The organism is Gemella haemolysans (assembly GCF_001553035.1).
Lineage (GTDB): Bacteria > Bacillota > Bacilli > Staphylococcales > Gemellaceae > Gemella > Gemella haemolysans_B.
In genome coordinates, this window is record NZ_KQ959944.1 from 7,447 (window position 1) to 52,376 (window position 44,930).

The 44,930-nt window shown below is 29.5% G+C and carries 55 protein-coding genes and 1 tRNA gene; 43 read left to right on the top strand and 13 right to left on the bottom strand.

Annotated features, from left to right (window positions below):
- Nucleotides 1–65: 65 nt before the first annotated feature.
- The 16 genes from HMPREF3186_RS03120 (at nt 66) to rpsI (ending at nt 16,747) form a co-directional block, all read left to right on the top strand.
- Nucleotides 66–141, top strand: a tRNA-His gene (locus HMPREF3186_RS03120).
- Nucleotides 142–300: 159 nt separating this feature from the next.
- Complete coding sequence (locus HMPREF3186_RS03125; RefSeq protein WP_060913884.1) at nt 301–648, top strand: DUF6568 family protein; 348 nt, start codon at nt 301–303, stop codon at nt 646–648.
- A 215-nt stretch (nt 649–863) separates the two neighbouring features.
- Nucleotides 864–1,601 (top strand): phosphonate ABC transporter ATP-binding protein, encoded by a 738-nt coding sequence (phnC, locus tag HMPREF3186_RS03130; protein WP_060913885.1) that lies wholly within the window; start codon nt 864–866, stop codon nt 1,599–1,601.
- On the top strand, nt 1,576–3,135 hold the full coding sequence (locus tag HMPREF3186_RS03135) for a PhnE/PtxC family ABC transporter permease (protein ID WP_060913886.1): 1,560 nt from the start codon (nt 1,576–1,578) through the stop codon (nt 3,133–3,135). The genes phnC and HMPREF3186_RS03135 overlap by 26 nt, the downstream gene beginning before the upstream one ends.
- A gap of 31 nt (nt 3,136–3,166) precedes the next feature.
- Nucleotides 3,167–3,676, top strand: coding sequence for a ribosome maturation factor RimM (gene rimM, locus HMPREF3186_RS03140; protein ID WP_060913887.1), 510 nt, complete (start codon nt 3,167–3,169; stop codon nt 3,674–3,676).
- Nucleotides 3,676–4,407, top strand: a complete 732-nt coding sequence (gene trmD, locus HMPREF3186_RS03145) for a tRNA (guanosine(37)-N1)-methyltransferase TrmD (RefSeq protein WP_060913888.1) — start codon at nt 3,676–3,678, stop codon at nt 4,405–4,407. Before rimM ends, trmD begins: the two co-directional genes overlap by 1 nt.
- An 81-nt stretch (nt 4,408–4,488) precedes the next feature.
- Nucleotides 4,489–5,697, top strand: a complete 1,209-nt coding sequence (gene rpsA / locus HMPREF3186_RS03150) for a 30S ribosomal protein S1 (RefSeq protein WP_060913889.1) — start codon at nt 4,489–4,491, stop codon at nt 5,695–5,697.
- A 156-nt stretch (nt 5,698–5,853) separates the two neighbouring features.
- Nucleotides 5,854–7,161 carry a ribosome biogenesis GTPase Der gene (gene der, locus HMPREF3186_RS03155; RefSeq protein ID WP_003144767.1) on the top strand — a complete coding sequence of 436 codons (1,308 nt, stop codon included), beginning with the start codon at nt 5,854–5,856 and terminating at the stop codon, nt 7,159–7,161.
- A gap of 242 nt (nt 7,162–7,403) precedes the next feature.
- Nucleotides 7,404–8,129, top strand: coding sequence for a zinc metallopeptidase (locus HMPREF3186_RS03160; RefSeq protein ID WP_003144833.1), 726 nt, complete (start codon nt 7,404–7,406; stop codon nt 8,127–8,129).
- A 222-nt stretch (nt 8,130–8,351) separates the two neighbouring features.
- Nucleotides 8,352–8,720, top strand: coding sequence for a holo-ACP synthase (gene acpS / locus HMPREF3186_RS03165; RefSeq protein WP_060913890.1), 369 nt, complete (start codon nt 8,352–8,354; stop codon nt 8,718–8,720).
- The gene (alr, locus tag HMPREF3186_RS03170) at nt 8,710–9,825 is read left to right on the top strand and encodes an alanine racemase (protein WP_060913891.1); all 1,116 of its coding nucleotides are present in this window, start codon (nt 8,710–8,712) and stop codon (nt 9,823–9,825) included. Before acpS ends, alr begins: the two co-directional genes overlap by 11 nt.
- A gap of 14 nt (nt 9,826–9,839) precedes the next feature.
- A complete protein-coding gene (locus HMPREF3186_RS03175) occupies nt 9,840–12,008 on the top strand; it encodes a Tex family protein (RefSeq protein ID WP_060913892.1) in 2,169 nt (722 codons plus the stop codon).
- A gap of 11 nt (nt 12,009–12,019) precedes the next feature.
- A complete protein-coding gene (locus HMPREF3186_RS03180; RefSeq protein ID WP_060913893.1) occupies nt 12,020–13,906 on the top strand; it encodes an acyltransferase family protein in 1,887 nt (628 codons plus the stop codon).
- 268 nt (nt 13,907–14,174) lie between these two features.
- Nucleotides 14,175–15,638: a glutamate--tRNA ligase gene (gene gltX / locus HMPREF3186_RS03185; RefSeq protein ID WP_060913894.1), complete on the top strand. Its 1,464-nt coding sequence runs from the start codon at nt 14,175–14,177 to the stop codon at nt 15,636–15,638.
- Nucleotides 15,639–15,897: 259 nt separating this feature from the next.
- Nucleotides 15,898–16,335 carry a 50S ribosomal protein L13 gene (rplM, locus tag HMPREF3186_RS03190; RefSeq protein WP_003144827.1) on the top strand — a complete coding sequence of 146 codons (438 nt, stop codon included), beginning with the start codon at nt 15,898–15,900 and terminating at the stop codon, nt 16,333–16,335.
- A gap of 19 nt (nt 16,336–16,354) precedes the next feature.
- Nucleotides 16,355–16,747 carry a 30S ribosomal protein S9 gene (rpsI, locus tag HMPREF3186_RS03195; RefSeq protein WP_003145894.1) on the top strand — a complete coding sequence of 131 codons (393 nt, stop codon included), beginning with the start codon at nt 16,355–16,357 and terminating at the stop codon, nt 16,745–16,747.
- 170 nt (nt 16,748–16,917) lie between these two features.
- On the opposite strand, the gene HMPREF3186_RS03200 is transcribed toward rpsI, so the two are convergent.
- On the bottom strand, nt 16,918–17,538 hold the full coding sequence (locus tag HMPREF3186_RS03200; RefSeq protein ID WP_060913895.1) for a hypothetical protein: 621 nt from the start codon (nt 17,536–17,538) through the stop codon (nt 16,918–16,920).
- A gap of 230 nt (nt 17,539–17,768) precedes the next feature.
- Here HMPREF3186_RS03200 and HMPREF3186_RS03205 point away from each other — a divergent pair, with 230 nt between their 5' ends.
- A complete protein-coding gene (locus HMPREF3186_RS03205; RefSeq protein WP_060913896.1) occupies nt 17,769–18,431 on the top strand; it encodes a gamma-glutamyl-gamma-aminobutyrate hydrolase family protein in 663 nt (220 codons plus the stop codon).
- 266 nt (nt 18,432–18,697) lie between these two features.
- A complete protein-coding gene (gene rpsD / locus HMPREF3186_RS03210; protein WP_003145898.1) occupies nt 18,698–19,300 on the top strand; it encodes a 30S ribosomal protein S4 in 603 nt (200 codons plus the stop codon).
- 236 nt (nt 19,301–19,536) lie between these two features.
- Here rpsD and HMPREF3186_RS03215 read toward each other — a convergent pair whose 3' ends face one another.
- Nucleotides 19,537–20,454 (bottom strand): Abi family protein, encoded by a 918-nt coding sequence (locus HMPREF3186_RS03215; protein WP_060913897.1) that lies wholly within the window; start codon nt 20,452–20,454, stop codon nt 19,537–19,539.
- 110 nt (nt 20,455–20,564) lie between these two features.
- Nucleotides 20,565–20,942, bottom strand: a complete 378-nt coding sequence (locus HMPREF3186_RS03220) for a hypothetical protein (RefSeq protein WP_060913898.1) — start codon at nt 20,940–20,942, stop codon at nt 20,565–20,567.
- Nucleotides 20,943–21,104: 162 nt separating this feature from the next.
- On the opposite strand from HMPREF3186_RS03220, the gene HMPREF3186_RS03225 reads away from it, so the two are divergent.
- Nucleotides 21,105–21,299, top strand: a complete 195-nt coding sequence (locus HMPREF3186_RS03225; RefSeq protein ID WP_060913899.1) for a hypothetical protein — start codon at nt 21,105–21,107, stop codon at nt 21,297–21,299.
- Here HMPREF3186_RS03225 and HMPREF3186_RS03230 read toward each other — a convergent pair.
- The 3 genes from HMPREF3186_RS03230 to HMPREF3186_RS03240 are packed head-to-tail and all read right to left on the bottom strand — an operon-like array spanning nt 21,296 to nt 22,806.
- A complete protein-coding gene (locus HMPREF3186_RS03230) occupies nt 21,296–21,691 on the bottom strand; it encodes a TIR domain-containing protein (RefSeq protein WP_060913900.1) in 396 nt (131 codons plus the stop codon). The genes HMPREF3186_RS03225 and HMPREF3186_RS03230 overlap by 4 nt on opposite strands.
- Nucleotides 21,692–22,129, bottom strand: a complete 438-nt coding sequence (locus tag HMPREF3186_RS03235) for a DUF4231 domain-containing protein (RefSeq protein ID WP_060913901.1) — start codon at nt 22,127–22,129, stop codon at nt 21,692–21,694.
- Between the two features lie 2 nt (nt 22,130–22,131).
- Nucleotides 22,132–22,806, bottom strand: a complete 675-nt coding sequence (locus HMPREF3186_RS03240) for a LexA family protein (RefSeq protein WP_060913902.1) — start codon at nt 22,804–22,806, stop codon at nt 22,132–22,134.
- Between the two features lie 160 nt (nt 22,807–22,966).
- On the opposite strand from HMPREF3186_RS03240, the gene HMPREF3186_RS09605 reads away from it, so the two are divergent.
- Both HMPREF3186_RS09605 and HMPREF3186_RS03245 read left to right on the top strand, forming a co-directional pair.
- Entirely contained in the window at nt 22,967–23,056 is a 90-nt protein-coding gene (locus HMPREF3186_RS09605; protein WP_156438956.1) for a DUF739 family protein, read from the top strand.
- A 182-nt stretch (nt 23,057–23,238) separates the two neighbouring features.
- Entirely contained in the window at nt 23,239–23,466 is a 228-nt protein-coding gene (locus HMPREF3186_RS03245) for a hypothetical protein (protein ID WP_060913903.1), read from the top strand.
- A 148-nt stretch (nt 23,467–23,614) separates the two neighbouring features.
- On the opposite strand, the gene HMPREF3186_RS03250 is transcribed toward HMPREF3186_RS03245, so the two are convergent.
- The gene (locus HMPREF3186_RS03250) at nt 23,615–23,980 is read right to left on the bottom strand and encodes a hypothetical protein (RefSeq protein ID WP_060913904.1); all 366 of its coding nucleotides are present in this window, start codon (nt 23,978–23,980) and stop codon (nt 23,615–23,617) included.
- A gap of 827 nt (nt 23,981–24,807) precedes the next feature.
- Between HMPREF3186_RS03250 and HMPREF3186_RS03255 the strand changes: the two genes are divergently transcribed.
- The 3 genes from HMPREF3186_RS03255 to HMPREF3186_RS03265 all read left to right on the top strand — a co-directional run bounded on the left by HMPREF3186_RS03255 (nt 24,808) and on the right by HMPREF3186_RS03265 (nt 29,636).
- Complete coding sequence (locus tag HMPREF3186_RS03255) at nt 24,808–26,181, top strand: amino acid permease (protein ID WP_060913905.1); 1,374 nt, start codon at nt 24,808–24,810, stop codon at nt 26,179–26,181.
- Nucleotides 26,182–26,877: 696 nt separating this feature from the next.
- Complete coding sequence (gene ald, locus HMPREF3186_RS03260) at nt 26,878–27,993, top strand: alanine dehydrogenase (protein ID WP_060913906.1); 1,116 nt, start codon at nt 26,878–26,880, stop codon at nt 27,991–27,993.
- A gap of 269 nt (nt 27,994–28,262) precedes the next feature.
- Entirely contained in the window at nt 28,263–29,636 is a 1,374-nt protein-coding gene (locus HMPREF3186_RS03265) for an amino acid permease (RefSeq protein ID WP_060913907.1), read from the top strand.
- Nucleotides 29,637–29,729: 93 nt separating this feature from the next.
- Here the strand turns inward: HMPREF3186_RS03265 and HMPREF3186_RS03270 are convergent, their stop codons facing one another.
- Nucleotides 29,730–30,275, bottom strand: coding sequence for a thermonuclease family protein (locus HMPREF3186_RS03270; protein WP_060913908.1), 546 nt, complete (start codon nt 30,273–30,275; stop codon nt 29,730–29,732).
- 215 nt (nt 30,276–30,490) lie between these two features.
- Between HMPREF3186_RS03270 and cas9 the strand changes: the two genes are divergently transcribed.
- The gene (cas9, locus tag HMPREF3186_RS03275; protein ID WP_231724150.1) at nt 30,491–33,580 is read left to right on the top strand and encodes a type II CRISPR RNA-guided endonuclease Cas9; all 3,090 of its coding nucleotides are present in this window, start codon (nt 30,491–30,493) and stop codon (nt 33,578–33,580) included.
- A gap of 45 nt (nt 33,581–33,625) precedes the next feature.
- Here cas9 and HMPREF3186_RS03280 read toward each other — a convergent pair whose 3' ends face one another.
- The 4 genes from HMPREF3186_RS03280 to HMPREF3186_RS03295 all read right to left on the bottom strand — a co-directional run bounded on the left by HMPREF3186_RS03280 (nt 33,626) and on the right by HMPREF3186_RS03295 (nt 37,344).
- Nucleotides 33,626–34,702 (bottom strand): tyrosine-type recombinase/integrase, encoded by a 1,077-nt coding sequence (locus HMPREF3186_RS03280; protein WP_060913909.1) that lies wholly within the window; start codon nt 34,700–34,702, stop codon nt 33,626–33,628.
- Nucleotides 34,703–35,012: 310 nt separating this feature from the next.
- Nucleotides 35,013–35,792 (bottom strand): type II toxin-antitoxin system PemK/MazF family toxin, encoded by a 780-nt coding sequence (locus HMPREF3186_RS03285; protein WP_060913910.1) that lies wholly within the window; start codon nt 35,790–35,792, stop codon nt 35,013–35,015.
- A 153-nt stretch (nt 35,793–35,945) separates the two neighbouring features.
- A complete protein-coding gene (locus HMPREF3186_RS03290) occupies nt 35,946–36,566 on the bottom strand; it encodes a hypothetical protein (protein WP_060913911.1) in 621 nt (206 codons plus the stop codon).
- A gap of 22 nt (nt 36,567–36,588) precedes the next feature.
- A complete protein-coding gene (locus HMPREF3186_RS03295; protein WP_060913912.1) occupies nt 36,589–37,344 on the bottom strand; it encodes an XRE family transcriptional regulator in 756 nt (251 codons plus the stop codon).
- Between the two features lie 153 nt (nt 37,345–37,497).
- Here HMPREF3186_RS03295 and HMPREF3186_RS03300 point away from each other — a divergent pair, with 153 nt between their 5' ends.
- The 3 genes from HMPREF3186_RS03300 to HMPREF3186_RS09510 are packed head-to-tail and all read left to right on the top strand — an operon-like array spanning nt 37,498 to nt 38,117.
- Nucleotides 37,498–37,716 carry a helix-turn-helix domain-containing protein gene (locus tag HMPREF3186_RS03300; RefSeq protein ID WP_060913913.1) on the top strand — a complete coding sequence of 73 codons (219 nt, stop codon included), beginning with the start codon at nt 37,498–37,500 and terminating at the stop codon, nt 37,714–37,716.
- 26 nt (nt 37,717–37,742) lie between these two features.
- A complete protein-coding gene (locus tag HMPREF3186_RS03305) occupies nt 37,743–37,970 on the top strand; it encodes a hypothetical protein (protein WP_060913914.1) in 228 nt (75 codons plus the stop codon).
- Between the two features lie 12 nt (nt 37,971–37,982).
- On the top strand, nt 37,983–38,117 hold the full coding sequence (locus HMPREF3186_RS09510; RefSeq protein WP_269446629.1) for a hypothetical protein: 135 nt from the start codon (nt 37,983–37,985) through the stop codon (nt 38,115–38,117).
- Here HMPREF3186_RS09510 and HMPREF3186_RS03310 read toward each other — a convergent pair.
- Nucleotides 38,104–38,376: a hypothetical protein gene (locus tag HMPREF3186_RS03310; RefSeq protein ID WP_060913915.1), complete on the bottom strand. Its 273-nt coding sequence runs from the start codon at nt 38,374–38,376 to the stop codon at nt 38,104–38,106. The two genes, HMPREF3186_RS09510 and HMPREF3186_RS03310, sit on opposite strands and share 14 nt — an antisense overlap.
- A gap of 119 nt (nt 38,377–38,495) precedes the next feature.
- Between HMPREF3186_RS03310 and HMPREF3186_RS03315 the strand changes: the two genes are divergently transcribed.
- The 15 genes from HMPREF3186_RS03315 (at nt 38,496) to HMPREF3186_RS03385 (ending at nt 44,828) form a co-directional block, all read left to right on the top strand.
- The gene (locus tag HMPREF3186_RS03315) at nt 38,496–38,720 is read left to right on the top strand and encodes a helix-turn-helix domain-containing protein (RefSeq protein WP_060913916.1); all 225 of its coding nucleotides are present in this window, start codon (nt 38,496–38,498) and stop codon (nt 38,718–38,720) included.
- Complete coding sequence (locus HMPREF3186_RS03320; protein ID WP_060913917.1) at nt 38,701–39,027, top strand: hypothetical protein; 327 nt, start codon at nt 38,701–38,703, stop codon at nt 39,025–39,027. The genes HMPREF3186_RS03315 and HMPREF3186_RS03320 overlap by 20 nt, the downstream gene beginning before the upstream one ends.
- Nucleotides 39,028–39,029: 2 nt before the next feature.
- On the top strand, nt 39,030–39,224 hold the full coding sequence (locus HMPREF3186_RS03325; RefSeq protein ID WP_060913918.1) for a hypothetical protein: 195 nt from the start codon (nt 39,030–39,032) through the stop codon (nt 39,222–39,224).
- Nucleotides 39,217–39,699, top strand: a complete 483-nt coding sequence (locus tag HMPREF3186_RS03330) for a dCTP deaminase/dUTPase family protein (protein WP_060913919.1) — start codon at nt 39,217–39,219, stop codon at nt 39,697–39,699. The genes HMPREF3186_RS03325 and HMPREF3186_RS03330 overlap by 8 nt, the downstream gene beginning before the upstream one ends.
- Nucleotides 39,674–39,886 carry a hypothetical protein gene (locus tag HMPREF3186_RS03335; RefSeq protein ID WP_060913920.1) on the top strand — a complete coding sequence of 71 codons (213 nt, stop codon included), beginning with the start codon at nt 39,674–39,676 and terminating at the stop codon, nt 39,884–39,886. Before HMPREF3186_RS03330 ends, HMPREF3186_RS03335 begins: the two co-directional genes overlap by 26 nt.
- Before the next feature lie 6 nt (nt 39,887–39,892).
- A complete protein-coding gene (locus tag HMPREF3186_RS03340; RefSeq protein ID WP_060913921.1) occupies nt 39,893–40,345 on the top strand; it encodes a YopX family protein in 453 nt (150 codons plus the stop codon).
- A gap of 68 nt (nt 40,346–40,413) precedes the next feature.
- Nucleotides 40,414–41,520, top strand: coding sequence for a hypothetical protein (locus HMPREF3186_RS03345; RefSeq protein ID WP_060913922.1), 1,107 nt, complete (start codon nt 40,414–40,416; stop codon nt 41,518–41,520).
- 27 nt (nt 41,521–41,547) lie between these two features.
- Nucleotides 41,548–42,102 carry a site-specific integrase gene (locus HMPREF3186_RS03350; RefSeq protein WP_060913923.1) on the top strand — a complete coding sequence of 185 codons (555 nt, stop codon included), beginning with the start codon at nt 41,548–41,550 and terminating at the stop codon, nt 42,100–42,102.
- A 203-nt stretch (nt 42,103–42,305) separates the two neighbouring features.
- On the top strand, nt 42,306–42,758 hold the full coding sequence (locus HMPREF3186_RS03355; protein WP_060913924.1) for a single-stranded DNA-binding protein: 453 nt from the start codon (nt 42,306–42,308) through the stop codon (nt 42,756–42,758).
- A 16-nt stretch (nt 42,759–42,774) separates the two neighbouring features.
- Nucleotides 42,775–43,062: a hypothetical protein gene (locus tag HMPREF3186_RS03360; RefSeq protein WP_060913925.1), complete on the top strand. Its 288-nt coding sequence runs from the start codon at nt 42,775–42,777 to the stop codon at nt 43,060–43,062.
- The gene (locus HMPREF3186_RS03365; RefSeq protein WP_060913926.1) at nt 43,043–43,486 is read left to right on the top strand and encodes a hypothetical protein; all 444 of its coding nucleotides are present in this window, start codon (nt 43,043–43,045) and stop codon (nt 43,484–43,486) included. The genes HMPREF3186_RS03360 and HMPREF3186_RS03365 overlap by 20 nt, the downstream gene beginning before the upstream one ends.
- A 3-nt stretch (nt 43,487–43,489) precedes the next feature.
- Nucleotides 43,490–43,894, top strand: a complete 405-nt coding sequence (locus tag HMPREF3186_RS03370; protein ID WP_060913927.1) for a hypothetical protein — start codon at nt 43,490–43,492, stop codon at nt 43,892–43,894.
- A gap of 1 nt (nt 43,895) precedes the next feature.
- Nucleotides 43,896–44,267: a hypothetical protein gene (locus tag HMPREF3186_RS03375; protein ID WP_060913928.1), complete on the top strand. Its 372-nt coding sequence runs from the start codon at nt 43,896–43,898 to the stop codon at nt 44,265–44,267.
- Between the two features lie 40 nt (nt 44,268–44,307).
- Entirely contained in the window at nt 44,308–44,520 is a 213-nt protein-coding gene (locus tag HMPREF3186_RS03380) for a hypothetical protein (protein WP_060913929.1), read from the top strand.
- A gap of 11 nt (nt 44,521–44,531) precedes the next feature.
- Complete coding sequence (locus HMPREF3186_RS03385; protein WP_197415014.1) at nt 44,532–44,828, top strand: class I SAM-dependent methyltransferase; 297 nt, start codon at nt 44,532–44,534, stop codon at nt 44,826–44,828.
- Nucleotides 44,829–44,930: the final 102 nt, after the last annotated feature.

A 44,930-nucleotide genomic window follows, 5' to 3' on the forward strand; every position in this document is an offset into this window, starting at 1 on the left:
AGCTCCATGTGTCGGCAGTTCGACTCTGTCTCAAGGCATTTTTTTTATTTGAATTTAATATTTTGGCGGTTGTGGCGAAGTGGTTAACGCATCGGATTGTGGTTCCGACATTCGGGGGTTCGATTCCCCTCAGCCGCCCCATTTTTTTGAATTAAAGTAGAGAAGTAGTGTAAGTTTACATTACTTCTTTTTTGTTTTTAAAACTATAATTTGTACATGTTTACTTTTGTAAGCAAAATATTAGCATATTTATAAAAAGAGGAGTAAAATAGTATTTATAAAATATTAGGAGATTAAAAGATGGAAAAATCATTCGAACAACACTTAGAAAACTTTAAAGTTATTGATTCAAAAACTGCATTAGAAAAAATTGAATCAAAAGAAAAATTTGTATTATTTATTGGGAGATCTTCATGCCCATTTTGTAGAAAATTCATGCCGAAATTAAGTGAAGTAGTTGTTTCTAATAAAGTAGAAGCATTCTTCCTTAATTCTGAAGATTTCTCAGATGCATCAGGTATTGAATCATTACGTTCAAAATACTCTGTAAGAACTGTACCAGGTTTATTAGTAGCTGAAGCTGGAGAAGTTAAAGTTGTATGTGATTCTAGTTTATCTGTAGAAGAAATTACTACTTTTATTAAATAATAATCAAACTCGTCTATTTTGTGTAGGCGAGTTTATTATTGTCTTATATAGATTAATTATAAGATGTAAAAGAAAATAAACTAAATATTAAACAAGATGTAATATTAAAATACTGAAAAAAACTATTTTAAATGATATAATAGTAGTTATAAAATTTTACTAACCATATAGATTAGTTTATTTTATAGTTCATTGTAAAATAATGAGGTGATAGTGTGAATAGTGAAAGGTTAGAAGTAAAGAATCTAATTTTTAATTATGGTGTAAAAAACATATTAAATGATATATCATTTGAAGTACCCAATGGGGATTTTGTTGCGATTGTAGGAAAAAGTGGAGCGGGGAAATCGACCTTACTACGTTGTTTGAACTTGTTAAACAAGCCTCAATCTGGAGAGATAATTATAACAGGTGAGAATATAGTACAGTCTAATAGAACAAGGTTAAAACGTATCAGAAGAGATATTGCTTTTATATTTCAAGATTATAATGTACTAGATAATTTATATACTGTTGAAAATGTTTTGACACCTTATTTAGTAAAAAAATCTGTCTTGGGTCTTTTATTAGGATATACAAAAAAAGAATATAATGAAGGTGTTGATTTCTTAAAGCAAGTTGGCTTAGAGGATGAAGCTTTTAAAAAATCTAAGTATTTATCAGGGGGACAAAAACAAAGGGTCGCTATAGCTAAAGCATTAGCCCAAAACCCAAAAATTTTACTAGCCGATGAGCCTGTTAGTAGCTTGGATGAAAAAAATACGACACTCATAATGGATACATTTAAAAAATTAAATGAAGAAAACGGAATAACAGTGCTTATAAATCTTCATGATGTTAATCTAGCGAAAAAATATAGTACAAAGATTTTAGGATTAAAGGACGGAAAAGTTTTATTTTATAAAGATTCTGAGAAGGTGACTAAAGATGAATTTGAAGAACTTTATAATTAAAAAATCTATAACGAAGTTAGCTTCGTTGTCTTTTATTGTTTTGATTATTTTTATTGCATATAGCCAATATGATACAAAAACTTTTTCATTAGGATTTAAAAGGATACAGAATCTTCTTGGACGCATGTATCCTGTAGATTTTTCTATTTTACCTGAATTGAAACAACCGATTATAGAAACAATTAACATTGCTCTATTTTCATCTGTATTAGCTTTATGCACAACATTAATATTATTACCAATACTAACTAATGTACTATTTAAACTTAAGATAATTCCAAAAATATTTAGTGCGGTTTTCTCTATTTTTAGAACAATGCCATTTCTAATAATTGCTGCTATCTTAGTAAGTTTATTCAGTACAGGAGTATTTAGTGGTTTTGTGAGTATTTATTTAATAAATATTCTAACATCAGCTAAGTTATTGAAAGAATACGCTGAAGAAGTCGAGATTAAACAGTTAGAAGCTATGGAGTCGTTAGGAGCTTCAAAATTTATTATTTATAAGAATGCTATTTTATCTAATCTTAAGCCCCAAGTTATCTCTGTATACTTTTTAACTTTAGAATCAAGTATCCGTGGAGCAAGTGTGCTAGGATTAGTTGGAGCAGGAGGAATAGGGCAAAGATTATGGCAAGAGCTAAATCACTTAAGATATGATAGAGTTTCTATAATAATTATTACTCTTGTTATTTTAATCTTCGTAATTGATCTAGTGAGTTATTATTTTAGAAATTTACAGAATACCTCTCAGTTAAATTTTGAAAAGTTTTTACTAAGAAGAAATGTAGTAAAATTTGGTATTCCTCTTATTATTGTAGGGAGTATTTTATACGTTACTAATTTCATTAATATTTCACATGAGAGATTTATCATAGGATTAAAACAGTTAAATGTATTGGCTAAAGGAATTATAAATCCTGATTTAGCGTATGTTCCAAAAATGCTTAGCGAGCTTTTTGTAAGTATAGAAATCGCGCTTAGTGCCACGATTTTTGCTGCGGTGACAGCTATATTTACATCGTATTTATCATCGGTGAATCTATTTGGTAAGTATAAAGCATTAGGTGTAAAAGTCTTTATCAATATATTAAGAACATTTCCACCAATTATAGTGGCATTAATATTCTTTAGAGGATTTGGTCCTGGAGCAATTAGTAGTTTCTTTGCATTGTATATTTATACAGTTGGTGTTATGACGAAAATGTATAATGAGGTCTTAGAAGGAATAAATAATAATGTATTACTAATGACAAAAAGTCTAGGACTTGGAAGTTTTATTAGTTATGTTAAAATTATATTTAATGGATACTTCCCTGAATTCGTTACTATAGTTTTATATAGATTTGAATCAAATATCAAAAATTCAACTATTTTAGGTATGGTTGGTGCAGGTGGTATTGGACATTTGCTGGTAAATAATATAGAATATAGAAATTGGAATAGAATTTCAACATTATTAATTGGTTTATCGTTATCGATAATTATTATAGAAAATATCTCATACTTTATTAGAATGAGAGTAAAAAAATAATTAAAGAAAATATTGAAACAAGGAGAAATAGATGCGTCTAAAAGTAGGAAAAATTGTTAATACTCATTCTTTAAAAGGAGAGGTGAAAGTAATTTCATCAACTGACTTTGAAGAACAACGTTTTAAAAAGGGTAGTGAATTATTAATAACTAGAGGAAATCAAGTTGTTAAAGAAGTAGTTGTAGAAAGCTACAGAACACATAAAAATAATCTTCTAGTGAAATTTGTAGGGATTGATACAATAGAAGAAGCAGAAAAACTTAAAAATCTACAAATCAAAATCGATTCAGATAATATAGGAGAACTTGAGGAAAATGAGTTTTATTTCCATGAGATTATCGGTTGCGAGGTTTTTGATGAAAATAACAAAATACTAGGTGAGATAGTTGAGATCCTTACTCCTGGTGCAAATGATGTGTGGGTAATAAAAGCAGAAAATGGTAAAGAAATTTTAATACCTTATATTGAAGATGTGGTGAAAAAAATAGATGTTACTAATAAAAGAATTGATATCGAAGTTATGGAAGGATTAATTGACTAATGAAGATTGATATTTTAACGCTCTTCCCAGATATGTTTGATTCATTAAATCATTCAATCTTAGGAAAAGCAAAAGATAATAAGTTATTAGATATAAATATAGTCGATTACCGTAAATTTTCTGGTAATAAACATAACCAAGTAGACGATTATCCATTCGGTGGAGGTCAGGGGATGGTATTAAAACCAGAACCGATATTTAATGCTGTTGAGAGTTTAGATAAAACGGATAAAACACGAATAATTTTACTTTGTCCACAAGGTGAGAGATTTAGTCAGAAAAAAGCAGAGGAACTTTCTGAAGAAGAGCACTTGATTTTCATCTGTGGTCACTATGAAGGTTATGATGAAAGAATTAGAGAGTATTTAGTAACCGATGAATTATCGATTGGTGATTTCATCTTAACAGGTGGAGAATTTGCAGCGATGACAATGGTTGATAGTATAGCACGTCTTGTTCCTGATGTTTTAGGTAAAGAAGAATCTCACAAAGATGATTCATTCTCTACTGGATTACTAGAATATCCTCAATATACACGACCAAAGGACTATAAAGGAATGGTGGTTCCTGATGTGTTGACAAGTGGACACCACAAAAATATAGAAACTTACAGAAAAAAAGAAAGTTTACGAAGAACGCTAACTAGACGACCAGATCTGTTGGAAAACTATGAATTAAGTAAAGAAGAAGCCAAATTACTTGATGAAATAAAAAAAGAATTAAAAAATTAACATAAAATAAATGACATAACTGTATTTTTGATGTATAATATTAATATAGTATGTATTGTAAGCACAGGAGGATTAGAAGTAATGACAACTTCATTTGAGGAATTATTAAATAGCTCAGAAATGCTGAAAAAAGGAGATAAAGTAACTGGTACAGTATCTAAAATCGATAACGATAAAGTATACGTTGATGTAGCAGGAGCTCAATATGATTGCGTAATTTTACGTAACCAAATTACTAGAAAACCATTTGAAAACATTGAAGACGTATTATCAGTTGGTGATGAAGTAGAAGCTCAAGTAACTGGAATTAGAGCAGATCGTGAAAAAAGATCAGAAGATGTACCAGGTGTAATCTACTTGTCACACAAAATTTTAGAAAATGCTGAATATAAAAAATTAATGGAATTATCATGGGCTGGAATTATTGAAAAATTCGAAAACGGAGAATTAATTCAAGCAACAGTTTCTGGACAAACTAAAGGCGGATTATTAGCTGACGTAGAAGGATTACGTGCATTTATCCCAGGTTCATATATTGACACTAAATTCAGAAAAGACTTATCTAAATTTGTAGGAAATGAATATACATTCAAAATTGAAGAAGTAGATAAATCTAAAAACAAAATTATTTTAAACAGACGTGTAATTTTAGAAGAAGAAAAAGCTAAAAAACTAGCTGAAGTATACGGAAACATTAATGAAGGTGATGTAATTGAAGGTAAAGTTAGTCGTATTACTGACTTTGGAGCATTCGTTAACATCGGTGAAGTTGATGGATTATTACACATCTCAGAAATCTCTCACGCTCGTGTAGAGAAAGTTGCTGATGTATTATCAGTAGGAGATACTGTTAAAGTTGCAGTTATCGCTGTAGATAAAGAAAATGAAAAAGTTTCACTTTCAGCTAAAACTTTATTACCAACACAATGGGAAGTAGCTCGTGCTACAATTAAAGCTGGAGATGTATTAGAAGGTGTTGTTCGTAACACAACTGCATTTGGAGCATTTGTTGAAGTATTACCAGATGTTGAAGGATTAGTTCACATTTCTCAAATTTCTCACGAAAGAGTTACAAACGTAGAAGACGTTCTTAAAAAAGGTGATAAAGTAAATGTAAAAGTTTTAGAATTTGATTTCGAAAACGAAAGATTATCTTTATCAATCAAAGAACTTTTAGAAAAACCAGTTAAAGAAGAAGTTAAGGAAGAAGCTGAATATGATACTTCTTACTTAAAAGATGAAGATACTTCATTCAATCTAGGGGACAAATTTAAAGATATCGAACTTTAATTTGAAAAAATAAAGAAATAAAGGCAGTAGATAAGCTTGTCTATTGCTTTTATTTTTTAGGTAGAAATGAATAGTAAAGTTTAGTTGAAATATAGATTTTAACCAACGAACTTTGCTATTTTAGTTTAAAATATTTAAAGATATGGAGGTAAAAACATGGCAAAACCAACAGTTGCGATAATAGGTAGACCAAACGTCGGGAAATCTACAATTTTCAATAAAATTATTGGTGATAGATTATCTATTGTAGAAGACGTAGCAGGTGTTACTCGTGATAGAATATACTCAAAAGCAGAATGGTTAAATTACTCATTCTTTATGATAGATACTGGAGGAATTGAATTAGAAGATACTCCTTTCCAAAAACAAATCAGAGCACAAGCTGAACTAGCAATCGACGAAGCAGATGTTATTATTTTCTTAACAAATGGTCGTGATGGAGTAACTAGTGATGATGAAGAAGTTGCTAGATTACTTTATAAAACAGATAAACCAGTTGTACTAGCAGTAAATAAAATTGATAACTTTGATATGAATCATATGATTTATGATTTCTATTCATTAGGCTTCGGTGATCCATTCCCAATTTCTGGATCTCATGGACTAGGTATCGGTGATTTACTTGATGAAGTTTGTAAAAACTTTAAAGTATTAGAAGAAGAGGAAGAAGATGACAAAATTAGATTCTCTCTTATCGGTCGTCCTAATGTAGGTAAATCTAGTTTAATTAATACGATTTTAGGTGAAGAACGTGTTATTGCATCTGATATCGCTGGTACTACACGTGATGCAATCGATACTGATTTCAAACACAATGGAGATGAATATGTAGTAATCGATACAGCAGGTATTAGAAAACGTGGTAAAGTTTATGAGAGTTGTGAGAAGTATTCAGTACTTCGATCTCTAAAAGCTATCGAACGTTCAGATGTCGTCTTAGTTGTACTTAATGCTGAGGAAGGTATTATTGAACAAGATAAGAAAGTTGCAGGATATGCACACGAATCTGGAAAAGGTGTAATAATCGTCGTTAACAAGTGGGATGCAATTGCAAAAGATGATAAGACTATGAAAGAATTTGATGAAAAAATTCGTGATAGTTTTGCTTACTTAGATTATGCTAAAATTATCTATGTTTCAGCCAAAACAAAACAACGTGTATTTAACATCTTCCCATTAATTAAAGAATCATATGAAAATAGACAACGTCGTGTTCAAAGTTCAACACTTAATGAAATCGTTGTTGATGCTGTTTCTATGAATCCAACACCTCAAGATAAAGGTAAGAGACTTAACATTTTCTATGCATCACAAGTTGCTATTAATCCACCGACATTCGTGTTTTTCGTGAATTATCCAGAACTTATGCACTTCTCTTATGAGAGATTTTTAGAAAATAGAATCCGTGATTCTTTCAATTTTGAAGGAACACCAATAAAACTAATAGCAAGACAAAGAAACTAATAGTAAGAATTTAAATTTATAGTACGATCTAGAAGTGATTTAGCTTTTAGGTCGTATTTTTATGTTGAAAATTAAAGTATAAATTAGGCAATGTATTGAAAAAACAGTGAAAACCTAATAAAAATTAATGAAAAATAATAATATGAATTAACAATGGTAAAATTTAGTCAAAATACTAGAAAATAACTTTAGAACGTGGTATAATTCTTTCTATATACTTTACTAATTAGGAGGTAATCTATATGCCATTAGGATATTATGGAATGTCAGGAAGTTATATACTTTACTTTTTACTAATTATGCTGATTCCTTTATGGGCTCAATTCAAAGTAAAAAGAACATACGAAAGATATAAAAAAGTAAGAACAAAATCAGGATTAACTGGAAAAGAAGTTGCAGAAATTATAATGCAAGCAAATGGAATAACAGGTGTTAGAGTAGTAAGAGGTGAAGTTGAGTTATCAGACCACTATGATCCAACTAATAACATTGTAGTACTTTCACCTATTGTTCATGATCAACCAACAGTTGCTTCTGTAGCGATCGCAGCTCACGAAATCGGTCACGTAATTCAAGATAAAGTAGCAGACTATAAACCAATGAGATGGAGACACTCATTAGTACCGTTAGCTAATCTTGGAGGAAACCTATCAACTATTCTTATTATGGTAGGATTCTTATTAACAGGATTAATTGGTCAATTCGGGTATACTGTTGCTTGGGTTGGAGTAGGATTCATGCTATTTGCAGTACTATTCCAAGTAGTAACATTACCAGTTGAGTTCGATGCTTCAAAACGAGCATTAGAACAAGTGGTTGACTTAAACATTGTAGACGATCAAGAACACAGACATTGTCGTAAAGTTCTAACAGCAGCGGCTTTAACTTATGTTGCAGCAGCAGTTGTAGCTTTAATGGAGATGTTAAGATTCGTCTTCATATTACTAAATAGTAATAATAGAAATTAATAATTATAAGATTGTCAATAAAAATTGGCAATCTTTTTTGTTAAATTGGTGCAATATTTTACAAAATATGCATTAAACGATTAATTTAATTACACGGAAGAGTGTTTTAACAGAGTGCTAAACTTATGTAAATAATAAAGCTGAATAACAAGCTAATATTTCTTTCATAATATCTATATTAGTGATATAATATTGTAAGACTATATAATGAAGAGGTAAAAAATGATTTACGGAATCGGTTGTGATATCGTCGATATTCATCGCTTTGAAAAATATGTAGATGATAAAAAACGACTTGAAAAATTATATACAGAAAATGAATTAAATGAATTTTACAAAATAACAAATCACAGAAGAAAAATGGAGTTTTTAGCTGGACGCTTCGCTGTAAAGGAGGCTACTTCAAAAGCTTTAGGGGTTGGGATTTCCAAAGATTTTTCTTTTCATGATGTAGAAGTAAAAAAAGATTATAGAGGGAAGCCTTATATTGAATACAAAGACTTTATAACACATTTAACGATAAGCCATACTGATACAACGGTTGTGGCATTTGTTATTCTAGAGAAGGGGGATACGAATAATGATTATTGATAGGCCAACAGAATTAAGAGTAGACTTAGATGAATTACTTAATAATTATAATAAGCTAACATCACTTAATAATAAAAAAACTGGTATAGCAATAGTAAAAGCTGATTCTTATGGATTAGGCGCAAGAATAATAGCAGATCATTTATATAAAAATGGTGTCAGACATTTTGCTACTGCTACATTAGAGGAAGCATTGGAATTAAAAGATGTAATTTTTGATAGTATGGTTCTTGTATTAGGAGTAACAAATCCCCAAAATGTAAAATATGCTGTAGAAAATAATGTATCATTAACATGTCCATCTAAAGAATGGTTAGAAAAATGTCTAGAAGAGATGGAGAGTATTGAAGGTAAATTAAAAATTCATGTTAAGATTGATACGGGAATGGGACGAATTGGTACTTCTGATAAAGCTGAATTAGTTAAAATTGATAAGCTACTTTTATCTGAAAAAATCGATTTTGAAGGTATCTTCTCGCATTATTCTAATGCTGATGGTAGTGATAATAATTATGATGATTATCAAACTAAAAACTTCGATGAAAGAATAAAGCTATTTACGCATAAACCAAAATACATTCATATTGGAAATTCAGCTAGTACAGTAAAATATAGTGATAGACAAGATCAGTATAATATGACTAGACTAGGGATTTCACTTTATGGATGTTATCCTAGTGAAAACATTGAAAAATTAGATAAAATTAATTTAGATCCAGTAGTTTCGTTAGTAAGTAAGGTAACGCATGTTAAGAAATTTTTAAAAGGTGAAAAATTAGGATATGGTGTTAGTTATGAAGCTAAAGAGGATGAATATATCGCAACAGTTCCTATCGGTTATGCTGACGGTATTTTAAGGCGTGCTCAAGGGTTCAAGATTAAAGTGGGATCAGAAGACTGTGAGATAGTAGGACGTGTTTGTATGGATCAACTTATGGTACGTTGTAGTGAAAATATAAAAGTAGGAGATGATGTTCTAATATTTGGAGAGAATAATGGACAAAAAATATCGGTTGATGATTTCGCTACATATCAAGATACAATAAGTTATGAAATATTCTGTTGTATAAATAAACGTGTTCCAAGAGTTTATTATAAAAAATAAAATGGAGTTATAGTATGTACGAGAAAATTACAAAAAACTTAGCAACTAAGTTAAAAATACAAGATAAGTATGTAGTCAATGTATTAAACCTATTAGAAGAGGGTAATACAATTGCTTTTATCGCAAGGTATAGAAAAGAATTAACAAATTCTCTAGATGAAGTTGCTATTAAACAAATTCAAGATGAATTTAATTATTTAAAATCACTTGAAGAAAGAAAAGAAGAAGTAATTAGATTAATTTCAGAAAAAGGTCTACTTACTGATGAACTAAAAAAAGATATTTTAGCTCAAGAAAAATTACAAAGGGTAGAAGATTTATATCGTCCTTTTAAAGAGAAAAAACGCACTAAGGCCACGATAGCTAAAGAAAAAGGATTAGAGAAACTAGCCAATTATATTCTGAAACTTCCAAAATCTTTGGAAGATTTGAATAAAGAAGCTGCTAAGTATATAAATGCTGAAAAAGAGGTTAATACGGCTGAAGAAGCAATTAACTATGCATTAGATATTATTGCAGAAAATATTTCTGATAGTGCAAAATATCGTGAATACGTACTAGAAAATACTAGAAAATTCGGACAAATTACTTCAGTACTTAAAAAAGGTGGAGAAGAAAAAGACGAAAATGCTACCTATAAAAACTACTATGAGTTTGGGGAACAAATTTCGAAAATTGCTTCGCACAGAATTCTTGCATTAAATAGAGCGGAAAAAGAAGGAATAATTCGTGTAAGTATCGAAAATGATAAAGATAGACTACACAATTATATACTACGTGGTTTAACAAAGAATCGTCAAACAGCGATTAGCAACTTACTACTAGAATGTATCGCTGATAGTATGAAGAGATTAATTTATCCATCAATTGAAAGAGAAATTCGTAGTGATTTAACGAAAAAAGCTGAGGAAGATTCTGTTGTTATCTTCTCAGAAAACTTAAAACAACTATTAATGCAAAGTCCTCTTAAAAACAAAAAAGTTTTAGGTATTGACCCTGCATTTAGAACAGGTTGTAAGATGGCGATTGTTGATGAATATGGTAATTTTATAGATAAAATGGTCATCTATCCGCATAAACCAGCTTCAGCAGATAAGCAAGAAAAATCCAAAAAAGATTTAGTTAAATTTATTAATAAACACAATATTAATTTAATAGCTATCGGTAATGGTACTGCATCTCGTGAAACTGAGAAATTTGTTGTAGATAATTTAAAAGAAGCGGGATTAAAAATTGACTATGTTATCGTAAATGAAGCGGGAGCGAGTGTGTACTCGGCTAGTGAGGTAGCACGTGAAGAATTCCCAGATTTTAATGTAGAAGAAAGAAGTGCTGTATCTATAGCACGTCGTATTCAAGATCCATTAAGTGAACTTGTAAAAATTGATCCTAAATCAATCGGTGTAGGACAATACCAACACGATATTACTCCTAAGTTTTTAGAAAAAGAGCTTACTTTCGTAGTAGAAACTGCGGTTAACAAAGTAGGGGTAAATGTTAATACCGCATCTGTTTCACTACTATCATATGTTTCAGGTGTTAATAAACAAATCGCTAAAAATATCGTAGCGTACCGTCAAGAAAATGGAAAAATAGAAACTATTAAAGAAATAGCCAAAGTACCAAGACTTGGTAAAAAAACATTCGAGCAATGTGTAGGATTCTTTAGAATACCCGATAGTAAAAATATTTTCGATGCTACAGGTATTCACCCAGAAAGTTATAAAGCAGCAGAGAATTTATTAAAAGAGCTGAAACTATCAACTAAAGAAGTAGGAACAGAAGAGTTTGCTACTATAATAGATGGTGTAGATAAAAAAGCTCTAGCAGAAAAAATTGGTGTCGGTCTTGAAACGTTAGAAGATATAATTAAAGATTTAAAACAACCTCTGCGAGATGCACGTGAATCATTCGCTAAGCCATTGTTAAAATCTGATATTCTAACTATAGATGATCTTCAGATTGGTGTTAAATTAGCAGGTACTGTTAGAAATATTACACAGTTTGGAGCATTTATTGACATTGGTTTAAAACAAGATGCGATGGTACACATTTCAAAAATTAGTAAAAATTATATTAAAAATCCATTAGACGTGCTGAGTGTAGGACAAATTGTTGATGTTTATGTAATAGACATAGACAAAGAACGAGGACGTGTTGCACTAGCGATGTTTAAAGATTAAAGGAGGTAAAAATGAGTAATAACAAATCAAAATACCTTCCAAGTATAGATAGCTTGAGGGCATTGGCTGTATTAGCAGTTATTATTTATCACGTTGATGTAAATTACCTACCGGGTGGATTTTTAGGAGTAGATCTATTTTTTGTTTTATCGGGATATTTAATTAGTTCATTAATTATTAAAGAATATAGAAAGACTGGTAGCTTAAATTTATATAATTTCTATATAAGAAGGGCTAGACGTCTGTTACCAGCTGTTTACTTTATGATAACAGTTGGATTAGTAGTAATGGTAATTTTCAATGAAGTACTTCTTCGTAAGAGTCACCTTGATGCTATATTTGGTTATATATATTCTAGTAACTGGTGGTATATTTTCCATAAACTAGATTATTTTGATAGCTTCGGTGCGCAAAGCCCGTTCAAACATCTTTGGTCTTTAGCAATAGAAGAGCAATTTTATATGATTTTCCCATTGCTATTCTTATTGGTTAATAGAAAGAAAAAATCAAAAGATGGAACATATAAATTAAATAAGAACTTTTTATATGTTATTCTAGGATTAATATTAGTATCATTAATAGCTCATATTCTTTTATTTGATATAAACAATATTAGTAGAATTTATTTCGGTACTGACACTCGAGCGTTTTCTCTACTTGTAGGAGTAGTAGGAGCAATCTTATATCCTATGGAGAGATTGCATGCTAAGGTAACTCTACAACAGAATATGGTATACAGCGTGGTTTCACTAGTGTCTATCGCTACTTTAATAACAGTAATGATTTATACATCTGAGTATAACACATTACTGTATAGAGGTGGATTCCTATTAGTAGCTATATTAGGGTTGATAGTTATAATAAGTAGTGGGAAACAACATACATTAATGTCAAGATTATTATCATTCAAACCTGTAGTGTTTATTGGTAAGATATCATACAGTTTATACTTATGGCATTTCCCAGTATTAGTATTAACGACACCGGTATCAGAGATTGGTAATCCGAATATATTCTTTGTAATTTTAAGAATAGTATTAACATTTGCTGTAGCAATAGTGAGCTATGTATTTGTTGAAACTCCAATTAGAAAATTAGGATTTAAAAACTATATAAATGTTATATTCAAAAAATTGAAAAAACGTCCTGGAAAATCTAGAAAAGTCTATGCAGGTATTGTTGGATTAGTTTCAGTATTATTCTTAATGGGTATTTTTGGAAAAAGTGTTCCATTTATTTCTACAGCTTTTGTAAAAGAAATGGAAAGTAATAAAGAAACTCAGTTTGTAAATAACGGAAACAATAAAGATAGTAACCAAGAAAAATCTAGTGATTCTAACAAAGATAACAAAGATAACAAAGACAACAAAGACAACAAAGACAATAAAGAAGATAAAAAAAATTCTGATAAAAAATATAGTTCAGTACTAGTTATGGGTGATTCATTAACAGTAGACATTGGAGAAAAATTCCAAGGACTATACCCGGGAGCCGTAATTGATGGTAAAATTGGTCGTCAATTATATGTAGCAGTAGAAGAGGCGAAAAGCTATTCTAAATACAATAATGAAAATTCAGCGATAATCTTCCAATTAGGAACTAATGGTCCATTTACAGAAAGTCAAATTGAAGAATTAGTAAAAGAGTTTGATAAAGCTGATATTTACTTTGTTAACATAAAAGTACCAAGAGCTTGGGAAAAAACAGTAAATGCAGCACTAAAAGAAACACAAGAAAAACATTCAAATGTAAAAATTATTGACTGGTATTCAGTGGCAAATAGTAGTAAAGATTTATTTGAGCCTGATAGAGTTCACTTAAATCAAACTGGTATAGCTGAAATGGTAACATTAATAGAGAAAAACTTAAAACGCCCAGTGGAAATTAAGACAAATTAAAAATGATATAGAGAACTAAGTAGTAGGAAAATACTATTTAGTTCTTTTTGTTGTATACTAAATCTGGGGCATAGAAAAATTCCATCCTCGCATTTATTATATAACCATTTTTCTAAAATATAGTGTTAATCAATAGGTTTATCATAGAAATAGTAAAATTAAAGTGTCAATTCTATTTGAAATGTTTAACTTTCGTTGAAATATCAATATAGTTTGTGATATAATATTTTAGTATTAGAATTTAATGAACAATAAAAAGGAGATTACTATGACAAAAGTAAGAGTAAGATATGCACCATCTCCAACAGGAAATTTACATATCGGAAATGCAAGAACTGCATTATTTAATTACCTTTTTGCTAAACACAACGGTGGAGATTTCGTATTAAGAATTGAAGATACGGACTTCAAACGTAACAAAGAAGAAGGTGAACGTAGCCAACTTAAATACATGAATTGGTTAGGTTTAGATTATGATGAAGGTATTGGAAAAGAAAAAGAATTCGGTCCATACCGTCAATCTGAGAGAATCGATATTTATCAAAAATATGCTGATCAACTTATCGCAGAAGATAAAGCTTATAAATGCTACATGACAGCTGAAGAATTAGAAGCTGAAAGAGAAGAGCAAATTGCTAATGGATTACCACCACGTTATAGTGGGAAACACGCTAACTTAACAAAAGAAGAGCAAGAAGCTTTTGAAAAAGAAGGTAGAAAACCTGCTATCCGTATCCGTGTTCCTCAAGACAGAACATACAAATTTGATGATATGGTTAAAGGTGAACTATCATTCGAAGGGCATGATTTCGGAGATTTCGTAATCATTAAAAATGATGGAGTAGCAACATACAACTTCGCAGTTGTTATCGACGACTACTTAATGAAAATTTCTCATGTATTACGTGGAGATGACCATGTTTCAAATACACCAAAACAATTAGTAGTATATGAAGCATTAGGATTTGAACCACCAAGATTTGGTCACATGACTCTAATCGTAAATGAAAACAAGAAAAAATTATCTAAACGTGATGAAAGTATCATCCAATTCATCGAACAATATGATGAATTAGGATACCTTCCAGAAGCATTATTTAACTTCATCGCTTTATTAGGATGGTCTCCAGAAGGTGAACAAGAAATCTTCTCTAAAGAAGAGTTCGTAAAAATCTTCGATGAAAAACGTCTAAGTAAATCACCAGCGTTCTTCGATAACAATAAACTTACTTGGATTAACAACCAGTACATCAAAGCTCAACCTTTAGAAAGAATCGTAGACTTATCATTACCATTCTTCATTAAAGAAGGTGTAGCGACAGCTGAAGAAGTAGAAGCTAACAAAGCATGGTTTGAAAAATTAATTTCATTATACCAACCACAAATGAGTTACGGAGCTGAAATCGTTGAGTTAACAAAACAATTCTTCGTTGAAGATGTTAAATTCGATGAAGAAGAATTGGAAATCTTAAAACAAGAAACTACAGCAACAGTATTCGAAGATTTCTTAACAAAAGTTACTGAAGTAGAAGAATTTACAGCTGATAATATAAAAGCTTTAATTAAAGCAATTCAAAAAGATACAGGAGTAAAAGGTAAAAACTTATTTATGCCAATCCGTATTGCATCAACAGGATCAATGCATGGTCCAGAATTAAACACAAGCTTAGAGCTACTTGGTAAAGAACGTGTAGCTGCTAGAGTAAAAGCCGCATTAGAAACAATTAAATAGTATAAATTAAGAAAAGAAATAACGAAAGATTAAGGGTGAAATGAATCAGAACTACTAAATTTTAGAGTAGCCCTTAATTTTAATTTTTCGAGGTGAAAAAAGATAGAGAAATATATATAAAAGTAAAGAAAATATCTTGACATTTATCTTCAAATAAGGTATTATTACTTATGATATTGTTTATATATCTTCACGAGTAAGCCCCGGAAAACTTAGTCGTTATGACAGATTAAAAACAACATCTAGGAGGAAAAAAGACATGCGTCAAACATATATGGCAAAGCCATCAACTGTAGAAAAAAAATGGTATGTAATCGATGCTGAAGGACAAACTTTAGGTCGCTTATCATCAGAGGTAGCTTCAATTTTAAGAGGGAAACACAAACCTACTTATACACCACACATCGATACTGGGGATAATGTTATCATTATCAACGCTGAGAAAATTGTGTTAACTGGTAAAAAATTAACTGATAAAATTTACCGTCGTCACACAATGCACCCAGGTGGGTTAAAAGAAAGAACTGCTGGATTAATGGTAGAAAAATATCCAGAAGAACTTTTAGAACTATCTATCAAAGGTATGTTACCAAAAAATACTTTAGGTAGAGCTCAAGGAATGAAACTTCACGTTTACCGTGGAGCTGAACACCCACACGCAGCACAAAAACCAGAAAAATACGAATTACGTGGATAATATAGGAGGAAATTATTAAATGGCACAAGTAGAATATCGCGGTACAGGACGCCGTAAAAGCTCAGTAGCACGTGTAAGATTAGTACCTGGAACAGGGAAAGTTGTTATCAACAACAGAGAAATGCGTGAATACTTACCATTAGAATCATTAGTATTAGACTTAATGCAACCTTTAGAAGTTACATCTACTACAGGTAACTATGACGTTTTAGTTAACGTTAACGGTGGAGGATACACAGGACAAGCTCAAGCAATCCGTCACGGAATTGCACGTGCTTTACTAGAAGTAAACCCAGAATACCGTAAAGACTTAAAACCAGCAGGATTACTAACTCGTGACCCTCGTATGAAAGAACGTAAAAAATACGGTCTTCGTGGTGCGAGACGTGCTCCTCAATTCTCTAAACGTTAATATTGGTCTTATACCAAATTACGTCAAGACACCAGAGAAATCTCTCTGGTGTCTTTTTTTGTTTTCTTTAAAACATGGTCTACTATAGTAGCATTCAGTGAGATAAAATAAAAAAACTGAAACTTTATGAATTATTCATAAGTTATTTCAGTTTTCTTATTATAAATATTTTATTCGTATATTTCAGAATCTTTCAGTGTGAAGACTACTTCTGTTCCAGCTGGATAATTATCTAAAGATAATAATAGTATCTTTTCTTCAATTTTCTTAGGTTTAATTTCTGCACTTACTTGAGCTATCTCGTTTAATTCGTCATAAAGATTTTTAAATAATTTTGCATCTTTTACCTTGATTTTTGGATTTATTTGATAAATAGGTGTTTCACCAAACCAAGTATCTTCATTCTGGAAATCAATCTCTGATTTCTCATTGATTTTTAATTTGATTGCAATATCATAATCAAATGTATAACGATCAAAAAGTTTAGCAAGGCTACTGATATAGTCATGTGATCCTTTATTTGATCCATTGATAAATTTTAATTTTGCACTATAATCGATAGCATTAAGATCGAAAATCTCTGCCATTTTAAAAACGTCAAATTCATCATAAACATCAGAAGTTACAAAATTGACTTTAACATCATATCCCACACGTTGAAATTCTTGATATTTTTCTAGAAGTTGGTCTACCGTAGCATCTTCGATGTTTTCTTTTACATTTGTGACAGATTCTTTCCCGTCTTCTATAACTTCTTGTTTAGGATACTTAACTGTTAATATATAGTTCATCCAATTATTCCTCCTTAAATTTAACACAATTTATATTATACATATCTTTTTATCTATTTACAATAGTGTAATATTACTTTTAATAAATTTATGATTATTATTATAATTTATTGAGTGAATGTTTTTCAAATTTTCAGAAACATCTGAAAATGATGAATACATAATCTTGACATTTTTATGCAAAGTTTATATAATAAGAGTCATAATTTAAAAAAAGGAGGTCATTGCACATGAAAATAATTGCAATTTCAACAAGAAGTGTCGATTACAAATCAGATGCAGGTATAGCTAAAAGACGTTTATACACTAATGGTTATTTTTCAGAAATAGCAGAAAAAACTGGCTTTATTTTATTCCCAGTTTGTTCTGATAATGGATTAGAGGAAATTGCAGCCATGTGTAGTGGCTTGATAATTGCTGGAAGAGATAGGGATATAAATCCTAGGTACTATGGAGAAGAACCTTTAGAAGGTTTAGAATATCCAGAGGATTCCTATGAAGATGAGTTAGACTTTAGACTTATTGAGCTTTTCGAAAAAAGTAATAAACCTATCTTAGGTATATGTAGCGGATTGCAGAGTTTAAATATATACCACGGAGGTACTTTAAAACAGCATATAGATGAGCATACTAGTAAAGAACAATTAATCCGTCATAATATTGATATTGAAGAAGATTCATTTGTTCATAGTTTATATGGAAGTAAAACAGAAGTTAATTCAATTCATCACCAGGCAATTAATAAAGTAGCTGATGGTTTTAAAGTTACAGCAGTAGCAGAGGATGGTAATATTGAAGCAATAGAGAAGGGGAATCTTATTGGAGTGCAATGGCACCCAGAAGTAGACTATGAAATAGATACCTTTAAAAAATTCCTTTGTCTATGTGAATAAGAAAAATAAATTTTTTAATCAAAAAAAATAAAGAATAACCTACCAAAATAGTTGACTATTATCAAAAATAATGGTAAACTATTCTTTGTGTAAAATAATAGCAGTGGATTAATTGTTATTGCCTCTATGTTATACATTTTTTAATGTGGCAACTCGTAGCCTATGCTGCTAGGCGAAGTTCCAGTTTTATAACATATACAACAACGATAATCGTGCTTTTTGTTTTCACAACAATAAAAACAAAAAGATAAAAGGAGGAGCATATAATGGCTCGTTTTACAGGTTCAACTTGGAAAAAATCTCGTCGTTTAGGAATTTCACTAAGCGGTACTGGTAAGGAGTTAGCTAAACGTCCTTACGCACCAGGACAACACGGTCCTAACTTAAGAAAAAAACTATCTGAGTATGGTTTACAATTACAAGAAAAACAAAAACTTCGTTACCTACACGGTATGAATGAAAAACAATTCCGTAAATTATTTGATAAAGCTGGTAAATTACAAGGTCTTCACGGGGAAAACTTCATGGCATTACTTGCTACACGTTTAGATTCTGTAGTATACAGCTTAGGTTTAGCTAGAACTAACCGTCAAGCTAGACAATTAGTAAACCACGGACACGTTCTTGTAGATGGTAAAAAAGTAGACATCGCTTCTTACGCTGTTAAACCAGGTCAAGTAGTTTCAGTAAGAGAAAAATCTAGAAACCTTGAAATCATTAAAGAAGCTGTTGAAATCACTAACTTTGTACCTGAGTATTTAACTTTTGATGCTGACAAATTAGAAGGATCATTAGTAAGACTTCCAGAAAGAAGTGAATTACACCCAGAAATCAACGAACAACTTATCGTTGAGTACTACAGCCGTTAATAACAAAAAATATCGACTATCCCAGTATTACAAGTACTTGGGGCAGTCGATTTTTTTAAAAGGGAAAAAAAGGGGGAAACTTATCTAACTTTGGACGGTAGGGGAATTTTTTATTATGCTATAGTTACTCCATATTTGAAAGAAATAAATTTTAATATCCTATTTTCCAAGTCTTTTGGGATATTCAACAAGTCAAAAATATCTTTATCAAAAACTTTTTTATGTTCGTATTTTTTTTAAAACATTATAATATCGAAATAAAAATTTATACTTATATTAAATAAGTTAATCATGGGAATAATACTAAGAATAAGAGAAAAAACGATACTTTGTCTATATTTAGTATCGTATTTTCTATTGTAAGTTAATGTATAATTTGAATATTTCCCAATTTTATTAAAAATTAATTCTTTTGGTAATGCATGTTTTATTAATACTGTTGGATGAGCTAATTTATTTCTATATGATTTTATCATATTAAAGAAAGAGCCAAATAAATATTTTTTTAATTCAATATATTCTTCATTTAGCGTTTCATTTTGTATATTCAAAAGTTTATTGACTATATCTGTCTTTTTTTCGCTTTTCATTATTTTATATAGATTTATACTGTCTGATAGATAGATACTATTAAGTACAACCCACGGTGGTATATAGTTCTTGTTTTGAACATAGTATTCAAGACTTGTATATTTGGTCGGATTAACTATATGTTTTTTTATTTTAGTTAGTGTTTTAATTGTATCGTTGTGCGCAACATAATTTTCTTTACATAAATAATCATTAGGATTATTTAAATCTTCGTCTCTTGTTGTATCTGTACCGAAGTTGCTTGATATAGAGTTACTTAAAGTTGTATTTAAAGATTGTTCTATAAATAGGACATATTTAAAGAGTAGTGAGGATATATCCATATTTATACTGTGAAATAGTAATAATTCATTTACGGTTGTATTTTGATTGAACTTCCCATTATCATCAACCAAACCAGTAGATTTTAGACCTTTTCCAAGAGTAGAATAGGATATGTAATCAATCATATCCCCTAAAAGAAATAAGTCATTTTCATCAGATGTAATTACATTTTTGTTTATTAATTTTTTAAGTAAGTCATCTTTACTGAGAAATCTTGATTCATTAGAGTAAATTGCCAAAGAAAAAAAGCCTCCTTTCATTCTATAGAATGATAAGAGACTTCTCACGGTGGGCATAGCCCTCTAATCTGATTATCATTCTATCATTTTTTTTATAGTTTGTCAATCATTTAATCTAATTTTTTAACTTTATCACCGACAGATATGTGTTTATTTCTAACTGTCAAATTCTCGTTATCTTTTTGATTAACATTTATTTTTTCATAACCTATATATGATTTTAACATAGAATTAGTAAAACTTAGAGGTAGTTCACTCCTAGTAGTTTTTCTAGCTATTACGTAATCCCCATTATTTTCTGTAACTTCAAGTGTTGCTTTATTTTCGTCATAAGTTCCAAGAAAATTTCCCGATAAATCTGTTATATCTGATAAAGTTTCATATATAACTATTTTATCACCTCTAGCTACATTTTTTTTAGGTGTATGTACAACAATTGTAGTATCGTTAGGTATTTTTACAACTGTTCCTATTTGTTTATTATCCATAATATTTTGTCCTTTCTTTATTAAAATTCTTTTTTATTTATCTAAACTGGTTGAATTTGACTAGTTTAAAATTATTCTTATTGTGTCGAATTCGATACGTTTTCAGTTTATAAATAGCTTATTGTTTGATATAATTATAATATATGAATTGAGGTGGTATAAATGAAAAATCAATATTTCCGTAAGAAACCTGTAATAATTGAAGCTTATCAAACTTCTAAAGAATTAATAATTGAGACTTTAGAAGGGGATATGATAGCTTCCAAAGGTGATTGGATTGTTACAGGCGTTGATGGTGAACAATATCCAGTTAAACCAGATATTTTTAAAAAAACGTATGAACTTGTAAAAGATTAATTAATAACATCTAAAATAGATGCTTTAGAGAAATCTAATGCCCATTTTGCCCCTATACCAAAAAGATTTGTAGGGGTAAAATAATGTTTTTCTATTTTTACAGCTAGTATCTTTTTATTTAATTCCTTAGCTTTTTCTATTTCCCAAGCTACCCACTCAGATTTATATGTATGTTCTCCTATCAAGCATAAGAATACATCAGATTTTTTTATTTTTTCCAAAATAACTTGTTTAATATAGTAAGCGTTAGTTGAATTAATAGAAGTTCCTACTGAATTATCATAGAAAGATATTTCAGGGAAATTTTTATTTTCAGACCATGCTACAAGTAAGTTCTTGTATATTCTTCCTTCGTAATCATCTTTATAGCTTACAAAAATTTTATTTGCCATTTAATTCTCCTTTTTATCATTATTAGTTTGTAAATTAGCCCAGTTTATATTTTCATTAGATATAATAGTTTCACATCTTTCTACTAATGTAATATTTGGATATTTTTCATCTCTATAAACTCCACTTTTTAAGAGATACATATATTTCTCTTGTTTTAAAAGTTCAGATGTTTTCCTATATTCTATCCAATTTTTTTGATGGTTAAATAAACTTATCATACCTTCACAAAATAAGATACCACTAGAAAGAATAACCGAAAAAAGTTTAAAATATTCATGTAAAAAACAAGATGTTATAGGAATTAATATTCCGAATGTTATCGCTGCTGATTTTAAAGCTTTAAACCACCTTTGATGGTGTAAACTTTTTTGATCATACCATTCTATCTGATTATTCAATCTATCGTCTATATAGTTATCTATTTCAAACTCATTCATATTTAAAACTTCCTTCTTAGTTCAACAACTCTTCCAATAATAACTACTGGTTTTGTAACTACTTCTTCGTTTGAAAAGTACATAGGTGAGTATTCTGAATTATTAGATATTAGCATTATTCCATTATCAAGTTTTTCAAATTTTTTGCATGTTGCATCATCTCCATTTACTAGAGCAATTACCACGTCTCCATTGTTAGCTGTTGATTGTTGCCTCACTATAACAGTATCACCATCGTTTATATCTGGTTTCATACTATCACCTTTAATTCTAAGTCCGAAGAATTCTCCTTGATTTTGCCAAGTTAGAGGTATTTCCTCATAGTCCAGTATATCTTCAACAGCTGAAATAGGTATTCCTGCTGCAACTATTCCCAATACTGGAATTTGTAAGCCTTGTTGTGTTAGAGATGCATTAATTTTAGTTTCTTCTAATCTTTCATATCTAGGCACATTGTAGCCTGATAACCACGCTTCTGTAACTCCAAATACTTTTGATAATAAGAAGATTTTTTCGTTATCTGGATTCGATTTACCATTTACATATTGAGATAAGTGACTTTTAGAGAATTTTATATTATATTTTTCTTGAAGTGGTTTAGCTAAATTTAGTACATCTATTTGTCTTAATCTTTTTTCTTTCATCAGTTGATTTATTCTTTCAGTAGAAGTTGCCATAACTCTCACCTCCTATTAGAATTATAGTATCATGATTTGAACAAAAGTTCAAGTTGAAAGTTCAAAAAATTTGAATTTACTGTTTTAAAAATTGAAAAATGTTAGTATATAATAAAATTGAGTTCAAGGATTTGAATTTAAAAACATAGAAAAGGATAAAATGAAATTCAATTATGATAAATTACTGGGAAGAATAGTTGAGGTCTTTGGAAATCAAAGTAATTTTGATAAAGATATGAAACTCTCTTAACCTGTATTTCTTTTAAATTAATCAACGTAAGACGTTGGAAAGATAATGAAATTTAATAAGCCATACAAGTTTTAAAAATAACATAAAGTAAAGTTCATATATTTTTTTAATGAATAACATTTAATGTTTGAAGCAAACTAAAATATCACTTTTTTATAAGAGATATGAAAGTAGGAGTGGGGATGGAAATAAACTCTAGAAGTATTCTAAATGAAAATAATGAACTTGTAGATGTTAAATACACAGAAGTTAGTACTTATGATAAATTTTCTCTTAAAGAAGAACTGATTAGAAATGAGATTATCAATATTTTAGCTAAGCATAATTTTTCATATTGGAAAGATAGAAAAGTCTTAGAAAGAACTACAGATTTTCTAGTCAAAGAATCTGTAGTTCAAGAGATCATTTAAAGTTATTAACAAGTGTAATTGCAGCTTCTCTAATAGCTGTATCTAATGGTTGATTAGTAGGATGAGCACCTGAAGAATAAACTAAATTTTTTGAAAAATCAGTTTTAAGTGTTTCATTAACTGTAGTAACTTTACCAAAAGAATCTATCTATTCTAACGTTAGGATAATATCATCTTTAAATGAATCTGAAATATTTGTTGAGAATTTTTGACCTGGTGCTATAAATGAACCGATTACAGATTTCATTTTAAATTTTTCGTTGAACTCATCTAGTTCAGAATGAAATTTTAAATTTGTTATCCTTGCTGGTGTTTTACCAAAATTCTTAATTGCTAGATTTTTCTGAAATGATAACCCATTTATAATTTCGATGTAAGGTGTAACAACAGTTTTTGTAGCATTGTATATGGATTTCTTTGTTAGAAATAAATTTACAGTAGAAATAATTACCGATATTACCGATATTGCTATTGGAATTATGATTATTAAATAATCAAATGTTGTTCTTTGCATATATTTCACCCCCTTTTTTTAGATATATTCTATAGAAAAATAAAAAGTAGAAGGTTTAGATTTCCAGGAAATATCTAAATATATTATAACATAAAGGTAAATAAAGGTCAAAGATATTTGAAAACATTATACAGTTGCCAAGCATAATTATAAGACATTGAAATAAAAATTAATATGTTGTCAAAAGAGACAGAAATTTTTGAGGAGATATTATACTCAAGTCTTAGTCGCAACATATTTAGACATGATTTAGATAATGTAGTTAGGATAGCATACATAGTATTGTATATAGACCTAAATTAATTATAGAAGTAATTAGTATGTATAATGCATATCAAGAGAAGTTAAATAAGCTTGATAATTTGATTGAGAGAAGTTATCTAAGAACTTTTGTAAAGCTAGATGTATAAATATGAATTCAAAGTTTACTTTCAAGATTTAGAGAGCTGGGAAAATTCTTATAAATTCATATTTGGGACAATAGAAATTAACATGTATTATAATTAAGTGAGAGTTAATAACTATATAAACGAGAAGCAGCATAAGAAAATAAATAAGATTATAAAAATATAATACAATACTTTGTTATTTGGTTCTAAAGATTTAGCATTGATGAAGATGGACATGAGTTTTAAGTTCATAATTCCATATTCCTTATAATGATTATAGTCTAATCTTATAAATGTATTATTTTATTAAGGTAATTCATAGTATCATTTTTTCTTTACTTACATAAGTAAAGACTTTATTAGTAATATTTCTGTAATTATGATATAATTAATAAATATTATTAATAGCAAATAATATTTATTTTAAAATAGGAGGATATTATGAACGTTTTTAGAAAAAAATCAATTGACTCTATTTTAGCAGAGTCAAGAAATAAGACGTTAAATCCCACGATGAAGACTATGGATTTAGTTCTATTCGGTATAGGGGCTATTATTGGATCAGGTATCTTAGTATTAACTGGTAAGGCTTCAGCAGAAGCAGGGCCAGCAGTTGTATTTTCTTTCCTAATTGCAGGTTTAGCTTGTTGTTTAGCAGCGTTATGTTATGCCGAACTTGCTTCTACAATCCCGTCAAGTGGTAGTACATATACATATTTATATGTATCAGTTGGTGAAATTGTAGCGTATGCGATAGGTTGGGTATTAATAGGTGGATATGTTCTTACCGCCGCAACAGTAGCGAATGGTTGGTCAAGTTACTTTTCACGTCTATTAGCAGGCTTAGGTATAGAAATTCCTAAAGAGTTTTATACATTACCAGCAGCTGGTGGATATGGTAACATTCCAGCGATAATTATTGTATTATTAATAACTTTCATCTTATCAAAAGGTACTTCAAGTAGTAAACTTGTAAATAACCTTATGGTAGCTGCAAAAGTAGGTATTGTTGTTCTATTCATCGTAGTTGGTGTATTTTATGTAGAACCGACTAACTGGACAAATAACTTTGCACCATCAGGTTTCTCAGGAGTTATGTTAGCTGCGACTACTGTATTCTTTGCGTACTTAGGATTTGATGCGATTTCTACTTCAGCTGAAGAAACAATTAATCCAGAAAAAGCCCTGCCAAAAGCCATTATTATTACAATGTTAGTTTGTACAGCATTCTATATTCTAGTATGTTTAATACTTACTGGAGTTGTTCAATATAATAGACTTGGAACAGGAGATGCCTTAGCATTCGTACTAGAGGAAGTAGGACAAAATAAAGTAGCTGGTATCGTATCTCTTGGAGCGGTAATTGGTCTTATGGCTGGTATACTATCATTCATATATGCGGGAATCCGTATTACATATACGATTGCACGTGATGGATTATTACCAGAAAAATTAACTAAAGTTAATCAAAATAAAGTACCGAGTACATTAACATGGGGATTAGGAATCTTAACAGCATTATTAGCAGGATTCTTACCATTAGGCAAACTAGCTGATCTTGCTAACGTAGCGTCAATCATTGCTTTTGCATTAGTAAGCTATACAACTATCGTATTCTACAAAAAATTCCCAGATTTAAAACGTGGATTTAGAGTACCAGGTATGCCAATTTTACCGATTATTTCTATTATCTTATTTGGAGCATTATTATATAGTGTTACATTAACAACATGGATAATCTTTGTTGTTTGGGTTATTGTAGGTTTAATCGTGTACTTTGCATTCTCATATAAGAACAGTAAGTTAAAATAGTATAGAAATAACATATAATCTGGTTCAATATTTAAAAATTAAAAGGAATCGTGAGTAAAAATCTCATGATTCTTTTTTTTTATGAATTAAAAACGTGTTAGTAGGTTATTATTAATTCCCAAAACAATGTTTATTAAATACCTTTATAAAATAATAACAAAATAATAATGATATGATGAAAATTTATGATGGTTTATAATATACTCCTATCGATTAATCATAGAAAAAAAGAAAATTTAATAAGTAGTTAGTTATAACACATTGTCAAAAATTGTATTATCGAAATTATGTAATTTTCAATATACTATTAATAGTTGGAGATGAAAGATATAATTAATTAATTTTTTATAAAAGTTTTGCTGAATGTGAAAACTTAAATATTTTAAGCGAATAATTTTTTATATGTTAAATTGTATAATGATAAAAATAGTTATAGTATAATCATATAACAGCTATATTTGAAAAGTAAAACAGCTGTTTTTCAAATTTCTTTTCTAAGAAAGAATTAACACTTATTTTCAAAAAAACTAATATTGAATTATTTTAAGAAAGTTTAATTTATAAGGCTATATAAGGTTTAAATAGTAAAAAAATAAAGAAAATATTTTCACTAAAACTTTCAATAGAAAAACGCTTTCATTATTAAAAAATCTGTGTTATTATATAAGTACAGAAAAAAATTAGGAGGTAAGGGAAATGATTATCGGAGTACCAACTGAAATAAAAAATAATGAAAGTAGAGTGTCTGCTATACCGGGAGTAGTACATGAATTAGTACTAGATGGCCACACTGTATATGTAGAAAAAGGAGCTGGATTAGCTTCAGGTATTTCAGATGCTGAATATGAAGAGGCAGGTGCTGTTTTACTTGAGAAAGCAGAAGATGTATGGAATAAATCAGATCTAATCTATAAAGTAAAAGAACCAATTCCATCTGAGTATAAATATTTTAGAAAAGGGTTAATTATTTATACTTATCTACACTTAGCTGCTGATCCTGAATTAACAAAAGAAATGGTAGATAAAGGGACTATCGGTATTGCTTTTGAAACAGTAAAAGTAGGAAGAGGACTACCATTACTTAGACCAATGAGTGAAATCGCGGGTAGAATGGCTGTGCAAGAAGGAACAAGATTCTTATCAAAAGTTCAAGGTGGTAAAGGTATCTTATTACAAGGGGTTCCAGGAGTTCAACCAGGACATGTTGTAATTATTGGTGCAGGTGTGGCAGGGACTGCTGCAGCAACAGCAGCCGTGGGGTTAGGAGCACGTGTAACAATGATTGATGTAAACTTAGATGCACTAACAGAATTATCACACATTTTCGGTGGTAAAATCGAAACTCTTTACTCTAATAAATTTAATATTGCCAATGCTATTAAAACAGCTGATTTAGTAGTTAGTACAGTATTAATCCCAGGGGCGAAAGCACCTAAATTAGTGACTAAAGAAATGGTTAAAGATATGCCAGACGGTGGTGTAATCGTGGACGTAGCTATTGACCAAGGTGGTACAACTGAATATACTGAAGGACGTCCAACAAGTCATGATAATCCAATATTCGTTGAAGAAGGAGTATTACACTACTCAGTAGCTAATATTCCAGGAGCAGTAGCACAAACATCAACTTATGCACTATGTAATGCAACTGCTAAATACGTTAAACTTATTGCTAAATTGGGTGTTAAAGAAGCTGTGGCTAAATTCCCAGAATTAGTACCTGGAGTGAATGTAGCTAATGGAAAAGTTACATTTAAAGCTGTTGCAGATGATTTAGGATATGAATATACTCCAGTAGAAGTAGCTTTGTAATATAATAATGAAATTCTAAAATATGAAATAGTTGAAAATTTGTATAAATAGAGTGCTCTATCTGTTATAGAGCACTCGCTTATTGTATAAAGGGTTATAGTTGTAAAAATTATAATCAAAAAAATATAAAAATAGTAATATATTTATTGATATTTTTTAAAATGGCTTACATAAAGTCGAGTTACTGTAGTAAAAGGTTTACAACTATGCTATAATTTAATTAAAGAATATTAGTAGGGAGAATTTTTTATTAAAAAATAGGAGGATTTATTATGAGTTATTTAAGAAAAAAATCAGTTGAATCTATTTTAGCAGAAGCTAGAAGTAAAACTTTGGCTCCGACTATGAGAACGATGGACTTGATTCTATTCGGAATCGGAGCGATTATAGGGTCAGGGATTCTAGTATTAACTGGTAAAGCTTCAGCAGAAGCAGGACCAGCGGTAATCTTCTCATTCTTAATCGCAGGGGTTGCCTGTTGTTTAGCAGCACTTTGTTATGCGGAGCTAGCTTCAACAATTCCATCAAGTGGTAGTACATATACATACCTATATGTATCAATTGGTGAAATTGTAGCTTATATTATAGGTTGGGTACTAATAGGAGGATATGTTCTTTCAGCAGCCACTGTATCAAATGGTTGGTCAAGTTACTTCTCTCGTCTACTTGCAGGTCTTGGTGTAGAACTCCCTAAAGCATATTACACTTTACCGGCAGATGGAGGATATGGTAACATTCCAGCTATCGTAATTGTATTATTAATTACATTCTTATTATCAAGAGGTACATCAAGTAGTAAACTTGTAAATAACCTGATGGTAGCTGCAAAAGTTGGTATCGTAATCTTATTCATCGTTGTTGGATCATTCTATGTTGAACCAACACACTGGACAAACAATTTTGCACCTACAGGTTTTTCAGGAGTAATGTTAGCAGCCACTACAGTATTCTTTGCTTACCTTGGATTTGATGCGATTTCTACATCAGCAGAAGAAACAATCAATCCAGAAAAAGCTCTACCAAAAGCTATCATTGTCACTATGATCGTATGTACAGCATTCTATATCTTAGTATGTTTAGTATTAACAGGGGTTGTTGAATACAGCCGTCTTGGATCTGGGGATGCATTAGTATTCGTGCTTGAAGAAGTTGGTCAAAACAAAGTTGCTGGTATTGTTTCTTTAGGGGCAGTAATCGGACTTATGGCTGGTATTTTATCATTCATGTATGCAGGTATTCGTATTACTTATACAATTGCACGTGATGGATTATTACCAAAAGTATTCACTAAAGTTAACGACAACAAAGTACCAAGTACAGTTACATGGTCTTTAGGATGCTTAACTGCAGTATTAGCTGGATTCTTACCATTAGGAAAATTAGCAGAACTTGCTAACGTAGCTTCTATCATCGCATTCGCATTAGTAAGTTACACTACTATCGTATTCTACAAAAAATTCCCAGATGTAAAACGTGGATTTAGAGTACCAGGTATGCCAGTATTACCAATTATCTCAATTGTATTATTTGCAGCTTTACTATACAGTGTTACATTAACTTCATGGATTATCTTCTTCGTATGGGTAATCGTAGGATTAATCGTATACTTCACATATTCTTATAAACATAGTAAAATTGAATAGAATATATAAATAATAATCGACTATAACTTTTTGGTTATAGTCGGTTTTTTATGTCTTAAAATATAATGTATATAGTAATAAATTTTTTACAAATTAGGTATTTGACCATAGATTTCGTTTATTACTTTTTGCTTTATTTTGTGCTTTTTTAAATTTATCTAAATATCTTGTATCTGGCGGTTTCACGTATTTTATTTCAGCTAACCCAGCCAGTAATAATTCTTCTTGAACATTTTTTCCGTCTGCATAAACGTAACACAATGCTCTATGATATTTATCTTCCTTTTCATAAACATCAAATTCAATTTCAACATCTTTAGCATTAGATAATAGTTTACCATTTAATTTACTAGCTTCTGGTCCATATTTCTGAACCTCCACACCAGGTTTTACAGTTTCTGGTGTATCAATTAATAAATATCTCACTTTCAATTCTTTGTTGTTGAAGTTAACTATAATAGTATCACCATCAACTTTTTTTAAAAATTTAACCTTATACTTTGTCTTATCTCCCTTAATAAAAACCCCGTTAATAGTTGCTTCTTTATAATTTTCACCAGTCTTATTAATTATCAAAGTGATAATTAAAAATATTGCCATGAAAAAAGTAAAGAAAATAATAAATACCTTTTTATTCATAACGATTCCCCCTCAATATTAATTTTAACACTTTTGAAGTATGGGATAAAGTTATAAAATAGCAATAATAATAAAATTTAATAGTATTTATACAGACTTATAAAAAACGAAAAAAATATTTTACATTACTTTCAATATTTACAGTATTTATGGTAAAATAGGATATGTAAGTGTTTTTATGCACGTAATAAAATTTTTGTGGAGGAAAAGGACATATGGCTAATAAAACATGGTATCTTGGTTTAGATATTGGTTCTGCGAGTGTAGGTTGGGCAGCGACTGATACTGAGTATAAAATAATTAGAAAAAATAAAAAAAGATTATGGGGAGTTAGATTATTTGAAGAAGCTACAACTGCTGAAGATCGTCGAGGATATCGTTCTAGTAGAAGGAGACTTGCTAGAAGGAAATGGCGTTTAAATCTTCTTGAAGAATTATTCGCTAGTGAAGTGAAAAAAGTGGATGAGAATTTTTTTCTAAGATTAAAAGAAAGTCAATACCATTATGAAGATAAAACTCATAAGGTACCTTATGCGATTTTTAATGATAAAGACTATACAGATAAAGATTATTATAATGATTATCCAACAATCTATCATTTAAGATCGAAACTTATGACTGAAAAAATTCCAGACATAAGAAAGGTATTTTTAGCTATACATCATATCATTAAAAATAGAGGGCACTTTTTACTACAAGGTCAAAGCTTTAAAGATGGGAATTTAAACAATTTAATTAAAGAATTATTAGAACTTGATATACTTCATGTAGGATTTGAAGTAACAGAAGAAGTTGTTGGTAAAATTGCGGATATATCATTAGAGAAAAAAACTTTAACAGACAAGGTAAATGATCTTAAGAAACTTTATCCAAAAGAAAAACAATTATTAGAAGTATTTAGATTGATTTTTGGTGGAAAAACTTCGCTGGATAAATTATTTGCAATAGATGAGTATAAAGAATTAGACACAGCGATAAAATCTGTATCGTTTAAAGAGAAAATTTATGAAGAAGTTCGTCATGATTATGAACAAGTATTATCAAATTATATAGAACTTCTTGATTTAACTAAGCTAGTTTATGACAGTATAATTTTATCAGATATTAAAAAAGAAGGAAAAACACTATCAGAATCAAAAGTAGTACTTTATGAAAAACATAGAGATGATTTATTAAAATTAAAAAATCTTGTGAAAAATGATTCTAAACTAGCTGAAGATAAGAAAGTGGAATTGTATGCTTCGATATTTAAAGAAGATAAGGACAAAGGTACTAACTACGTAAATTATATTCGTAAGAGTGAAGAAGGTAAAGGGTGTAACTATGAGGACTTCAAGAAATTCTTAGTTAAAGAATTAGCAAAATTAGAAGAGAGTTCAGTTAAGGCTGAAATAATTAAAGATTTAGAATTAGAGCAGTTCTTGCCACTTCAAAGAACAAAAGATAATTCAGTTGTACCTTACCAAATTCATAAAGAAGAATTGGTAAAAATATTAGATAATGCAGCTAAATATCATAACTTTTTAGATGAAAAAGACGAAAGTGGATATAGTATAAGAGAAAAAGTCATTCAATTATTAGAATTCAGAATACCTTACTATGTTGGTCCTCTTAACTCTAGTAAAAAGGCTAAAGAAGGTGGCTTCGCATGGTCTGTTAGAAATAAAGGATATGAAGATACACCAGTAACACCATGGAACTATAGTAAAGTTATAGATGAAAGTGCAAGTGCAGAGAAATTTATTACAAACTTAACTAATAAATGTACATATCTTAAAGGAGAAGATGTACTTCCGAAGAGTTCATTACTTTACTCAGAGTTTGCATTATTAAATGAGATGAATGCACTAAAATACGATGGTAATAGAATTAGTCTTGAAGCTAGAAATACAATTATTGAGAAACTTTTTAAACAACAAGGAAAAAAAGTAACAAAAACTAGTATAAAAAATCTTCTTAAAGCAGAAGGATATATAGACGGTAAAGGTGAAATTACGGGTATTGATATTACTGTGAAAAATGATCTTAAGTCATATAGAGATTTCAAGAAAATCCTAGGGAACAAGTTTAATTCTGAACATGTAGAAAATATAATTCTTTGGATTACATTATACGGAGAATCTAGAAAACTTATAAAAGCTAAAATTGAATCTGTTTATGGAGATATTTATTCTAATGATGAAATTACTAAAATGTCTAGATTAGTTTATAAGGATTGGGGAAGATTCTCAAGAAAACTATTGACAGAATTAGTTAGTAAAAAAATGTACAGTGAAGAGACAGGAGAATGTTTAAACATCATTGGAGCAATGCGTCAGAATAATATTTTATTTATGGAATTATTGGCAGATAGATTTGATTACTCTAAACAAATAGTCGAATTCAATAAAGAGCTTCAAGAAGATGTAACAGAGATTACACCAGAAATTCTAGATGATTTATATGTATCCCCAGCTGTCAAACGTTCAATTTGGCAAACTGTTAGAATAGTAGAAGAACTTAAGAAGATTATAGGGTGTGCACCTGCAAAAATCTTTGTAGAGACAACAAGGTCAAATCAAGAGAAGAAAAAACCAACAGATTCACGTAAAAAACAATTAGAACTTGCTTATAAAGCTGTTAAGAAAGATGTAAAAGAGCTAGAAAAAGAAATTGGCACAATTAACTTTGATGTATTGAATGATAGACTAAGCTCTGTAGAACCATCTAAACTAAAAGCGAAGAAATTATATCTATACTATACTCAATTAGGAAGATGTATGTATAGTGAGGAACCGATTAATATTAGTGAATTATTTGATAATAATAAATATGATATAGATCATATTTACCCTCAGTCAAAAATAAAAGATGACAGCTTCACGAATACAGTATTGGTAAAAAGAGAAAGTAATGCTGCAAAAACTGATAGATACCCACTAGGCTCTGATATTCAAAAACCTAGTAATAGAAGATTCTGGAAATTCTTAAAAGAAAAAGGATTAATATCTGATGAAAAATATAATAGATTAGTAAGAACAGAAGAATTTTCTGATGAAGAACTAAGTGGTTTCATAGCACGTCAATTAGTAGAGACATCTCAATCTGTAAAAGCAGTAGCAAGTATCTTAGGAGAATTAAATCCAGAAACTTCAATCTGTTACTCTAAAGCAGAAAATGTATCTAGCTTTAGACAAAACTTCGGAAAAATTAAAGATGGAAATAGCAAATCAAATAACAATGAACAATTAGTAAAAGTGCGTGAAATCAACGATTTTCATCATGCGAAGGTGTTCATCGGCATGCAAAAAGCATTGTTAAACTAGGAAGTTAACAACGCTATTTTTATTTTAGGGGCAGTTTAGGGGCAATTAGAATTGAATATTTCTAAAACTTTCAAATTCTAATTCTTGTTGTAAGTTTGTTTTATGAATATATATTTCTCTAGTTACTCTTGAATTTTTGTGACCTAATCTTTTTGCAATTAATTCAACATCTATTCCTTTATCGATGCACAAACTAGCGTGAGTATGTCTTAGCATATGTAATGTAAAATAAACTGTAGTATGTTCCCTTAAGTATGTACCTATATTTTCTTTTATCCAGTATGTACCAACAGTATTAAAAAATATAATATTATTTTTGTTGTAAAAATCTGATAGAGTAATTGAAAAATTGTTGCTGATTGTTCGTTGTGATTCTATTATTTCTAAACATCTTTTATTTAATGATATTCTTCTATTAGAGCTACCAGTCTTTGTTAAATCTATTTCTCTATTCCTATTTAAACTTTTATCTACTGTCAGTATATCTCCTTCAACATCATCAAATGTTAAAGCTAGACATTCGCTTATTCGTAATCCAGTGTTGATAAGGAATTCTACAAGATTCCTATATCTAATATTATGATCTAATTGATCTAAGAGTATATCTATCTCATCTTGTTCAAGATATCTATTATCTTTTTTAGCCTCAACTTTCTTTAAGTCCATTTTATCAAGAAAATTTACATCTTTCAAATAATCAAATTTATATAACAAACGAACATATACTTTTACTCTTCTAAGAACTTCATTATAATATTTATCTGAAGTAGTGCTTTTTTCTATTATATCTTTTAAATACCTTGCATTGATTAAATTTAATTTAATATCATATCCCTTTTTCTTAATTAAATTTATAATAGATTTATTGTTATGCCTTGTATTTGTTCGAGCATTTTTATAATGTTTTTCAAAAACTATATCTAATCCCTCAAAAAATGTAATATTATTATCTACTACATACCTTAAATCTTGAGCCTTAGTTCTTAATATCTCTCTTGCGATATCTTCATTTTTTTTACTTTTCTTATCCATTGTGACGGTTATTTTTCTTAGTTTCCCAGAAATATCTTTAACTCGATCACAATATTTTACTTTTCCGTTTTTTTGTTCTTCTATCCACATAGAAATACACATCCTTTCTTGTTTTAATCAGATGTGTATGATATACTTATAGTGTAGTTTGGTGTATATATCATACACATTCTTTTGAGATATTGCCGTATCTCATTTTATCCTTTGCTCTTGCCGGAGTAAGGGATTTTTATTTTGTCTAAACTGGTCGAATTTGACTAGTTAAAAAGAAAAACCGTCAGTAACTAGTTACCAACGGTTGAGAGCATTAAGCTCTAGTTAAGATTTGCGATAGATACATTTAAGTATCTATGTTAGTAACTTAATTATATAATAAAATAAGAAAAAAATCAACTGTTTATTAATCTTTGGTTAAAAATAAATTTTTAATTTCGTTATCTATTAACTCAAGTATATCTTCTGATACAGTAACTCTTGTTAGAGGATCTAAGTCATCTTTTCTTTTGAATATTTTATTTTTGTCTATAGTAGTAATAGCATCTACTTTTATATATGTATCCTTATCTAAATCTTCTGTGTATTTTTTAACTCTTTCTAATGCATTTTTAATACCTTCTTGCACCATTTCGATTTGCTCATATAATTTAGCCAATTCATCTAATTTTTCATTAATTTCAATTGTTTTTTCAATATCTTGTTTTTCTCTAGCAATTTTTGATTGTTCTCGTAACTCATCTATAGTCTCTTTTGATTTATTGTTAGTGATTTCTATTACTTTACTATGTTCATTAACAAGCATAAGAGTTAATGCTGCTAAAGAGGCAGATACACTAGAATTTAATTTTATGTTTCTTTTCCCTTTTTTAGATGTTAATGGAACAACTGTGATAGTGTTCTCTTTTCTATTATCATCATTACTAAGTGTTATAGCATAATGATAGGAAGAAAATTCTGATCCATAATTAATACCAAAATCAATGTATACTACAGTTCCACGAGGATATACTTGATTTCTTCGTCTTATCCCTAATACATCCCGCTCAAGCTGAGTTGTATAATTTTTCATGCTTTTACCAAGACGACTGGTTTTAAAATGGTTAGGATTGTCGACTGTAATTTCTTTCATTTTATCTGTTGATTCTGCTAATAGTTCTTCATTTTCTTGTTTTTTATTCTTCATTGTCTCTCCTTTAATATTTCGTTTTTTGCTTGTTATTTTTATTAAAAGAAAAAGAAGCCTTTATCTAATGATAAAAGACTTCTTCACGGTGGGCATAACCCTATCTGATATCATTATAACATATATTTTATTTCCTGTAAATTAATAGTTGATTTATTGAATATTATTTAAATCAACAGTTAATGATTCATATCTAGTGTAATCACCTTGTGTATATGGAGAATCTATATTAAGTGAAATATTTTTAATATCATTTACTTTAGATTTTTTTGCAATAAATAAAATAGTCATTTCTTTTTCTGCTCCAGGTAAATAAGTTGTTTCTTTCCAACCTGCTATATATTGATTTTGTTCAACTTGTTCTTTAGTATCTTTTATTAGTAAATGACTAGTATTAGGATTAATATCAGCATTTTTAGTTAATTTATTCTCAATACTAATTCTTAGAAGTACAGATGTATATTCAGTATTTGCTTCTAATTTAGCAGATTGTAATCGTTGTGCATTAAAAGTATTATCAAATGATAATGTGGATAATTTGATTCCAGTTATTGTGACTTTGAATGCATTATTTTCTTTACTTACACTCGTTTCTTTCTTAAATTTTTCTTCAGAATGAAGACCACCTTCATTGATAATAGTGCTTTGTTTATCATTATTAGATGTTTGAGGAGTAGCTACAGATTGGGTAGTTGTATTTTCAGTCTTTGTTGAACAGCCACTAATAATAATAGAAGTAGCTAGTACAGAACTTAATAATATTTTTAATTTCATTTTCAATTTCTCCTTTAATATTTTATTTTTCAACAGGAGTAAAGCTATCTACAACTTTACCTACAATGTTGAAATATGTATCTTGTATATCTGATGTATAAATTATAATATCAGAGTATTTTTTATTTATTGATTTCAATACAAAACGATTCCCATCATTATATAATTTTTTTACATAACTTTTTCCATCATAATCAATAACATAGATATCACCATTTACATTATCATAACCTTGTTTTAATAATATAATGTCACCATCTAATAGTTCAGGTTCCATACTATCACCGAATACACGTGTTGCCATGTCATATTGCATTAAATCTTCACGATCTGTATAGAATGATGTTACCTCATTATTACTATAAGAATATCCAATACCTGCAGCAACTTTTTCAGTTACTAAAATTTCAGTTAATTCTTTAGGTTTGTATTTTATAGAAACTTCCTGAACTGTACGATTCTGAAAATGCAGTAAATTTTTAGCATATTGATATGTTTTATTTTGATTTTCTTCGTTTAGCTTCGTAACAGTAGAGGTAATTTTATCAGTAAGAATATCATTGGATGTATCCTCTGCAATTCCCATAATATATCCTGGAGTAGTTTGTAATGCTTTAGCTAATGGTTCTAATATTGGAACTGGTAATTTTTCAATATTAGAATTTTCATATCTATATATAGTAGATCTATTTTTTCCAATAAGTTCAGCTAAATCATCAGCAGATAAATTCAACTTAGTTCTTAATTCTTTAATACGTTCGCCTATTGTTTTCACCATATGATTCTCCTTTCTTAATATAATAATAACATAAATTCGCAAATTTGCAAATAATAAATTGCGAAATTGCGAAAAAAGGTGTTGACTTTTATTGAATGATATTATAAAATATATTTGTAGCGTAAATGCGACAAATAAAAATAGGAGGTTATTATGATAAATATAAATAAGCTAAAAAAAGAAATAGCATTAAATAATTTATCAATTGAAGAATTATCGGAAAAAATTGGAATTGATAAAAGTACCTTTTATCGACGATTAGAATCAAATGGAAAAAAATTTACAATAGAAGAAGTAATTAAAATTGCTAATGTATTGAATTTAGATAGGAAAAAAGTAGATTCTATTTTTTTTGATATTACAGTCGCATAAAAGCGACATGATAGGAGGGATTAAAAATGACAGTAGAACCGAGGTATCTAATGGCTGGAAATAAAGTTTTTAGTGGAGAATATAAAGATACAGAAACTAGAGATACTTTTGATATGAAAGATGAAGAGCTAATTAGAAATGAGGTCATTAACGTATTAGCAAAACATAATGTTCCATATTGGAAAGCTAAGGTAATTCTTGAAAGAGCTAAAGCATTTCTTAGAAAAGAATCTGTAGTTCAGGAGATTAAATAAGGAGTGATAAGGATGAAAACTAAAACAAAAGTAGCACTAACATTAGCAACTATAGTGTTCGTTACTAAAGTAGTACTACTAAAAAAAACAAGTAAGATAGTAATAAATAATGATTCTATTACTTTATCAGTATCTAAAACTGGATAAATAATCCTTCAGAATCTTCTTGAATTTCTTTGTTTGTTTTTACTAAGCAATAATCAGCAGTTAGCTCTGTATATAATATAAACCCATTATTATAAAGGATAATAGCTTTAGACATTTCTGGTGTATCTTCAATAACGATTCGTGTACCTTTAGATTCATTAAGGTTTCGAAATTTAATACTCTTATGTACACCACCTACTAAAAGATTTGAACTATCAGCAATTTGAGAATAGGGTAATTCGATTATATCAAAATCCATAGTTTATACCTCCTTTCTTATAAGTTGTATTTCCAGGAAAAGTATGAAGTAGAAGGTTTAGATTTCCGGGGAATACTCAAATATATTATAGCATAAAGGTAAAGAAAGGTCAAAGATATATGAAAGAATTTTATAAAGCAGCAGAGCGACAATTAAAAAACAAAGGAATGACGATTTATAAGTTGTCAAAAGAGACTGGAATTTTTGAACAAACATTACATTCAATGTTTAATGGCAACACATCAAGCCCCAAGTTAGACAATGCAGTTAGGATAGCTAAAGTGTTAGATATTGATTTAAATAAATTAAAAGAAGGTGATATTAATGAAAGAAATACAAATTGATTTAGTAGAGTTGAGAAAATTGGATTTATCTTTCCCTTATTTTTCAAAAGAAGAAATCATGAAATGTTTTGATATAAAAGACACAGCATATGATAAATATAGAAAAATGTTTAAAGAAAAAGTTAAAGATAAACATTATCCATCGATATGTTATTTGAAGATGGGGACTAAAGAATTCTTTAGTGTTTATGCTTGGTTACATTTCTTTTCAAATTTTGAATATTATCAGGATAAAAGATTAGAGAAAAAAATAGTTAGATTTACTAAAAAAACTGTTGAAGAATTTAAAGAGATAGGAGTGGCTTAAAAATGAATAAACTTAGAAAAAGAAAATTTAATACTTATTATTGGACGTGTGTTGTTGTTGCAATATGTATGCTAATACTTAGCAACATTGACTGGGATAGAATCTTTGCTGGATTAATGGCATCAATTTTTATTCCATTCTATGCATTAGATGAAAGAGGAGCTTATGCATTCCCAGAAGGTGATGAAGATGAATAAACTAAAGAAATTATTTGTTAGACGTGGATTTGAATTAATAGAAGGTATGAATGGAGAATTACCAGTTAAGGCAACTATTCATAGTGCTGGAGTTGATTTTATTGCTAGTTCCGATATTATTATCCCAGCATTTAGGTTTAAAGGTGAAGCTACATTAGTTCCTACTGGTATAAAAGCTTTTATGCCTAAGAATGAATGCTTACTAATATTCGCTAGAAGTAGCTTACCTGTTAATCGTGGCTTAATCATGAGCAATGGTGTAGGGGTTGTGGATTCTGATTATTATAATAATCTCAAAAATGAGGGACATATAATGTTAGAGTTTAACAATTTAACTAATAATCATTTAAAAATTAAAAAAGGTGAGAGAATTGGTCAAGGGATTTTCTATAAAGTACCTAAGGTAAATTATGGAGTAAGCTTGAAAGGAGACAAACGAGGTGGAGGCTTTGGAAGTACAAACAGATCAAAATAAAGAAAATTTTAACGAGGTTCAATTAAAAATGTATAATCACATTTCATATTATGGTGTAAGAATTGAACCTTATGTGGAAGATAAGTTTCCAAAAGAATACGAAACACATGAATTATTTGAAGTACTTGGTGCATATTTTACAAAAACAGCTAAAGTACTAAAAGAACTGCATTTAAAAGAGGAGTGATCTATTATGTGTGTTCTAAAATACAGAGCCTTTGTTGATAATAAAATGTATAAAATGGTAGGTTGGATGGGTGATTTTATTACTTTGAGCAGGAAAAATGAAAGTAAATATGTTCAATCAATCAATGTTAAACGTGAAGATATATTTATTATGCAGTCTAGTGGACTTAAGGACAAAAAAGGTAATGAAATATTTCATGGTGATATTGTTAAGAATTCTGATAAAGATATTGGAATAGTTAGATTTAAAGATGGTGCTTTTGAAGTGGACTTTAAAGAATATATACCTGTTTTATTAGGACTAATTAATGATGATTTAGAGATAATAGGTGATATTCATAGAAATAAAAAGTTGCTTGATAAAATCATTGATAAAAACAAAAAAGTAATATGCATGAATAAAGTTGAAAAAAGATTGTCCAGAAAAAGGAAAAGAACGCCTAAAAAAGACGTTCAATGATTTAATTACATTATATCTTAATTAATATAAAAATGCAATAGATAAAAAATAAAAAGTAGGTGAGTATTATGTTGCTCTTTGATGAACAGCCAATAGTTTATGATAGAACGTTGGCAAAGATATTAAAAAGTAATGGTGCTGATAGAGCGGCTACAGTATTACAGCAGGTTCACTATTGGGTGGAAAATAATAAAAAAAATCAAAAATACGAAGCATATGTTAATGGCTACTGGTGGTCATATAGATCTATAAGAGAATGGCATGAAAAAGATTTTAGTCATTGGTCTTATCCTACAGTAAGAAATCTATTTAAATCATTAAGAGATAAGGGATTGTTGATTGCATTCCCACTTTCTAAAGATAAATCAGATAGAACAAATTGGTATAGGATTAATTATGAAAAGGTAGAAAAACTTTATGAAAATTTTAAAAAAGAAAAAGAAGACCATTTGTTAAAACAAACAAATGCATTTGCTAAAAATCAGCAAATCAGAAGTGTTAAAAATGAGCAAATGGATTTGTTAGAAAATAGCAAATGTAATAAAGAGAATAATAAAAGATTAAATAAAGAGAATAATATATCATTTCATCAATCAAATAATAATATTATATATAGCGAGCAAATGATTGGAAATGATGAGCGATTGATTGAAGATGATAAAAGAGATATTAGTCCTCGGAAGAAATACAATACACAATATTTCAGAGACAGCTTTGGGTATTCCCGAGTTAGCAAGAATAAACAAGTAGAGCTTGACAAGTGGATTAAATATGCAGTTGATATTTGTCTAATGCCGCCTGACGCAAAATTACACGTTGGAAAGCAAGGTGTAACTGCAGGAGATGTAGTTAAGAGATTAGCTGAATTAAGATATGAGCATATTGACTATATTTTCACTAGATTAAGCCAAGTTAGTTATCCTACTAATCATAAAAATTATATGTTGGCAGTACTATATAACGCTAAAGAGCAATATGAGAGTAGTAAATCAACCTTTACTGGTGGAAATAATGCTCAAGGTAGATATGTTATGCCTATACCTGAATACCTAGAAAAAAGAATTAATAATCGTGGTAAGACAGGAGAGAGAGTAATAACTCAAGAGGATGAGGATGCTTATGCTCAATTAATGAAAGAGTTGAGTAAAGGAAAAGAACAAGAAGATGTACAGTGATAATTTTCAATAACGGAGGTTATCAATTTGGAGTTTGTTGAACCATTAAGAACTCAAGAAGAACTAGATGCAATGAATTATTATTTTAAGAGTAGGAGTGAACGTGATTATTTACTTTTCTACATGGGAATTAATGTAGCGTTTAGGATAAGTGATCTATTAGGACTGAAAGTTGGAGATGTCAGAGGTAGAGATAAAGTTAGAAGACGTGAGATGAAGACTGGGAAGTTAAGAGAAATGATTATACTACCTAAATTAAAGCGAGTGTTAGAGGAATACTGCTTTAATAAAGATGATGAAGAGTATTTGTTCAAGTCAACACGTTATAAGAACTCAAATAGACCAATTACAAGGACTCAAGCTTATAGAATACTTAAAACTGGTGCGAAAGAGTGTGGGATAAAGAATATAGGTACTCACAGCTTCAGGAAAACATTTGGATATCATTTCTACAAAGAGAGTAAGGATGTAGTAACGCTTATGAAATTATTCAATCATCATGATCCTAGTATAACATTAAGATATATAGGAATTGAGAGAGACGAAATGAGTAAAGCAGTAAAGAAATGGGGTGGACTGTAACCTCATTTATATTTAAAACTATACTATGTAACCATTAAGGAAAAGATTACATTGTATAAAGCAGAGTATATTCTAAACGCTGGTAATAGGGCGGTTAGGATATATATATCAGATGTAACAGTTTATAAGATATGTTACATATATATTTAATAATTCAATCATTCAATCAATCATTCATAAATAAATTTAAAGGAGAATAATAAATGATTAATAACGTAGTTTTAGCAGGAAGATTAGTAAGAAATATAGAATTAAGACAAACGTCTACAGGTAAGGAAATGACTTATTTTACCTTAGCAGTTAATAGGAATTTCAAAAATGAACAAGGAGTACAAGCTGCAGATTTTATAGGTTGTGTTGCATTTGGAAAGACTGCAGAGAATATGGCACGATTTCTAAGTAAAGGTAGCTTAATAGCTGTAGAAGGTAGAATCTCTACAAGGAATTTCCAAGGTAATGATGGTAAAACTGTTTATGTTACTGAAGTAGTAGCAAGTAGCATAACTTTCTTAGAGAGTAAGAAACAACAAGGAAATACTACTCAATACGGACAAACGCAAAATAGTGGTTATAGCCAACAAGCTAATAATGATTTTGGAGGATTCGAAGATAATATTGATTTTAATATGGGATGGAATCCATTTCAGGAAGATTAGTTAGAGGTGTAAGAATTTGATTAGTGAGAAGTTTAAAGAATATATTTTTATTGATGAAGAGAATGACATAATTAAGGGGAGAATGGTTAGATATAGATTTCCTAATGGTTATGGTGCTTCAGTGATAGAAGGTGAAGATAGTTATGGGTTAGAGCTTTTAGTATTAGAATTTTCTGAATCGGACTATGGAGATACAGCAACAGAATTTACAGATGATGTAATGGGTTTTATAGATGATGAAGAACTAGATGAAATATTAGAAAGGATATCAAGGTTAGGAGAAGATGGGAAAGAAGATAGTTAGGAATACTTTTGGTTACGCTAAACCAGGGCAAAAGAAATTAACTCGTAGTCAGGCAACTGAACTAGCAATAAGTGAGATTGAAGAAGGATATACTAAACGATTAGAAAGAGAAGTTAATCTTAAGGTTGCAGATTTTATAGGAGATTTTTGTCTAGCGTTAGCGTGGAGTTTACGAGCGAATCATAATTATGGTGCAAAACGAATTGAAAGAACCATTAGAGAAATGTTTGAAGTTGTTAGTGATGCAAAAATGAAAGAAGCTGGTTATTTTTTATTTGATCTAAGAGAAACTAGAGAACAATTGTTAATTGAAACAGGATTAGATATTGAGCCAGTCATAATAGATGAAGTAAATAAACATCTAGAGAGAGCAAAAGAGTTTGCAATTAAAAGTGGAGTATTCAAGGAGAAAGTAGAGGTATAGAAGATGAAAAAAGTAGTAAATATTAATGAAATGATAGAAGTTATAAAAGAGAAGACACGTTGGAGTGAAGCTATACTAGCTATTGAGTTAGGAGTAGATTCACAAAATATTACAGCATGGAAAAGAGGCAGAATTCCAAGAAGTAAAAATTATAAGAGATTAAAGGAACTATATGAGAGTTTAATCAGTAAAGAAGAGAAGATTAATAAACCAGATGAAAACAAGGATAGTGAATTAAGACAAGAATTATTAAATAAACTTGCTAAGGCTGATGAACGCTTAAATAAACTTGCGAGTGATCAAGAAGTTTGCTATAAAAATTTAGCTATGGTAAATGCTCAAATTACAGCGTGGAATCATGAGAGACATAAATTAGTAAAACAATTAAAAGAATTGGTAGGTGCATAAAATGAATAAAAGACAAGCTAAAAAATTAGAATTAAAGAACGAAATAAGTGGTATTAAGAAAGATAATAAGTTACAAGATAAAAAGTTAAATGCATTGAATAAGATGAATAGTAATTTTTTTAATGAAGTTAACAATATCATGAAACAATTTGAGAAGCAGGAGAAATTGTTAAAAGCTAATAAAGAGAGTTTATCTAATGTTATACAAGCACAGACTTATTTAGATATGGAGAATAGTAAAAGAATGACAGATTTAAATGATGTAATTAGAAAACAAAATAATAGCATTTGTATATTAGAGTATAGCATATTTGCAATGGTAATTTTAATATCAATAGTGTTTATTTTAGAGTTGATTAAGTGGTTGGTATAGGAAATACAGTAATATTTGAAAGAGTAGAGGAAATGAGAAAATGTTTGATGAAATATTAATAGCAGTTTACTTAATTCTTGTAGGTGCTTTATTCGGAGCAATGATTAAGGATGTTAGTTTAGATAAGATTAGAGGTGAAAATTTAGTATTAAAAGTAGCTAACACACAATTAAAAGAAAAAGTAAAAGAACTAGATTACAAACAAGCAGAATTAACTAAAAGAATAGCTGAATTAAACGGAATAGGAGGATAGGAGTAATTGGAATGGAACAAAAATTTATAAATGACGATTGTATGAAGTGTTTAAAAAATTATCCAGATAAATACTTCGACATAGCGATAGTAGACCCACCATATTTTAGTGGGCCAGAGAAAAGAAAATTTTACGGGAGAAAAACAAGTCCTATCGGAGTTCAGCGGTTGTACAAAAAAACGGACACATGGGAATTACCGACGAAAGAATATTTTGACGAACTCTTCAGGGTAAGTAAACCTCAAATAATATGGGGTGTTAATTACTTCTCAAAAATATATAATTTTGGGCCAGGAAGGATAGTTTGAGATAAGGTCAACGGCAAATCAACTTTTAGCGACTGTGAAATAGCATACTGCAGCTTACATGATAGCGTAAGTGAGAATGATAAAATAAGAATGTACAGTTTT

Bases quoted from the DNA above. Each gene is read 5' to 3' on its own strand.
- HMPREF3186_RS09510 (WP_269446629.1), top strand. From the start codon at position 37,983: ATGAAAACTAAAACAAAAGTAGCACTAACATTAGCAACTATAGTGTTC.
- HMPREF3186_RS03235 (WP_060913901.1), bottom strand. From the start codon at position 22,129: ATGAATGAGTTTGAAATAGATAACTATATAGACGATAGATTGAATAAT.
- HMPREF3186_RS03220 (WP_060913898.1), bottom strand. From the start codon at position 20,942: ATGGATAATAAACAAATAGGAACAGTTGTAAAAATACCTAACGATACT.
- HMPREF3186_RS03380 (WP_060913929.1), top strand. From the start codon at position 44,308: ATGTTTGATGAAATATTAATAGCAGTTTACTTAATTCTTGTAGGTGCT.
- HMPREF3186_RS03200 (WP_060913895.1), bottom strand. From the start codon at position 17,538: ATGAACTATATATTAACAGTTAAGTATCCTAAACAAGAAGTTATAGAA.
- HMPREF3186_RS03180 (WP_060913893.1), top strand. From the start codon at position 12,020: ATGAGTAATAACAAATCAAAATACCTTCCAAGTATAGATAGCTTGAGG.
- rpsA (WP_060913889.1), top strand. From the start codon at position 4,489: ATGACAACTTCATTTGAGGAATTATTAAATAGCTCAGAAATGCTGAAA.
- HMPREF3186_RS03305 (WP_060913914.1), top strand. From the start codon at position 37,743: ATGACAGTAGAACCGAGGTATCTAATGGCTGGAAATAAAGTTTTTAGT.
- HMPREF3186_RS03295 (WP_060913912.1), bottom strand. From the start codon at position 37,344: ATGGTGAAAACAATAGGCGAACGTATTAAAGAATTAAGAACTAAGTTG.
- rpsI (WP_003145894.1), top strand. From the start codon at position 16,355: ATGGCACAAGTAGAATATCGCGGTACAGGACGCCGTAAAAGCTCAGTA.
- HMPREF3186_RS03375 (WP_060913928.1), top strand. From the start codon at position 43,896: ATGAATAAAAGACAAGCTAAAAAATTAGAATTAAAGAACGAAATAAGT.
- HMPREF3186_RS09605 (WP_156438956.1), top strand. From the start codon at position 22,967: ATGAAATTCAATTATGATAAATTACTGGGAAGAATAGTTGAGGTCTTT.
- acpS (WP_060913890.1), top strand. From the start codon at position 8,352: ATGATTTACGGAATCGGTTGTGATATCGTCGATATTCATCGCTTTGAA.
- HMPREF3186_RS03175 (WP_060913892.1), top strand. From the start codon at position 9,840: ATGTACGAGAAAATTACAAAAAACTTAGCAACTAAGTTAAAAATACAA.
- HMPREF3186_RS03225 (WP_060913899.1), top strand. From the start codon at position 21,105: ATGAAAAATCAATATTTCCGTAAGAAACCTGTAATAATTGAAGCTTAT.
- trmD (WP_060913888.1), top strand. From the start codon at position 3,676: ATGAAGATTGATATTTTAACGCTCTTCCCAGATATGTTTGATTCATTA.
- rplM (WP_003144827.1), top strand. From the start codon at position 15,898: ATGCGTCAAACATATATGGCAAAGCCATCAACTGTAGAAAAAAAATGG.
- HMPREF3186_RS03340 (WP_060913921.1), top strand. From the start codon at position 39,893: ATGTGTGTTCTAAAATACAGAGCCTTTGTTGATAATAAAATGTATAAA.
- HMPREF3186_RS03330 (WP_060913919.1), top strand. From the start codon at position 39,217: ATGAATAAACTAAAGAAATTATTTGTTAGACGTGGATTTGAATTAATA.
- rimM (WP_060913887.1), top strand. From the start codon at position 3,167: ATGCGTCTAAAAGTAGGAAAAATTGTTAATACTCATTCTTTAAAAGGA.
- ald (WP_060913906.1), top strand. From the start codon at position 26,878: ATGATTATCGGAGTACCAACTGAAATAAAAAATAATGAAAGTAGAGTG.
- HMPREF3186_RS03325 (WP_060913918.1), top strand. From the start codon at position 39,030: ATGAATAAACTTAGAAAAAGAAAATTTAATACTTATTATTGGACGTGT.
- HMPREF3186_RS03370 (WP_060913927.1), top strand. From the start codon at position 43,490: ATGAAAAAAGTAGTAAATATTAATGAAATGATAGAAGTTATAAAAGAG.
- gltX (WP_060913894.1), top strand. From the start codon at position 14,175: ATGACAAAAGTAAGAGTAAGATATGCACCATCTCCAACAGGAAATTTA.
- HMPREF3186_RS03125 (WP_060913884.1), top strand. From the start codon at position 301: ATGGAAAAATCATTCGAACAACACTTAGAAAACTTTAAAGTTATTGAT.
- rpsD (WP_003145898.1), top strand. From the start codon at position 18,698: ATGGCTCGTTTTACAGGTTCAACTTGGAAAAAATCTCGTCGTTTAGGA.
- HMPREF3186_RS03270 (WP_060913908.1), bottom strand. From the start codon at position 30,275: ATGAATAAAAAGGTATTTATTATTTTCTTTACTTTTTTCATGGCAATA.
- HMPREF3186_RS03315 (WP_060913916.1), top strand. From the start codon at position 38,496: ATGAAAGAATTTTATAAAGCAGCAGAGCGACAATTAAAAAACAAAGGA.
- HMPREF3186_RS03205 (WP_060913896.1), top strand. From the start codon at position 17,769: ATGAAAATAATTGCAATTTCAACAAGAAGTGTCGATTACAAATCAGAT.
- HMPREF3186_RS03345 (WP_060913922.1), top strand. From the start codon at position 40,414: ATGTTGCTCTTTGATGAACAGCCAATAGTTTATGATAGAACGTTGGCA.
- alr (WP_060913891.1), top strand. From the start codon at position 8,710: ATGATTATTGATAGGCCAACAGAATTAAGAGTAGACTTAGATGAATTA.
- HMPREF3186_RS03240 (WP_060913902.1), bottom strand. From the start codon at position 22,806: ATGGCAACTTCTACTGAAAGAATAAATCAACTGATGAAAGAAAAAAGA.
- HMPREF3186_RS03310 (WP_060913915.1), bottom strand. From the start codon at position 38,376: ATGGATTTTGATATAATCGAATTACCCTATTCTCAAATTGCTGATAGT.
- HMPREF3186_RS03135 (WP_060913886.1), top strand. From the start codon at position 1,576: ATGAATTTGAAGAACTTTATAATTAAAAAATCTATAACGAAGTTAGCT.
- HMPREF3186_RS03290 (WP_060913911.1), bottom strand. From the start codon at position 36,566: ATGAAATTAAAAATATTATTAAGTTCTGTACTAGCTACTTCTATTATT.
- HMPREF3186_RS03365 (WP_060913926.1), top strand. From the start codon at position 43,043: ATGGGAAAGAAGATAGTTAGGAATACTTTTGGTTACGCTAAACCAGGG.
- HMPREF3186_RS03385 (WP_197415014.1), top strand. From the start codon at position 44,532: ATGGAACAAAAATTTATAAATGACGATTGTATGAAGTGTTTAAAAAAT.
- HMPREF3186_RS03250 (WP_060913904.1), bottom strand. From the start codon at position 23,980: ATGCAAAGAACAACATTTGATTATTTAATAATCATAATTCCAATAGCA.
- der (WP_003144767.1), top strand. From the start codon at position 5,854: ATGGCAAAACCAACAGTTGCGATAATAGGTAGACCAAACGTCGGGAAA.
- HMPREF3186_RS03355 (WP_060913924.1), top strand. From the start codon at position 42,306: ATGATTAATAACGTAGTTTTAGCAGGAAGATTAGTAAGAAATATAGAA.
- HMPREF3186_RS03300 (WP_060913913.1), top strand. From the start codon at position 37,498: ATGATAAATATAAATAAGCTAAAAAAAGAAATAGCATTAAATAATTTA.
- HMPREF3186_RS03320 (WP_060913917.1), top strand. From the start codon at position 38,701: ATGAAAGAAATACAAATTGATTTAGTAGAGTTGAGAAAATTGGATTTA.
- HMPREF3186_RS03285 (WP_060913910.1), bottom strand. From the start codon at position 35,792: ATGAAGAATAAAAAACAAGAAAATGAAGAACTATTAGCAGAATCAACA.
- HMPREF3186_RS03160 (WP_003144833.1), top strand. From the start codon at position 7,404: ATGCCATTAGGATATTATGGAATGTCAGGAAGTTATATACTTTACTTT.
- HMPREF3186_RS03230 (WP_060913900.1), bottom strand. From the start codon at position 21,691: ATGGCAAATAAAATTTTTGTAAGCTATAAAGATGATTACGAAGGAAGA.
- HMPREF3186_RS03280 (WP_060913909.1), bottom strand. From the start codon at position 34,702: ATGTGGATAGAAGAACAAAAAAACGGAAAAGTAAAATATTGTGATCGA.
- cas9 (WP_231724150.1), top strand. From the start codon at position 30,491: ATGGCTAATAAAACATGGTATCTTGGTTTAGATATTGGTTCTGCGAGT.
- HMPREF3186_RS03245 (WP_060913903.1), top strand. From the start codon at position 23,239: ATGGAAATAAACTCTAGAAGTATTCTAAATGAAAATAATGAACTTGTA.